This window comes from Gemmatimonadaceae bacterium, from assembly GCA_016720905.1.
Lineage (GTDB): Bacteria > Gemmatimonadota > Gemmatimonadetes > Gemmatimonadales > Gemmatimonadaceae > Gemmatimonas.
This window is the reverse complement of sequence record JADKJT010000030.1, coordinates 1-57,671: the sequence shown is the minus strand read 5'-3', so window position 1 is coordinate 57,671 and position 57,671 is coordinate 1. Positions and strand designations below refer to the sequence as shown.

The following is a 57,671-nucleotide window of genomic DNA, read 5'->3' as shown; positions in this document are numbered from 1 at the left end:
GCCCACTTGGTCGACGGCTGAACGGGCGACCGTGACGACATCGCCGGCCATCGACATGGTGGTTTGCGCGACCCCATTGAGCACACCCACGGCGCGATTGAGCAAGCCCATCGTTTCGCTGATCGTACCGACAGCCACGCCACCGGCACGCAGCTTGTCCTCGACCCCTTCGGCAAAACGCTGCAGGACGTTGACCGGAGGTGGCCGGTTTTTCCGCGTAGCGGGCCTCGATGAACTCGACGTAATCGAGCACCTGATACAGGCGTTCATCGCTCAACGTTTCGAGCTTGCGATGAATGCGATCGCGCACATAGGGATTCACATGTCCTCCTGAGGTCGGCCGAGCGGAACACGAGATGCGTCAACCTCTCGTACGACTGGCGTACCGCGACTGATTCAGCCCCGCCAGCGCTTTCGTTCGCCGCGCGCGTCGATATGGCAATATGGCGTGTTGAACCGTCGGCTGCTGTAGACGCCCAGACCGCCGGCCAGTTCCGGGTGCATACGCTCCACCCAATCCACCGTCGTTTCCACGCGATACGCGTCGAACAGCGTCAGCCGTCCGTCGCCGTCCGCGTCAATGGCCACATCGGCCGCATCCCCATACAGGTGGCGCGAATCGCGAGCCGACCCTTCAACCCCGGAGTTGTGCAACGGGGTGCGGAAGCCGCTGTGCACTTCGAGGGAAAAATCACTCCGTTCCTCGCCGCGGCGACGCGCCAGCTCGCTGAGCACCAATTCGATCTTGTCCAGGACACGGGGATCGATGGCCACATACCGCGGCCACATCGTCTGCGAATCGTGCGTGATGAAGTCACGCATGGTCAGATGCCGGGTGAGTGGCAGGTCGAGTTCGTTGGCGTGCACTTCAGCGAATCCCGCCGGACGTTCGGCTTGCTCGTTGTGCGCCCATTCCGCCGGATAACGGCCAATCTGATAGCCGTTGAGTGACGTGCCCAACTTGAGTTCAAATGGCACGAGCACGGCCAGTCGCGGCTCGGCAATGCGCTGCGGAATGCCGGACCGGGTTACGACCAGTTCATAGAATCCGGCTTCGAGCGGAGCCAGCAGTGTGTCGCCGTCCAGGGGGCGCGCGACATCGCCCGACTGGGTGCTTCCCACTTTCACCCACTGATACGTAAAGCCCAGCGCCGCTCCACGGATGTCCAGTGGAAACGCGAGACGCTCCCCCGAACGCACGAAACGCATCCGCACTTCACCGCTGACGCCGCGTGCGCTGTTGCTGGCTTCAACCACGGGCACACTGCGACTGGCGCTTTCGGCCGACGATCCGGCCAACAGGTCTTCGGGCGGCTGGTAGATAATGGCGGCAGCAATCGCCGTCACTCCACTGATGATGATCGCGGTTCGGCGGATCACAACGCCCCCCAGCGGGCGCGAGTGCCGCGGACATCGATGTGCACGAACGGGCCGTGCGCCGAGGTGGCCGAGTACACACCGACCCCACCCACGAGATCGGGATGGGCCCGTTCCACACGTTCCGCGGCCATCGCCAGCACTCGCGCGTCACCCGTGTCAACACGGCCGTTGTGATCGAGATCGCTCATCCAGTCACGCGCACCGTTCACCACGTAGACATCGGCCGCATCGCCGAACTGATGGCGACTGTCTTGTACGCGACCACCGGCGCCTACGCCCTGCGCGTTGTACTGCGGTGTGCGGAAGCCGGACATGACCTGCAGTCGATCCACGGCCACGCCCATCTGCCGCAACTCATCCATCACCAGTTCGAGCTTGTCCACCAGCGGTTCACGCAACACGAGATACTTGGGCCACGTCGCGCCCTGATCGTGCGTGAGGAAATCGCGCAGGCGAAAGTGGTCGGAGACCGGCGTGTCCTGATTGCCCGCCGTGACTTCCAGAAACCCCTCGGGATTCTGATACGCCGCACTGCGCGCGACCCGTTGTTCGCTGGGGAAGAACCCGATACGGTACGCCCCGATGCGGCCACTCACCTTGTCGGTGAAGGGGCGCATGGTGATGAAACTGAACGGGCCCGCCTCCTGCTGATCGGCAACAGCGGCCACGTGGACGCCAGGGCGACGGCCGACCGAGTCGCCGAACATCTCGCGGAGAATCGGAATGGATCCAAGGCGCGACGGGTTCACAAACCGTGCCCGTAACTTGCGACTGCGTCCGCGCAGGGAATCAAGCAACGACGGCATCGACGCCGTGCGCACCGTCGGCGTGATCGTCGAGGCATCGGCGCGGGTTGGCCGCGAAAGACCAGCGGTCGCCACGATCGCGAACACCGCGATTGCGGCACCCCAAAGGTGCCGAGCGTGTGGTCGACGGCGTGAACTCGACCCTGCGGGGGCGGGCGACAACGATTGGGGCAATGGCTTGGGCGAAAGAGTCGAGGGAAAGGCGCGATAACTCGCTTGGCGCACAGTCTCTAGATGACGATCGAACGGGAGCTGCGATAACCTATTCCTGTGTTTGGAACAGGTCCGACTATATGACAGAAATATAGCCCGTTCAGTAGATCAGGACCGGGGTCCCGACAGTGACCATGTGATACAGGGCCGCGATGTCTTCGTTCCGCAATCGGACACATCCGTGGCTGACGGCCTGGCCGATACTCGATGGGACATTGGTCCCGTGCAGGGCGTACCCGTCGCCCAGATACAACCGGAACGACCCGAGGACGCCGCCGTATTTCCGCTGATTCGTTCCGTATGGTGGAATGACAATTCGCCCATCGGCCACAATTTCCCGACCGTCTGAGGCGGCCAGGGGGCGATTCACCCCGTCCTTGTCCCGGCGCACGACATCGTTGCCTACGACGGCGATTTCACTGCCGTCCTTGAGCTTCAGGGGTTTTCCACGAACCAGCTGTACGGCGCTGGTGCGTCGTTTGTTGGCCTGTTCCGCAAAGTGCCAGTCTGGTGGAATCCACGCGGGCGCGGAATCGCGACGCTGCACCAGGAATCGTCCGCGTGGCGTCTCGAAACGCAGCACCCGACTGCTCCCCTGCACCACGAGTTCTCGACCGCTGCCGGTCGCCACTTGCGTGGTGAAGAGCACGCTATCGCCCACCTTGTACCACAGACGGCGTTCGGCAATCGAGACGATCACGGCCGGCTGGTCTCGTGGCGGCGCTTCGGGGAGTTTGTCGAGTGCGACGCGCAAGCTGTCACTCCCGAGTCCCGCTTCCAGTCGCGCCTGCTCGAGGGCTTCGCTGTTGTCATTGAAGACCAGACGCGCGACGTCTCGCGCGAATCGCAGCCGAATGGTGGTGATCACCAACCATGCGGTGAAGATGCTGGTCACGGCCATGGCGACGAGCAGGACTCGTCGCGCCAGCCGCCACTTGGCGAAGGCGGTTCCATTCACTTGGTTGGCGGGCATCAGAAGAAGTACACCCGCATTCCCAAAGTGACGTTGTCGCGGATGGCCTTGAGGTCGGCCGCATCGAGTCGGATGGCGCCTGGCATCACATAACTGCTGTCGGCGAGGGGGCCCGCGGTTGGCAGCGCGTACAGGAGCGTGCCGCCGGAGGTCACCAGGGCATCCGATCCTATCCACCCCGTCTCCCATCGATCCGTCGGCAGCGGGAGTCCCCGGTCGAGCCAGAGCCACGTGGGCAGGTCGAATCGGTCTGATGCGGCGAGGCGACGTTCCACGGTTCGCATGCCACGCGGCACTGTAACCCAGAGCGTGTCGGGGGGTACTCCCACCCGGCGTTCCGGTCCCCACTGGGCCGCCATGGTCCGAAGCCGTATGCCGCCGCGGTCAAGTGCCACGAATGAAGAGTCGCTGTTCACCGCCAGATGCAGTGCCTCGTCACCGAAGGACTGGCGACGTACCAGTTGGAGCATCAACCCCGTCCGATCGGCTTCGGCCGCCACAATGGCATCGGCACGATCGCGTTCAAACGTCGACATGCCGGCGCGGAGACGCTCGGTCTCCTCGCGATAGCGTCCGCGCTTGAACAGCAGCAGCCCGTCGAGCGCGGCGAGTCCGAGGAGGACGAGGGCCAGGATGATCGTTCGGGGAATCCGTCGTTTCACGTGATCGCGATGTTGGTTTCGTCCTGAGTGCGGCGGTAGATTCCCGCTGACGAATGGTAGCTGGTTCCCCTCTTCCCGCACGGATGCCTGCCCGCACTGCACGTCCCGTCGCGCTGATCATTCTCGATGGCTGGGGCTATCGTGAAGAGCGCACGGCCAACGCCATCCTCCTGGCTAACACGCCCAACTGGAATGCGATCTGGGCCGAACACTCGCACACGCTGCTCCGGGCGTCCGGGCGCGCCGTGGGATTGCCCGACGCCCAGATGGGCAACAGTGAGGTCGGCCACCTGAATCTGGGTGCTGGTCGCGAAGTGATGCAGGACCTGGTGCGCATCGGCGCGGCCATCGAGAACGGGCAGTTCTTCAGCAACCCGAATCTGGTCAGGGCGTGCCGCCTGGCGCGCGAGCGAGACCGAACGCTCCATCTCGTCGGTCTGCTCGGCAACGGCGGCGTCCACGCCCTGGACCAGCATCTCTTTGCACTGGTGTCACTGGCCGAGCGCGAACGGGTGGGACGCGTGGCACTTCATGGCCTGCTGGACGGACGGGACACACCGCCCAGAAGTGGCTATGAGTTCCTGCGAGAAACGTTGGCCGCCATCGAGGGCAAGGCGCAGCTGGCGTCCCTGTCCGGACGCTACTTCGGCATGGATCGCGACAACCGTTGGGAGCGCACCGGCGCCTGGTACCGCGCGGCGATCAGCGGTGTGGGTCCCCATGAAACCGATGCCTTGGCGGCGGTGCAGCGCGCGTACGACGCGGGGACGACCGACGAATTCATCCCGCCGATGGTGATGGTGGACGACCACGACCAACCGTTGGCGCCGGTGCGCGATGGCGATGTCATCATCTGCTTCAACTTCCGATCGGATCGCATGCGACAGACCATGCGGGCCCTGACGGCACCCGATTTCACGGGGTTCGACACGGGCGCCCGTCCATCGGTCGATATCGTGACGATGACGCGCTACGACGACGCGTTTGCCTTCCCGGTCGCGTTTGCGCCGCAGTCGATGCACCATCTGGTGGGACAGGTCATCAGCGATGCGGGACTCACCCAGCTGCGTACGGCGGAGACAGAGAAGTATCCGCACGTCACGTTCTTCTTCAACGGCGGACATGATGCGCCGTTTCCGGGCGAAGATCGCCGCATGGTCGCCAGCCCGAAGGTGGCGACCTACGACTTGCAACCCGAAATGAGTGCGGCTGGCGTGTGCGATATTTTGTGTGACGCGCTCGCCCATCGCACGCACGACTTCGTGTTGTGCAATTTTGCCAACACGGACATGGTCGGTCACACCGGTTCTATTCCGGCCGCCATCAAGGCGGTCGAAACGGTTGACTTCTGTCTGGGGCGGATTCTCGACGCCGCACGCGCGGGTGGCGCCCGAGTGATCATCACGGCCGACCATGGCAATGCCGACGTGATGATCGATCCGGTGACCGGCGAGCCGCACACGGCGCACACCACGAATCCGGTTCCGCTGGTGCTCATCGATCCGGATGGCGAAGTCCCACTGCGCCGTGATGGTGCATTGTGCGATGTTGGTCCGACCGCCCTTGGCCTGCTGGGATTGACCTGTCCGCCTGACATGACCGGTCGCGACCTCCGCGACCTTTCTCCTTCCGCAACCCACTGAATGCCCACGTTTCTTTCGCCGGTTTCCGCCCGTCGTGCTTGCCTGCTGATTCTTGGCCTTGTGGGCGCCGCCCCGGCGATGGTGCAGGCGCAGATCGGTCATCGGCCATCGCAGAGTCCGTACGAGGACGTGAAACCCGGACAATCGGTTTCGTTGAGTGCAGGATGGCTGGCGATTGCCCGCGACCCGGCTGGTGTCGCCCCCGATGCCGCCCCGTTTGGCCAATTGCGATACGACGTGGCCATCGGCGGCCCCGCATCGCTCTTTGCGCGATACACACTGGCCACCACGCAGCGTGCGCTGTTCGCGCCGTCGGCGGTGGCGGACAAGCGGAAGACCGGCACCCCGGGCGTGGCGATGCACGTGATCGATGCCGGGATCGATGTGGCGTTGACCGGCAAGAAGACCTGGCATCACCTGATCCCGTCGCTCACGGGTGGCGTGGGCGTGGGCAGCGATTTCGCCGCCGTCGACAGCGGCGGCTATCAGTTCGGCGTCAAGTTCGCGCTGTCGTATGGGCTGGGCCTGCAGTACGTGCGATCCTCGGGCCTGCGGCTCCGACTCGATGCGACCAACTTTCGCTGGCAGTACGACTACCCTGACCGCTATTTCGTGAAGGCCACCGACGGCACCTCCATCCTGTCGGACACCAAGAATCGCAGCGCGTGGCGTGGCAATTGGGGACTGTCGGCCGGCGTCTCCTTCCCCGTGTTCCGGTAACCATGCCGCGCACGTCGCTCACGCGCCGCGTGCTGTTTTCTTCGGCGCATCGCTATCGTCGGCCCGACTGGAGCGACGCGGAGAACACCGACATCTTCGGGGCCTGTGCCCATCCGAATTTTCACGGGCACAGTTACACGTGCGATGTGACGGTAGCGGGCCCGGTTGATGAAGAGACCGGGTTTGTCGTGGACCTGGGGTTTCTTGATCGCGTGCTGCAGCGCGAGGTCCGTGACCGCTTTGACCACCGCAACATCAATCTCGATGTGCCGGAGTTTGCGGACGGCAAACTGATCCCGACCGGCGAGCACCTGGCACGCTTCATCTGTGAGCGGCTGCAATCGGCATTGGCGCATACGTCGGCGCGCGTGGTGAAGGTGCATCTGGCGGAAGACGCGACGCTGAGCAGCACGTATGAGGTGGATGCGTGATGGGAGACGGGAGACGGGAGACGGGAGACGGGAGACGTCGGGGCGCTGGGGTTTGTGTGCGCTGGCTGTGGGCGGCAGGACTGGCGCTGATGGCGTCCGGTTGCGCGGGACGTGCACGCGTGCCGGCGCCGACCGAAGGGCATCGACCTGAGCCCGTGGCCCTGGTCATGATGCCGGTGGCGGAGGTCCGCACGCCGCCCTTGGCACGTGACATCATGCAGCACCTCGCCGATTCCGCCATCAGTTCGCCGGCCTGGCGTAATGCGCGTTGGGGTGTGCTGATTGTCGACGCCACGACCGGCGACACGATGTATGCGCACGACGCCGACAAACTCTTCATGCCGGCCTCGAATCAGAAATTGTTGACCGGGGCGGTGGCCATGCAGGTGCTGGGCCCCGAGTACCGTTGGCGCACGCCGGTTCTGTTGCGCGGCGCGCAGCGGGGGCGCGTGTTTTTCGGTGACCTGATTGTTGTCGGGCGCGGCGATCCCAGCGTCAGCGACTCGCTTCGCGTCGGCGGTGTGTTGTCCACGTTCGATCCCATTGCTGACGCGCTGTCAGCGCGCGGCATCACGCGCGTGGCCGGCCGCATTGTGACCGACGGCGACGCGTTTCCCGGGCCGTCAAGCGGGTTTGGCTGGGAGGTGGACGATCTGGATACCCCCTCCGGCGCGGCAGTGGATGAGTTGCTGTTCAACGAGGGCGTGTTGCGCGTCACCGTGCGCGGCGCGGCGAAGGCCAAGCGACCGGCGACAGTCGAGCGGTGGCCGACCACGTCGTATCCACCGGTTTCGATGGAAGCGGTGACCCGCGTGGCCACCGATTCCGGACCGGCGGTGGACGTGGTGTACGACTCCGTCGCGGCCACCCTTCGCGTGACCGGCACCATTGCCGTTGGCGACAGTGCGCGATTCACCATGTCCTATCGACATCCCAATGACGCGTATCGCGCGGCGATGCTAGAGCGCCTGCTGGCGCGCGGCATCCGGCTTACCAACCGCACGCGCGCTCCGTCTGCGCGGGTTCACGTCGATACGCTGGTCACGCTGGAATCGGCGCCGTTGCGCGAGGTGCTTCGGCGCATGCAGAAGCCGTCGCAAAATCAGATTGCCGAACTGCTGTTTCGCACCTCGGGCTTGGTGGCGACCGGTGACGGCAGCGCGGACAGTGCGCGCGCCTTGGCCGTGCGCACGCTGGGCCAATGGGGAGTGCGCCCCGACCAATTGGCCTACCGTGATGGCAGCGGCCTCTCGCGTCACGACTACGTCAGCCCACGCGCGCTCGTGCACGTGCTCGACGCGATGCATCGCGCACCCTGGGCGATGACGTATCGTCAGGCGCTGCCGTTGGCCGGCGTTGATGGAACGATCGGCAACCGCATGCGAAGCACCCCGGCCGCTGGCAACGCCAATGCCAAGACCGGCACGCTGGACAAGGCGCGCTCGTTGTCGGGGTATGTGACCACGGCCGACGGACACCTGATCCTGTTCTCGATGCTGGCCAACAATTTCACCGTCCCCACGCGCGAGGTGGAGCGTGTGCAGGATTTGCTGGTGAGCACGTTGGCGGGTATGCGCGTAGGCAACGGCGCGAAACTTGAGCGGTAGTGCATGAGCGCTGACGCCAATACCGGCGGCGCAACAACCGGTGGCCACGTCACGGCGCTGAGCTACGTCGAGGCCCGAGCGGCCATTCTGGCGGCCGCCGTGCCGTTGTCCGTGGAACACGTTGCGCTGGATCACGCCATGGGCCGCGCGCTGGCGTCGTCCATCACGAGTCCGGTCGCACTCCCGCCGTGGGACAATGCCGGCATGGACGGCTATGCCGTGCGTCGTGCCGATGTGGCGAACGCGTCGCCATCGATGCCGGTGACGTTGCGGGTGACCGGAACGATATCGGCGGGTGCCGATCCATCGACCTTGCCGGTGGTGGACGCGGGATGTGCGGTTCGAATCATGACGGGGGCGCCGGTACCATCTGGTGCCGATGGCGTGATTCGTGTGGAGGATACCGACGGCGGGCTTGCAGCGGTCACCGTTCGCGATACGCGTGACATTGCCGGTCGCGGCAATATCCGTCCGCGCGGCGAGGATGTGCCTCGCGGTGGGTCCTTGTTTGCGGCGGGCGTCACCATCGGCCCTTCGCAGTTGGGCATGCTGGCCAGTGTTGGCTGTGCCACGGTGCCAGTGTTTCGTCGTCCTCGCGTGGCGCAGGTGTCGGGCGGCGATGAACTGGTGCTGCTCGAACACTTCGACGAGGTGCTCGCCGGTCGACGCATCGTGTCATCGTCATCGTATGCCCTGCCGGCGCTGCTGCGCGCGGCCGGTGCAGACGTGGTCCTTTCGCCCCTGGTGCCCGACACGCTGGAAGACACCATGGCCGCGATCGAGTCGGCCATCGCGAACGGCTGCGACCTGCTGGTCACCACCGGCGGCGTATCGGTCGGCGCGCACGATTACACGCGTGAAGCGCTCGTGCAATTGGGCGGCACTGTCGATTTCTGGCGCGCGCGCATTCGCCCAGGGGGCCCGATCGGGACGGGTCATATTCGCGGCGTGTCGTGGTTGGGGCTTCCCGGCAACCCCGTGTCGTCGATGGTCACGGCGACACTGTTCGCCTGGCCCATGATCCGCCGTATGGGTGGTCACACCAACACCAGCCATCGTGTGTTGACGGTGACCATGCGTGACCGGTATGAGACACCGGCGCCGTTGACCTACTTCGTGCGGGTGATGCTTGAGCGTCGAACCGATGGCGGCTACGACGCGCATCTCGCTGGTCCACAGGGGTCGAACCTGTTGCACTCCATGGCCATTGCCGATGCCCTGTTGGTGGTGCCGGAAGCCTGCGCGGCGACCACGCCCGGCGCAACATTCGATGCGGTCCTGCTGCCATGAGTTCGTCGGCCTTGGAAGCGCTGGCCGGACTCCACGGGGAGCACCTCGACGCGGCACTGGGGCGTCGATGGACCACCGCGACCGAGTCGGTCACCGTGGGCAGCGCGCAGTGGTCGCTGCTCAAGCCGGCCAACGCCGATCACTTGATCAGCGAGGCGGACTATGTGATGGACGAGCGACTCCCCTACTGGGCGGACCTCTGGCCGTCGGCGCGCGTGTTGGCCGCCACGCTGCTTGACGAGATTGGTACAGGGCGCCGACTGCTGGAGATGGGATGCGGCGTGGGACTCGCCACCATCGCCGCCATGCACGCCGGCTTTGATGTCACGGCCACCGACTACTACGACGACGCGCTGCACGTCACCCGCGGCAACGCCGCCCGCAATCTGGGCCGTGAACCCCGCGTGCAGATGGTGAACTGGCGCGAATGGCCGGTTGATCTGGGCACATTCGATGTGGTGATGGCGGCTGATGTGTTGTACGAGAAGGAATACGCGACCCTGGTGTCGGCGTGCATTGCCCGTGCCCTGGCGCCGGATGGCACGGCGTTCGTGGCGGACCCGGGGCGGTTGGCACTTCCGGCATTTCGCGACGGCCTGGTCGAACACGGATTGTCGATTACCTCGGTGCACACCCAGCGCTACGAAGAGGGCGTCGTGAAGCAGGAGGTGCAGGTGATGCGCATCAAGCACATCGCGTAACCCGGCCGCAAGGTACGCCGGACATCTTGCGCTCATGACACGGGCATTTCATGCGACTGCTGCTCGTTGAAGACGAGAGGCCGCTGGCCGAGTCGCTGGCGCGTGGCCTGCGGGAGCTTTCGTTCGCGGTGGATGTGGCGGCCGACGGGGTGCAGGCCAATGTGCAGGCCGCGCTCACGGAGTATGACGCGATCATCCTCGACCTGACGCTGCCGTTGCGGGACGGTCTGGAGGTGTGTCGCGAACTGCGGCGACGTGGCATCACGGTGCCGGTCCTGATGCTCACCGCCCGCACCGCAGTCGATGACACCGTCGCCGGTTTCGATGCCGGCGCGGATGACTACCTCGCCAAGCCATTCGCCTTCGCCGAGTTGGTGGCCCGTCTGCGCGCGTTGTTGCGCCGTCCGCGCACAACCATCGCCGACGTGCTGTCGGTGGGCGATCTCCGGGTGGACACGCGCAGTCAAACGGCGTGGCGCGGTGACCGCGGCCTGCCGCTCACTACTCGTGAATACGCGTTGCTGGAACACCTCGCCCGGCACGCCGGCGCGCTGGTCAACCGCGCGTCCATCAGCGCGCATGTGTGGGATGACAACCATGATCCTTTTTCCAACAACGTCGAAGTGCTCATGGCACGATTGCGTCGCAAGCTCGAGGGTCCGGACGAATCACGGATGATCGAGACGCGCCGCGGCGCCGGCTATCGGTTGGTGGCCCAGGCGACCGATCCGTGAGCAGCACCTCACGGTTCTCGGGGCGTTTCCAATCCATCCGCGGACGCTTGGCACTCCGACACGCCGCCATGCTGGCGGTGGTCGTGGTGGTGATCGAAGGCGGATCGTATCTCGCCGTGTCGCGCCTGCTGGCGCAGCGCGGCGACCGCATGCTGGAGTCGGCCACAAGCGCGCTGGTACGTGACCTGCGCACCGAAATCGAACAGGGGAAGCCCACCGATGAGGCCATCGCGATCGGTGTGCGCGACGTGCGTTTTCGCGACATCGCCTTTTCCGTGCGCGTGGCGTCCGAACGACCGGCTGCGGCCGCCGACAACTTCAGTTTCGTCACGGAACCGGATACAAGTGAATTGGGCGGCACGCGCATTCGCCGCGAGCGCGTGCTCGTGCGCACCACGCCGCTCGACGTCGTCGCGTCCCGTTCGTTGTACGAGGATCACGAGACCCTCGAGGCCATCCAGCGCGCCTATGTCATCGCCGCCGGTCTGGCGATTCTGCTGTCAGGGCTGGTCACCTGGCGATTGGCGACGGCGGCGCTCGCCCCCATCGAGTCGCTGGCCACCCGGGCGGCCACCCTGGGCAGCGGCGACCTGCACGAGCGTCTGGCGGTCGAGTCGCCGGATGACGAGATCGGCCGGCTTACGCTGGTGCTCAACGGAATGCTGACGCGACTTGAGTCGTCGTTCACGCAACAACGACAATTCGTGGCCGACGCGTCGCATGAGTTGCGAACACCGATCGCCGTGCTCCGCACGGAAATCGATGTCACTCGCGCCAACCCGTCGCGATCGGCGGACGAGTACCGGGAGACGCTTTCGCGCGTGGATCAGGTCACGGGACGGTTGGAGCGTCTGGTCGCCGATCTGTTCCTGCTGGCCCGTGTCGATGCCGGCGGACTGCGCGCGCCCTATGTGCCGCTCGATGCGGCCGCGTTGGTGCGGGAGACGGCCCTGCTGCTGCGGGGCATCGCCGAAGAGCGCGGCGTGGCGATCACGGTGTCGTCGTCGGGCCCCGCCCCCGTGCTCGGCAGCGAGTCACATCTGGAGCGTGTTCTGCTGAACTTGCTGGACAACGCATTGCGGTTCGCGCCGCGCGATTCCACCATCGCCATTGCGGTCGGTCCTTTCGAATCGGCTGTCCGGATCGATGTGTGTGACTCGGGGCCAGGCATTGATCCGGCCATGCAGTCTACGCTCTTCGACCGCTTTCGACGTCGCCAGCCGGAGACGGGCGCCCGGTCGCACGATGGCGCCGGTCTGGGCCTGGCGATCGCACACGCTCTGGTTGGTGCGCACGGCGGCACGTTGTCATTGCTACGCACCGGTCCCAATGGCAGCACGTTTCGCATCGTCCTGCCATCGGCCGCTCCGCGTCCATAGTCGGGCCATCAAATCGGAGGCTTCCTCGTCACCGGGGGCGTCTTTCTGGCCGCCTTCTCGGCCGTCTCCCTGGCGGCCTCGGCCTTCTCGCTGGCGGGCTCCTCATGCTCGCGCGTGAGCACCTTGCCCGAGACGGCATCGACATGGATCTCTTCCACACCCTTCTTGCCGGCCACCTTGATATCGAACGAGTAGATAAGGGCGCCGTCTTCCTCCTCGATTTCTGCGCCGGAAATCGTGCCACCTGGAACGGTGGCGCGGGCAATCGCCACGGCGGAGTCGGCGGCAATCTTCGCCTTCTTCAGCAGGCCCGGTTTGTCTTCGGAGACTTTCACCTTGCCGACCACGGTGGACGACTGCGCGGCCAGTGATCCCGCAGATATTGCCAACGCGACGGTGAAGCCTGCGAGCGTCAACGAGCGCGCCTGACCAAGGGATTGCAGCATGGGGCCTCTGGGGGTGACGTGAGAGCGCGACAACTCCGCAACGGGATGAATCTGTACGCCCGTGGCTTGCCGCAGCATGACACGCCGTGCGGCCCAGGCATTCGGCTGGCGCAATCTGCGGCGACCGTGATAACGTGGGCAGTCCCGCGCGGCCATGACCCGCCAGTCGTGACATCCGCGCTCCTTTTCCGCGTTCGACATCGCGCGCCTCGATGCATGCGAGGAACCTCCCATGGTGATCAGCAAGGCCACATCCCCCGACGCGTACCTGGCAGAACTGCCGGCCGATCGCCGGAGGGAGATTCGCGCGGTTCGCGACGCGCTGAAGTCGAAGTTGGCGAAACATTTCGTCGAGCAGATGGGATACGGCATGATCACGTATGGCATTCCCCTCTCCAGATATCCGCAGACGTACAACAAGCAGCCGCTGATGTTCGTGGCGTTGGCCGCGCAGAAGAACTTCAACGCGCTGTATCTGACGACCTACGGCGATGAAGGGACCAAAGCCAAGGTGCACGCCGCATTTCAGGCGGCCGGCAAGACATTGGATATGGACAAGTCGTGCATTCGGTTCACTGCGGCCAACGACCTGCCCCTCGAGGCCCTCGGCAACATCGTGGGCGGCGTAACGAGCGATCAGTTGATCGCGATGTATGAGGCATCGCGATCGGCGACGACCACGAAACCGGCAAAGGCTCCGGCCAAGGCTGCGGCAAAGAAGGGGGGCACGGCGGCCCCGAAGAAGAAATAGTGATCGCGCCGGGGCTCACGGGACGACAATTTCCCGGCGTAATCGAATGTCCTTGCTGGACGCGCCGACCATGATGCGCCAGGCGCCCGGTTCGACCACGCGCGTCATGTCGGCATCGAGCAGACTCAGTTGCGCGCGCGTCACCCGAAAGGTGACGGTGCGCGATTGCTGTGGTGCCAGGGTGATGCGCGTGAAGCCGGCCAGTTCCATCACTGGTCGCGCGACTGTGGCCAGCACGTCGTGCAGGTACAGCTGCACGACTTCATCGCCGACGCGGGTGCCGGTGTTGGCAACCGTGGCCGACACGACGAGCGCGAGCGAGTCCTGCGGGGGGCGGACGTCAACCACCAGGTCACGGTACGTGAACGTCGTGTAGCTCAATCCATGTCCGAACGGAAAGAGCGGCTGGCCGGTGAGGTCGAGGTAGTCGTCGCCGCGACCAGTGGGCTTGTGCGCATAGTGCAATGGCACCTGACCTTCGTGCAACGGAAAGGTCAGGGGCAGCCGACCGGCAGGATTCACGCGTCCGAAAAGGACATCGGCCACAGCGTGTCCGCCCTCCTGACCCGGATACCAGACATCGACGACGGCATCCACGCGATCCAGCCACGGCATGGTGATAGCACTGCCACCCACCAGCACCACCACCACCGGCGTTCCCGTCGCGGCAACCCGGCGAATCAATTCTTCCTGACGTCCCGGGAGTCCGAGTTTGGCGCGGTCGCGGAACTCCCCCTCTTCGATGCCGGCGACCATGACGGCGATGTCGCTCGCGCGGGCCAGCGTCACCGCTTGCACCATGGCCGATTCCTGCGTGTCGACGACGCCCGCGTCCCAGAGCACCTTCAGTCGCGCATTGCCGGTGGCTTCAAAGAACTCCAGTCGCACCTCGTGCCGTGAACGCGGCGCAAAGGCCACCGGGACCGACCACGTCCCGTACGATGCCTTGCGCCAATTGTCGATGACCACGCGTCCATCGACATACAGCCGATACCCGTCATTCCCCTCAACGGCCAGCGTGCGTACGCCGGTGGCCGGTGCAGTGATGGTGGCCGTCCAGCGTGCCGAATACCAGTCGAACGGAATACCGCGCCCGGGGGAATTGAGTGTCCACCCGAAATCCACCTGCGCATCGACGCGCGAGAGTTTCGGCGCTCCCTCCATCGTGATGTTGTCCCAGTACGTTGCACTGAGACCGGCTTCGCGTTTCCCATCGCGTGTGGTGGACCACGCCGTGTCCGGAACCACGACGAAGGAACGCCATACACGTGGAACACCGGGAGCGGCACGCACCGTTGCGCCGGCCGGGGCACCGGCGCGAACGCCGTCGAGGATACTCACCACGCGTGCGCCGGGTGGTGAGTATCCGCCAACGCGCGACTCGCCGGCATCTTCACCGATCACCGCAATGCGCTTGATGCCCGCGCCGAACGGAAGGCGCGCGCGCGCATTGCGCAGCAGCACGATGGACGCCGCCGCCGCATCGCGCGCCAGTGCGCGATGGGCCGGCGAACGCGCTTCGGCCGCCGCGCTATCCGGGTTGGCGTACGGCGATTCAAAGAGCCCCATGGCGAACTTCACCCGCAACACGCGCGCGACGGCACTGTCGATGACCGACGGCGCGATCCCGGCGTTGCGAAACGCCGCGAGATACGGGCGGTGCTGCTCGTACGATGACTGGAAGATCACATCGAGCCCAGACTCCAACGCATGACGGGCCGCGGTGGCGGTGCTGGCTTCGGTGTGATGCAACACCGTGGCACCGCCGGTGGCGGCGGCATCGGAAATGACGAAGCCGGTGAAGCCCCAGCCAGTTCGGAGCACGTCGGTGAGGAGCAGTCGGCTTTGCGTCGCCGCCGATCCGTCCACCGAGTTGTAGGCGCTCATGACACTGCGAGCGTGCGCATCGCGGAACGCCGAGATGAAGGGCGGGAAGTACCGTTCATCGAGGAGACGTCGACTGAATTCGATGGGGTAGCTGTCGCGTCCCCCGTCGCCGACGTTGGCAATGAAGTGTTTGGGCGTGGTGACGATGCCGGCCTGCTCGAGCGGCGCGATGTAGGCGCGCGCCATCGCACTGGTCAACCAGGTGTCTTCGCCGTACGTCTCCTCCACGCGTCCCCAGCGCACATCGTTGGCGATGTTGATGACCGGCGAGAGCGACATGCGAATACCGCGGCTGCGCGTTTCTGCGGCAATCGCGCCGGCCACACGACTCACCATCACCGTGTCCCAGGTGGCCGCGAGTGCGATGGCTTGCGGGAACGTGGTCGCCCCCTCGCGCGTGAGACCGTGCAGGGTCTCTTCAAACGGCAGCAGCGGAATGCCCAGGCGCGTGTCGCTCACAAACCAGCGCTGCAAGGCGTTGATGCGTTCGGCATGCGCGCGCGCGACCACGCCGGCCGGCAGTGTGTCGCTCCGCGCGCCGCCGGCGCGCATACCAACAGGCACGTTGATTTGCAGGCCGAACGACCCGTTGCGATAATCGTGCGCGGGATCGTCGCGGTCGCCGGGAATCATGAACAACTGCCAGAACTTTTCGTCCAGTGACATGCGCGACAGGAGATCCTGTGCGCGCAGCTGGGGCGAGAGGCTGGCGTTACGATACGCTGCCGTCGCGGGCGGTTTCGCGACCGTATCTCGCGGAGTTGTTTGCGCCTGTGCCGTCAACGTCGTGAACGTGAGGGCGGCGGCCAGGATTGGACGGAGAATCGACATTCGCGGAGGCTAGTACTTAGCCCCGTCCGGGCAAGACCCAGCCTACTGTCGCGAACATGCCATGTTGCATGGGCGCAGCAATCGTAGATCCTGCGCCGCGGTGGACGACTGGCACGGAAACGCCAGTACCAGGCAGGAATGTGACGGCTATTGGGCTATTTCTATGCGCAGAGTGCTCACTACGTAACAGCCATGTTCGGATGCCGGACTCGACCGTAATGGCACCAATGTTCCACTGCTGACTGGCAGGATTCACCTGGTCTTCCCCCTGCCCCGCCCGCCATGCGCCAGCTCATCCGACGCCTTGTCTCGCTTCCCGGTTCAATACTTGGCGCGACCGCGTCGCTCTGCTTCGCCTCGACACAGGTCTGGGCACAGTCCACCCCTGGCCACGCCGGCACGCGCCCAGCAGCCACCTCGCCGAGCAGTGCGCCCGTTCCGGCGATTGACGGCAAGGTGCGGAACCTGGTCATCACCGGCCAGAAAGGGGACACGCTCGAGATCACGTATGCCAACACTGGCTCCTCAACCACGATCATCGCGGGCGAGGTCCAGGTGCATGTGAGTCAGGACAGCGTGGCCGCTTCGTTGCCGTTTGTGGATGCGCAGATCGTCAAGCCGGGTGAGACGCAGCGCTTCCGCGTGCCGATGCCAAAGCTTGCCAAGGGACGCTACATGCTGTTGGCGATCGTGGACTATGGCGGCGAGACGATGACGGCGGCGCAGGCGAAGCTGGAGATTCGCTGACGTCAGCCGCTGACGGCTACACCCGCGAGTCGACTCGCCACAACCTCCGAGATATCGAGCACCGGCACCTCACTACCCGCACCAGTCACACCATCGGTGATCATGGTCATGCAGAATGGGCAGGCCACAGCAATCTGATCGGCGCCGGTGGCCAACAACTCCTCGGTGCGCTCCACGTTGACGCGCTTGCCCTGCGTCTCCTCCATCCACATGCGACCACCGCCGGCACCGCAGCACATGCCACGACTTTGTGTGCGCGCGGGTTCGACCAGCTCCACGATGGGCAACGCCTTGCGCAGCGTGTTGCGCGGCGCGTCGTAGATCTCGTTGTAGCGGCCGAGGTAGCATGAATCGTGGTAGGCCACCTTCAGTCGCTGGCCGTGTTCCGTTTCCAACGGCACGCGACCGTCGGACAGGAGGCGCTCGATGTACTCCGTGTGATGAATGACTTCGTAGTGTCCGCCCAGATCGGGGAACTCGTTCCCCATCTGGTGGAAGCAGTGCGGGCAGAAGGTGACGATCGTCTTGATCTGGTAGCCATCGAGCGTCTCGATGACGCCCTTGGCCAGCATCTGGTACAGATACTCGTTGCCCATGCGACGCGCCGGATCGCCATGACAGCTTTCTTCCTGTCCCAGAATGGCGAATTTTACGTTGGCCGCCTGCAGGATGCGCGCAAAGGCCACGGTGATCTTCTTCGCGCGATCGTCGAAGGAGCCCATGCACCCCACCCAGAACAGGATGTCCGGCTTCTCGCCGGCCGCGGCCATTTCGGCCATCGTGGGAATGTCGAGTCCTTCGGTCCATTGCACGCGATCGGCCGCGCTGAACGCCCACGGACTGCCGTTGCGTTCGAGTGATGTGAGCGCCGGCGCCAGCTCCTCGGGGAAGCGCGATTCCATCAGCACCAGATCGCGACGCAGTTCGTTGATGATATCCAATGTGAGACGCGCGCGCGTCTTCACCACGATCATGCGTGGCGAGAGCGTCTTGCCCGTGATGTTGGCCGGGCATGCCGCCGTGCAGCGACCGCACTCCGTGCACGAGTATCCGTCCAGGAGATTCTTCCACGACAGATGCTCGACGTCGGCGGCGCCGAACTGCTCGGCGTTTTCCGCTTCCAGGTCCATGGGGCGCATCGCACCCACGGTGCCCGGGCCGCTGGTGTTGGAGAGCCACACGTTGATGAGCGACGTGAGCACGTGCAGGTGCTTGGAACCGGGCAGGTGATTCAGGAAATACAGGATGAGCAGTGCATGAAACCACCATGACACGCGCGCCACGATATGTGCGGTCTCGGGTGACACGCCGCTGAAGAACGGCAGCAGCAGCGACGACACCACACGGCCCTCTGTCGCCGCACCGGTACGCAACTCGGCCGTGAAGAGGATGAGCAGCGAAATCATCAACGCGCCGATCATGCCCAGGATGAACACGGCATCGCCGCCATGCACCGGGTCGTTGCGGAACCGCGCCGGACGGATCACCAGTCGCCGGTACAGCAGCAGCGTCACCGGGATCAGCACAAACACCGCGAACACCTCCTGCGACACGACATACGGCAGGTACAGGAAGCGCGGCAGGATCACGTCCCAGGTGAAGGGCGTATACAGCCCCTGGATCATGATCTCCACGGTTCCCAACCCCAGCACGCAGAAGCCCCAGAACACGAGGGCGTGCATCATCCCGCCAATCGGATCACGAAGAATCTTGGACTGACCGATGCCGATCAGCAGCAGATTCCTGGTGCGGACATCGACGTGATCCGTGCGAACCTCATCGTGGCCGATGTCGAGCCAGCGATTGAGCCGCCGGACGCTTCGGGTGAAGAACCCGATGGCGACGGCGAGAAAGATCGCAAAGACGAGATTGGAAAGCGTCACGCTACCCTTGTGCCCTCGCCGCCTTCACGGCCGCCGTCAGCGCCGGCATTATCTCGAACGCGTCGCCCACGATGCCATAGTCGGCGATCTTGAAGATTGGCGCGTCCTTGTCCTTGTTGATGGCCACAATCGTCTTCGATGTCCGCATGCCGGCGAGGTGCTGGATCGCACCGGAAATACCGACTCCGATGTACAGGTTGGGGCTGACATTGCGCCCTGTCTGTCCGATCTGGTCGGTGTGTGGACGCCAACCTTCGTCGGTCACCGCGCGCGTGGCGCCCACCGCTGCGTTCCCGAATGCGTCTGCCAGATCTTCACACAACTTGAAGTTTTCGGCGGCCTTGAGTCCGCGACCGCCGGCCACGATGACCGGCGCGTCATTGAGGTCGATCTTGCCGCCACCACCCTGCTTGAGTTCCACGGTCTTTACGCGCGACGCGTCCGGGTCGACGGCGGATGCCATGCTTTCCGTGACCAACGGCTTGGCGTTTTCGGCCGGCTGGAATGCGGCCGGACGCACCTGAATGAGGGCGGGAGCACCACTCAGCGACAGCGTCGCCACCACCTTGCCGTTATTCTGCGGATGCTCGCCCACGACCGCGCCACCTTCAACACGAAAGCCGGTGACATCGGGCACCAATCCGGCGCCGAGTTTTGCCGCCACGCGCGGCGACAGATCGCGACCGTGCGATGTCGCGCTGAACAGCGCATACCCGTACGCGCCACCTGATAAACGCTGCGCGATGGTTGTCGCCAGCGCTTCCGGGTTGTACATCGCAAACCCGGCATGTTCGAGCACCAGCACGCTGTCCGCGCCATGAAGCGCGAGCGCGCCGGCCTTCGCGGCAATTCCCGGCGCACCGGCCAGCACGGCGTGCACACTGCCGCCGCCCGACTGATCAGCCAAGACCCGCGCGGCCGTGACGGCTTCCAGGGCCACCTTGCGCAGCTCACCGCCGCGCACTTCAGCGACTACGAGAACATTGGCCATCTCAGAGTACCTTCGCTTCAGTCTGGAGGAGTCGGATCAGTTCCGGAACCGCCGCAGCGCTGTCACCAAGAATGCGACCGGCGGCCCGTTCGGCCGGCAGCGACATCTTCGCCACCACCACGTGCGCGTCACCGAACTGCGCCGGTCTCACGTCCAATGGTTTCTTCTTGGCCGCCATGATGCCCTTGAGCGAGGGCAAGCGTTCCTTGTTCAGTCCATCATCGATGGTGAGCAGCGCCGGCAGCGGAAACTCCACGACCTCCGACCCGCCTTCCAGCACGCGCTCGGCCCGGCCCGTGGCACCGGCAACTTCCAGGCGAAACACGTTGGTCACGCACGGCACATCAAGCAGCTCGGCGATCATCGGACCGGTCATCTGGTTCATCGAGTCAATCGCGATGCGACCGCAGAGAATCAGATCGTACCCGCCGTCCTTGAGTTCCGCGGCCAGCGCGCGCGCCACGGCGAGCCCGTCGGCCGGTGCGCGATCGGCCTGCAACAGCACGCCACGATCGGCGCCCATGGCCAGCGCCTTGCGAATCTGTTCCTGCGCGGCGTCGGTGCCGAGCGTGATCACGACGACCTCGCCCACGTTGCCGTTCTTTTCCTTCAGTTGCAGGCCGGCTTCGATGGCCCACAGGTCGAAATCGTTGACGTCGTACTTGAGTCCCGTCTCGTCGACACGGGAACCGTCCGCGGTGATGGCGAACTTCACTTCCATCACGGGGACCCGCTTGATGCACACGGCGATTTTCACCGCGGTTGCTCCGAATTGAAAGTCAGATTGATGACGGCGCCCACTGCGCCGCCCGCAGGCAGGCGCAGCGGCCCGAAGGGAAGCTACGAAGAGTGGATACCACGCGCTACTTGAACGCGGCCAGACCGGTGATCGCCTGCCCGAGAATCAGCGAGTGGACGTCATGGGTCCCTTCGTAGGTATACACGCTTTCCAGATTGGCCATGTGCCGCAGTGCGCCGTATTCGGCCAGGATACCGTTGGCGCCCAACAGGCGACGCGTCTCGCGCGCAATGTCGGTGGCAATGCTGACATTGTTGCGCTTGGCGAGTGACACCTGCGTGGGTGTGAAATTGCCGGCGTCTTTCATGCGGCCCAGATGCAGGGACACCAACTGCCCCTTCACGATTTCCGTGAGCATATCCGCCAATCGGACCTGCTGGATCTGAAATCCGCCAATCGGCTTGTCGAACATCACCCGGTTCTTGGCGTACGACACGGCCTCTTCAAAACAGGCCAGCGCTGCCCCGAGGACGCCCCATGAGATGCCGTAGCGCGCCTGCGTGAGACACATGAGCGGGCTCTTGAGTCCCTTACTCTCGGGCAGAATGGCATCGGCCGACACGTGTACATCCACCAACACCAATTCGGAGGTGTCGCTGGCGCGCAACGACAGTTTGCCCTTCTGGTCGCGCGCCGTGAACCCTGGCGTCTTGGTGTCCACCACAAAGCCACGAATGCTGGTGTCTTCGGTGCTGTCGCCCGTTTTGGCCCAGATGATCGCGACGTCGGCCATGGAGCCGTTCGTGATCCACATCTTGGCGCCATTGATGATCCAACTGCCATCGGCCTGCTGGCGCGCGCGGGTGATCATTCCCGACGGATTGGACCCGAAATCGGGCTCGGTGAGTCCGAAGCATCCGATCAACTCACCCTTGGCGAGTCTGGGCAGGTAGTGGCGCTTCTGCGCTTCCGAGCCGAACGCGAAGATGGGATACATGACCAGCGCGCCCTGCACTGATGCGAACGAGCGAATGCCCGAATCACCGCGCTCCAACTCCTGCATGATGAGCCCGTAGGCCACGCTGGACAGACCGGCACAGCCGTACTCCTCGGGGAGATTGGCGCCCAGCACACCGAGTTCCGCGAGTTCGGGGATCAGCTCTTTCGGGAAACGCCCCTGGACATAGCAGTCGCCAATAATCGGTCGGATCTTCTCGTCGACAAAGGCGCGAATCGTGTCACGAATCGCCCGCTCCTCTTCCGTGAGGGCCGCGTCGATATTGAAGAGGTCGGCGGCGTGCGCAGAGAGACTGACCGATGGCAGGGCCGAGGGGATGGATGAAGGCAGATCGTTGGCCATGACGGCGTTATTTCAGAGGAGAAAATGCAATTCCGGATGGGCTCAAAATAGCGCAAGGGTGGCGCGGGCGTCTACGCGGATGGCGCGATTCCTGTACGCGCTCTATTCCAAGCCAGCCGACCGACGCCTGCGGCGCTCAAGCGGCACGACATCGCGTCGCGCGGCCGGCGTGATTCCCACTTCGCGCGCCTTCTTGCGAAACCCCGCCAGGTGATCGACCGGCGCACCGGTTTCATGCTGCCACTGATGCACCATCTCGTGCAGCAGCGTGTGCATGGCTTCCCGCCATCCATGCTTCACCACGTGCTGGCGTGACAGGACAATCTCCGACACCACATGCTTCGAGCCGGGATCGAAATGACCAAGTCGGGTGGCCATCCGTCCCGATAGGCGAATGGGAATGGTGGTAAGGGCGCCCTGGAAGTGCTGCGCATTGAGCTGTCGGTGGGCCTCGGACAGCTGCGCCATCAGCGCCAGATCACCGGGTCGCGGCGGCTCGACCCGGCGCGGCGCGGGCGCCCGGTCGATTTCGAACTGCAGGATGGCGTCGCGCGCGGTGGCGCGTGCCACCTTGGTGCGCGAGGTCGCGAACGTCACGATGGCGCGCAGCACCGGCTCCGGCGCCTCGGCGTAGCCCTCGTTCACGCGCAGTGTCCGGCCAATGAGCGAAACCATCACGGTGCGTGTCCGCATGAGCACCAGGGTCTCGACGCCGCGCAAACCCAGGTCTTGCAGTCGCGAGAACAGCACGGCCGTTCGGGCGCGTGTCGCGGAGCGTCCGCGGGCCGGTCGATCGCGAGACGGCTCGACGGTGGGTCCCACCGTCTCCGTCGGTACCGAGCCAAGCGAGAGCAGCGAGACAAGTGGCTGCTGCTCAACCGGCGACGGCGACGATGCGGCAACTCCGGTGGTGTCGGAGAAGTCGAATCCCAGCTGGGCAAAGGCCGCGTCGCGCATTCCGAGAAGAATGCGCGTGAGCGCGCGCGCGATCAAGCGCGCAGGAGCGCCAGTGTGTCCATGCCGAACGCCACCGCGCAGTGCACCACCACGCCGCCGCCAATGCTGCGAGTACGAAGCGCCAGCACCCCAAGCACATAGCCGGCGACGATGGATCCGAAGGCCTCGGGCAGCGGCTTGTGCGCGTGAATGAGACAGTACGGCAGGACACTCACCCCCACGGCGGCGACTCCAAGTCGCGACTCCAGTCCAAACAGCAGCACACCGCGGAAGAAGAACTCGGTGCTGAACAGGATGCTGCCGTAGCACAGCCAATACGCCCACAGCAATCCCCCGCTCCAGGCAAGGGGAGGGGCTGCATGCAGCAAGGGGTAGGTGTTCAGGAAATCCGGCCGGCGACTGGCCAGCAACAGGGCCGGGATCATGACGGCAATGAGCCCCGCGTAGAGCGCGATGCCGTTACGCGTTTTCGGCAACGCGACCGAAAATGGCAACGGACCTTCGCGTCGCAGGAGGATGGCCGGCACGATGACCCAGAGCACCGCAAGCCCGATCGACCACCAGGCGAACGGCTTAAGCGTTCCCGACCAGTCCGGGAACCACACGCGGGTCCGCATGGGAATGAGCACGAATTCCGCCGCAATAACGGCAATCGCCGCCCATCCCAGCAGGATCAGGAGCGATCGCTCGCTGAACGCCCGCGCCGCCACGCGCGGTGCGGTCACCCGGCGAGCGCGTGACCGCGCACGACATCGATCATCGTGCGCAGCGCGTCGAGCTGGTCGGCCACAATTGTGTGAGTGATCCCTGGGTAGATCCGGAGGTCGACCACCGCGCCCTGCGCGGCAAGCATCGTCGCCGACGCGCGCACCCGCGGCTCGGGGATATGGTCATCGGCGTCACCGCACGCCAGCAGGATTGGCGTATTCGCGAACGTGCCGGCATCGTGGCGCGCATCATGTTCGTCACCGATGAGCGCGCCCGCCAACGCGGCGATGCCCCCGAGGCGTCTCGCGTTGCGTGCCGCATACTCCAACGCGAGACAGGCGCCTTGCGAGAATCCCACCAGGATGATGCGTTCGGCGGGGATGCCGCCCGCCGTCACCGCCTCCACCGTGCGCTGCACGGCGGCCAGCGCCGAGGTGAGGTACGGTTCGTTAGACGCCATCGCATCGCGAAAGCGATTGGGATACCAGGTGCCGCCCGCGGCACGCGGTGCAATCAGCGCCGCATCGGTCGCGCCGGCGCTGCGCGCGATGGGCAGCATGCCCTCGGCGGTCCCGCCGCGCCCGTGCACCAGCACCAGCGCGTAGGTGGCGTGATCGAGCGGCACTCCGTCAACGAGTGGTGACTGCCCAGCGTGAGGATCCAAAGGTGTCGTCATCGTGGACATCATACCGTGGATGCGGGGTGAGCGACACTGCGCGAGTGAGCGAGCGGCTCCAGATGCGCTGCAATCTGTTCCCGATGCGCCTCCAGCCACCACGGCAACTGCAACGCCGTACCGGCGGTTTCGGCCGACTCATCCACCAGAAAACCCGGCCCCATGGTGGCAATCTCCACGATGTGTCCATCGGGATCGCGGGTGTAGATGCTCTTGAAGTACACGCGGTCCATCACCTCGGACACGGGCAGGTTGGCGTCGAGCAGCTTGTCGCGATAGGCCAGCTGCGTCATCTCGTCGGCGACGGCCAGCGCGTAGTGGTGTCCCTGCCCTGTGCCCATCTGCGCCCGGCGCTCGCGTGCGGGATTCTTCTCGAGATAGGTGACCAGTGACCCCGGTCGCGCATCGGGAGAGCCCCACGACCAGTGTCGCGTTCCCGGGTCGTCGAAGTTCTCGGTCTTCTTCACCAACGTCAGTCCCAACACGCCGCGCAGGAACTCGTCGGTGCGTTCGACATTGGCCGCAATCGCCGTGAGGTGATGCATGCCGCGCGTGAGTTGCATGGCGTCGTCGATTGCCGTGACGGGTTCGGGCCACGTGAGGGACGCAATGGCCGCTTCATCGCGGTTGCCGCGCATGAGGTCCGCTGGTGGTGTGCGCTGCACCACCTCGCCGACTTCGTCGAACAGCATCCCGGGCCCATCGGTGGCGATCTCGAGAATCACCCCATCGGGGTCGCGGAAGTAGATGGACGTGAAGTAGCGTCTGTCGTAGGGTCCCTTCACCGCCACGCCCAGGTCGCGCAGACGACGCTTCCACCGAAGGAGCGCATCGCGATCGGCCACGCGAAGCGCCACGTGATGGGTTCCTCCGATGCCCGGGTGACCCTTGGGTGCCCGAGGCCATTCGAAGAAGGTGACCACCGTGCCAGCGTTTCCGGTCTCGTCGGCGAAGTACAGGTGATAGCTGCCGGGATCATCGAAATTCACCGTCGTCTTGATCAGACGAAGTCCGAGGACCTGGGTGTAGAAGTCGGCGGTGCGCTGGGCGTTGGCGGCGACCAGGGTGACGTGGTGCAGGCCAAGCAGCGTCGGTGCGGTCACGGGGTATGTCTCCTGCCCGTCTGGCGGGCTCTCAGTATCTCAGTACTAAGATACCAAAGAAGTCTCAGCCGTCAATAGTGGCCTCGTCAGTCCCCAGGCTGGCCGTCATTGGACCAGGGACGAAGGCGCCGTGTTGAAAGACCCATGCCGTTACGGTCACAACGGCCCCCTGTGCCTCAATCACGGTGAGCGACGACGGGCGATGGCGACGCATGCGATTGGACAGGGTGTTGGCGGTGCTGGCAATGAAACGACCGGTGGCGCGCTCTACGACCTCCACCCGTTCCTCGTGATCGTGGCCACTGCAGACCACGTGCGGGCGCATGACCGCGATGGCATCGAGCATCTCCAGGGGTCGAGCCAGTCCCCACCGTCGCGAGAGCCGCCCGCGCACAACGTTATGGTGCACCACCAGCAGACGAAGGTCACCCGCAGGGCTGGCAGCGAGGCACGCGCGCGCGCGTTCCAACTGTGCGGTGGTCAGTCCGCCTTTCACCCGCCAGTCGCGCGGATACCAGGTGAGCGTGGCGGGCATGGTGCCCTGCGCCGAGTTGAGGCCCACGATCGAGAGTCCGGGAAGCCGCAGGGTTGGTTCGAGGTCGTCGCTGATGTACTGGCGATAGCGCTCATGCATCCTGGCCACATCGCCGAATCCGAAGGGCGCATGCCACCAGGCCGTGTCGTGGTTGCCCGGCACGACGAGGGTCGGCGCGATGGCGCGGAAGCGATTCACGATATCCCGGGCCCGCTCGAACTCGTGCACCCGAGCGCGCTGCGCCATGTCGCCCGAGACCACGATGGCGTTGAACGCCTGCGACGCCGCCAACGATTCCGCCGCCGCGACGTGTTCGGCCACGAACGGGTGTCCGCAGTGGATGTCCGAGATATGCAGCACGCGCATCGGCGCGAAACTCATGCGAGGCGCGCGATCACGGCGTTGGTGAATTCGTGGGTGCTGGCCGACCCGCCAAGGTCGCGCGTGAGCGTCTTTCCCTCGCGCAGGGTGCCTTCGAAGGCCGCGCGGATGCGTGCGGCGCGCTCACTGTCGCCCAGATGATCGAGCATCATGCACGCCGCCAGCACCAGCGCGCCGGGGTTGGCGATGTTCTGGCCGGCAATCTCCGGGGCGGTCCCGTGGACGGCTTCAAAGATCGCGGCACTGGTGCCGATATTCGCGCCTGGTGCGAGCCCCAGTCCGCCCACGAGCCCGGAGATTTCGTCCGAGAGAATATCCCCGAACAAATTGGTCGTCACGATGACATCGAACACCTCGGGACGCATCACGAGGTGCATGGCCATGGCGTCGATGATGCGGTCTTCAAACTGAATGCGGCCTTCGTATTCGCGGGCGATCATGCGGCCGACGTCGAGAAACAGCCCTTGTGAATACTTCAGGATGTTGGCCTTGTGGACGAGCGTGACCTTCTTGCGGTGATGGCGCAGGGCATACTCGAAGGCATAGCGCACAATGCGCTCCGATCCGGCGCGCGTGATAATCGCCACCGACTCGGCGGCCGCCTTGGGATCGTCACCGATGCGGACGTAGTGTTCGACACCGATATACAGTCCCTCGGTGTTCTCGCGAATGAGAACCAGGTCGATGTCGTTGAAGCGTCCCGGGATGATGGTATGCGCCGGTCGCACATTGGCATACAGGTCGAATGTCGTGCGCAACGCGACATTGATGGAGCGGAACCCATCGCCGACCGGCGTTTCCAGCGGCCCCTTGAGGGCTACGCGGGTGCGCCTGATGGAATCGAGGGTCGCGTCGGGAATGGGGTCGTTCCAGCGGGCCACGCCCGCCATGCCGGCCACCTGGCGATCCCATGCGATGTCAGCGCCGGCGGCGGCCAGAATGCGCACCGTGGCGTCGGCGATGCTGGGGCCGATGCCGTCGCCGGGAATGAGCGTGACGGGAGTGGACATGGTGGGAAAGATCGTTGGCGGCGCGTGCCGGGTGAAGCGCCGGAACGCCCGGGATCGCCGTCAAGACATTGACATCCCCCGCGCCGGAGCGCATACCCGTTCCGATTCCTTCGCTGCACTTCTGAGCGTCCGCTTGGATCGCGCCCACCTACCTGCCCCCGCCGTGTCCCGATTCCTCCGGCTTCTCCCCTGGCTAGCCACTGCCATCCTTGGCGCTGGTGCCCTTGCAATGGTGGCCCTCTCGAATGGCGAGAAGGTCAATGCCGCGTGGTTGCTCACGGCGGCGGTCTGCACCTACCTCATTGGCTACCGGTTCTACAGCAAGATCATCGCGAGCAAGGTGTTTGTGCTTGATGCCACGCGGGCGACACCGGCCGAGCGATTGGACGACGGTCGCGACTTCGTGCCGACCAACAAGTGGATCGTGTTCGGGCATCATTTCGCCGCCATTGCCGGCCCGGGTCCGCTGGTCGGTCCCACGTTGGCGGCGCAGTTCGGTTTCTTACCCGGGGCACTGTGGATTCTGGTGGGCGTCGTCCTGGGTGGCGCCGTACAGGACTTCGTGATTCTGGCGGCGTCCATTCGCCGAAACGGCAAGTCACTGGGACAGATGGCCAAGGAGGAGATCGGGCCGATCGCCGGCGGCACCGCCCTGGTGGCGGTGCTGGGCATCATGATCATCCTGATATCGGTGCTGGCGCTGATCGTGGTGAACGCTTTGCGCGACAGTCCGTGGGGCACGGTGACGATCGGCCTGACCATCCCGATTGCGCTGTTGATGGGTGTCTATCTGCGATGGCTGCGCCCGGGCAAGGTGATCGAGGCCACGGCCATTGGGTTGTTTCTGCTGTTGATGGCGTTGTTCGCCGGCCAGTGGGTGGCGGGATCGGCGGAGTGGGCGCCGGTGTTCACCCTCAGCGGCACGACGCTCTCGCTGTTGATCATGGCGTACGGCTTTGCGGCCTCGGTGTTGCCGGTGTGGCTGCTGCTGGCCCCGCGCGACTACCTCTCCGCGTTCGTGAAAATCGGCGTGGTGCTGGCGCTGGGCGTCGGCATTTTGATTGCGTTACCGCCGCTGGAAATGCCGGCGGTCACGCAGTTCATCGACGGCACGGGACCCGTCTTCGCCGGCAAGTTGTTTCCCTTCGTGTTCGTGACCATCGCCTGTGGGGCGATCTCCGGATTCCATTCGTTGATTTCTTCCGGCACGACGCCAAAGTTGCTGCGTCGCGAAACCGATGCGCGGTTCATCGGCTACGGGTCGATGCTCACCGAATCGCTGGTGGCGATCATGGCGCTTATTGCGGCCTGCGCACTGACGCCCGGGATGTACTTCGCCATCAACGCGCCGGTTGCGGCGCTGGGCACAACCGCTGCCAGTGCGGCGGCCGCCATCGCGAATTGGGGTTTTGTCATCACGCCCGAGGCACTGGACGCCATGGCGAAGTCGGTGGGTGAATCGTCGTTGCTGTCGCGCACGGGTGGCGCCCCGAGTCTCGCGGTGGGCATGGCGCACCTGTTCTCGAAGGTGCTCGGTGGCGAAGGCGCGCTGGCGTTGTGGTATCACTTCGCCATCATGTTCGAAGCGTTGTTCATTCTGACCACGCTGGATGCCGGCACGCGCGTCGGGCGCTTCATGCTGCAGGATCTGCTGGGCACGGTGATCAAGCCCATGGGTCGCACGTCGTGGTACCCGGGCGTGATCATCGCCAGCGGGCTGTTCGTGTCGATGTGGGGCTACTTCCTGTATCAGGGCGTCACCGATCCGCTGGGCGGCATCAACTCCCTGTGGCCGTTGTTCGGCATTTCGAATCAGTTGCTGGCCACCGTGGCGCTGTGCGTGGGCACGACGGTCTTCATCAAGATGGGCAAGGCGAAGTATGCGTGGATCACGCTGTTGCCGATGTCGTGGCTGGTGATCGTGACGATGACCGCGGGACTGGAAAAGATCTTTGCGGCGGATCCCAAGCTGGGATTCCTGTCACATGCGCGGACGCTGGAGACGGCCATTGCCAGTGGGGTGTTGCCCAAGGCCGTGAAATCAGTGGAGGCCGCCCAGCGCATGATCTTTAACGACCGTCTCGACGCAGCGGTCGCCGCATTCTTCCTGATTTCGGTGATTGTGATTCTCGCCGACTCGATGCGGGTGTGGCTGTCGGTGGTGAGCGGCCGTAAGCCGGCGGTGACCGCCGAAGCGCCGTATGTGAAGACGGCGCTGGTGGGGTAAGCGTTTCGGTGATCTGGTTCGGGGCGCGCCTACGCCCCGGACCAGTCACACGCGTCAACGCGCGCCTGCACGCGCGCCGGCACCACTAAACGCAGCAGCGTCTGCAGCATCGGCTCGTCTGACGGAGGCGGCCGTCTGGTGTCGCCCGCAAAAGTCTCCGGGGACTGGTCCAGCTTCGCGAGTGTCCTGTGGAAGAACGGGCGCAACTCCGACAGCCGCGGAATATCTCCTGCGGCATCGATCATGGCGTTCACCGCCTCGTGTCGGGCCGCAGATGGACCGAAGAGCACTTCGCGCGTATTCACGCACGCCCCCGCGACCATGACCTCTATGGCCACGAACCGGGTTGCCGGGGACAACGTGCGATCGCCGGCCATGTCGAGCAGATTGGTGCTGGCGGCCGTCCTCGGACTCATCGTCCACAGGCCGCGCGGAACCGGCGTCCAGGCGCGCGTCATTGACAAGAGACGTTGGGCGGACGAGTGCAACGCCGGCTGGTCCGCCTGCAGCGCCGCGCGGGCCAGCAGCTTGGCGCCGTCCGACAGCATCACGCGACCGACAAGCGCATCGATCGGACTCGGTTGATTGATCAGGTGCCGAGCACCAGCGAGTGTTTCCCGTGCACGGAGCAACGCCGTGTCCGTGTCCCCTGCTGACAGGGCGCTGTCGGCCGCCGCCTCGCTCTCCTTCCAGAGTCTTTTCAGCGGCTGCAATCGCAGCATCGGAACAGCTCTCGAGTCTTCGATGCCCGGGAATCCCGGGCGGATGCCCCAGAACGCCGTCAGTGGAGCGCTACGCGTCCAGCGACGATAGGCGGCGGTCGTCGCCGCATGAGCGGTATCAGCGGCTGCGTGAGGGATCCAGGTGGCGGAGTCGGCCGGCGCCGTGAGAAGCGCGACGATCTGGGCCAGGGTGATGCTGTCGATGGGCGACAACGGGCCCAGCGGTGCCACCAACGAGTCCGTGAGCGCAACCAGCGATGCGGTGCCGCGTGCGGCGTCCAGCGACACCACCGAAGCGGAGTCCAGGCGTGCATGTTTTCGCTGGATTTTGCCAGCGGAATAGACGGTAGCCGCCGTCGCGCTGGCCACGAGGCCCGCCGCCGTGAGCGCGGTCAACCACAGCAGCTTGGCACCGGCGGACCGGGTGGTCACAGGCATAGACTCTCGCAAATTCATGGGCGGGGCGCGTACTTTCCTTTCGCTCCGCTCACGCGGGGCTCCGCCTCACAACGAGTGAGCGTGCCGGTGGTCACCCCGGCATCACGCTCCAGTCCTTTCCCGTCACGCCATGTCGCTCTCGCGTCGATCCAGCCCCGAAGCGGTCCAATTCTCGCCAGGAGGTGCTGCGCCTGCCTCCGGTTGGCTGGCGCGACTGCGACGCGTTTCGGCCGTCGTGCGCCGCATTATCGGGGTACCGGATTACGACGCGTACCTGGCGCACATGCACCGGCAGTTTCCCGATTGCACCCCGCTTGATCCGCGCACGTTCGAACGCGAACGACTGGCGGACAAGTATACGCAGCCGGGATCGCGCTGCTGCTGAGGGACGGCGGCGACTCGTAAAGACAGTTGGCGTGTTTAAGACGGGAGACGGGAGAGGGAAGACGGGAGACTTCCGGCATGCCGATTCAACGTGTGTCGGTTGGACGTCTCCCGTCTCCCGTCTCCAGTCTCCCGTCTTTCATTTCTCAGATCGTCCACTCCCACTCCGCACTACCATGAATCCGCTGCTTCGTTGGGTCGCTGGTGCCGCGTTGATTGCACCGCTGACGCTGGCCGCGCAATTGGCGCCGAATGGCTTCGATCTCAACATCGCGAACATCATGCGCGGGCCCGAGCACTTCGGGCGCGAGCCGCAGAATGTGAGTTGGAGCGCGGATGGTCAGTGGGTCTACTTTCAATGGAACCCACCGGGCACCGTATGGGATGAGGTGATGCGTCCGTATCGCGTGCGAGCGGTCGCCGGTGGCGTTCCGGAACGGCTGACCGACGCGCAGATGGACAGTGTGGCGCCGTTCATTGCCGACGGACCGCGGACGCGCGATGGGTTGAAGAAGGCCGTGTCGGCGCGCGGCGATCTGTACCTGATCGACACGAAGAAGACGACCTTGCGTCGCCTCACGGAAACCGTGTCGGCGGAAAGCGATCCGCGATTCTCCGCTGATGAGCGGGCATTGCTGTTCACGCGTGACGGCAATGCGTTTGCGTTGGAGTTGGCGACGGGGCTGGTGCGGCAACTGACCGACGTGCGTCCGGGTCCGGCGCCGCGCGATTCGGCCCGTGCGACCGGCATGCGCGGTGCGCTGGAACGTCAGCAGCGTGAATTGCTGGAAGTCATTCGCGACCGGCAGCGCGCTGACTCCCTGCAGCGTGCCGAGCGCGCAGCGGCGGCCGCGCGAGGGCTACAGCCAGCGTATCTCCCCGTTGGCGAGCGGCTGGCGCAACTGAGTGTCTCGCCCAACCTCCGCACGGCAATCGTGTTGACCGCCAGCAATCCGCCGGGACAACCGCGACTGGCACAGGTTCCCAACTACGTCACCAGCAGCGGCTTCACCGAGGAGATTGGCTCACGCACGAAAGTGGGCGATGGCAACGTGCGCTTTCGCGCCTATCGCCTGGAGTTGGCCAGCGGCAAGCTGTCCATGCTGCATGTGATAGGCGGTGACAGCGCGCGCGCGGCGGCGCAGGTGCGATTCATGGGATGGAACGATGAGGGCTCGTCGGGGCTGCTCAGTGCCGGCACGCCGGACTTCAAGTGGCGCTATCTCATTACCGTGGGTGACGCCGGCCCCGTGCAGGTGGTGGACGCGCTGCGCGACACGGCGTGGGTGGGCGGCCCCTGCGGCGGATGCATGGGCTGGCTGCCGGATGGCCGCGTGTGGTTTGCGTCGGAAGCGAGCGGGTTCGCGCAGCTGTATTCGGTGAACCGCGATGGCACCGGACGCACCGCGCTGACCGATGGCGCGTGGGAAGTGACGCAAGCCGAATTGTCTGCCGATCGAAAGTGGTTCTGGCTCCATACCAGTGAGGAATCGCCGTTCGTCACGCACTTCTATCGCTTGCCGGTGGCTGGCGGCAAACGCGAGAAGATTACGCGCGATCACGGCGGACATCGGGTGGTCGTGAGCCCCGACGGCAAACGCCTTGCCGACGTGTTCTCGCAGGCGAATGTGCCACCGGAGTTGTTCGTGGCCGACGCGGCTGACGCGAGCCGAGTGCAACTGACCACGTCCACCTCCGAGGCGTTCCGCAAAGGTTCGTGGATCAAGCCGGCTATTGTGAAGATCCGCGCCAGTGACGGCGTGGACGTACCGTCGCGCATCTACCGGCCCCAGGACGTCGGTGCGCAGCCAAACGGTGCGGCCGTTATTTTCGTGCATGGCGCCGGTTACATGCACAACGTGCATGACTACTGGAGCAGCTATTCGCGCGAGTACATGTTCAACCATTACCTCGCATCCAAAGGCTATGTGGTGCTGGACATGGATTACCGCGCCTCGGCGGGCTACGGGCGCGACTGGCGCACCGCCATCTATCGGTGGATGGGTGGGCGCGACCTGGCTGACGAAGTGGATGGATCGCGTTGGCTGCAGAAGGAATACGGCATCAATCCCGAGCGTATCGGACTGTACGGCGGCAGCTACGGCGGATTCATGACGTTGATGGCGCTATTCAACGCGCCGAAGGACTTTGGCGCCGGTGCGGCGTTGCGCAGTGTGACCGACTGGTCGCACTACAACCACGGCTACACCGGCGGCATCCTCAACCTGCCGCAGGACGACACGCTCGCGTATCGCCGATCGTCGCCTATCTACTTTGCCGAGGGACTTGAAGATCCGTTGCTGATGGCGCACGGTATGGTCGATACCAACGTGCACTTCCAGGATATCGTGCGGCTCACCCAGCGCTTCATCGAATTGGGCAAGACGGGGTGGGATCTCGCCGTCTATCCAGTGGAAGACCACGGATTTGTGCGACCGACGTCGTGGACTGACGAATACACCCGAATCTTCGACCTATTCGAGCGGACGATCGGCCCCAACGGCACGAAAGCCAAGAAGTAGCAACAGCGTCATGGACGCCGTCACCGCGAGCGCTGCCCCCATCAGGAAGGCAGCGCTCGCGCCGTATGTGTCCCACACGGCGCCGAATACCATCGACGCCGGGAGCGCGGCAACGCCAATGATTGCGTGATACCACCCGAATGCGCGTCCGCGCCGTGCCGCGGGGACGAGGTCCGCAATGAGAGCCTTCTCAGTGCCCTCGCTCAGTCCAAAGACGATGCCATACAGGGCGAACAGCGCCCAGACATGCCAGGTGGCGCTCGCGGCCGCGAATCCCACGTATACGAGCGCGTAGACGATCCACCCCCCGATGATGAGCGGCGCTCGTCCCACCTTGTCGGACAGCGCGCCACCGGGGGTGCTGGATGCACTCTTCACTACGTGCAGCAGGACCCAGAGCAGCGGGATCAGGGCCAGCGACACGCCGAGTTGATTGGCGCGAAGGATCAGGAACGCATCGGTGGAATTCCCCAGCGTGAACAGGGCAATGGGGACCATCACGCGCACAAACGACGCCGGCATGGGCGCTTGTCTCGCGTCGGCGGCGGCCACTTTCGTTGCCGTCGGGGCTGAAGTCATTTGCGCCGGAACCGCTTCGCGTTCCTCTCGCACCGCAAAGATCGCCACCAGTACGGCCAGGGCGCCGGGAATCGCGGCAACAAAGAACACGTGCCGGAGCGGCATGGCCAGCCAGGCCAGGCAAGCCATCGCAATGAGCGGCCCCACCACGGCGCCCGCGTGATCAGCGGCGCGGTGAAAGCCGAACGCGCGCCCCCGCGACTCGACCGGCGTGGAGGCTGCCAGCAACGCGTCACGCGGTGCACCGCGCACTCCCTTGCCCACGCGATCGGTGAATCGGATGGCCAGCACCTGCGTGGAGGACTGCGCGAAGCCGATGAGCGGCCGCACCAGCGAGGCGACGGTATAGCCGAAGACGATGAGTGGCTTGCGCCGTTGTGAGCGATCGGACCACCAGCCGCTGGCCAGCTTGAGCAGCGACGCAATGGCTTCGGCACCGCCCTCGATGAGACCGACCGTGCGCACGGATGCACCCAGCGTTCCGATGAGGAACATCGGCAGCAGCGGCGCGATGATCTCGCTGGATGCATCGGTGAGGAAACTCACGGCCGCGAGCGCCAGGACATTGCGACTTGGTTTCCAGCGCGTCGCCTTGTCGATATGGTCATTCATTGCTTGAACCTTGCGACCCCGGGCCAAGTTCGTCAATTACTGGTCGTGACCTTTCTTCGCTCTTCAGAGTACCCTCCTCGGCGCCACGCCTTCGATTCGCTCAGTGCGAGCGCGCGTCGCCTGGCCGACCGGCAGAGCGAGACAATAGCGCGTCAGATCGCGATTGCCGAAATTGCCGCACCCACCGGCGCCGAGGCGCGTCGCGCCGACGTTGTCACGCAATGGCTCTCGGCGATGGGTTTGGCGGTTCGTCGCGACGCCGTTGGGAACGTCATCGCGTCCATTCCGGGCGGGGCGCGTGCGGATTCGTCAGCGTCACCGGTGGTGGTGATGGCGCATCTGGACACCGTGTTTGACGCAGACGTGCCGCTAGCGGTGCGTCATGAGGGCCCGCGGATTGTCATGCCCGGTATCGGTGACAACGGGCGGGGCCTGGCGGCGCTGGTATTGTTGGCGGATGTACTACGCGCCGACGACGTTGGTGCGACGCTGACACATCCCATCGAACTGGTGGCCACCGTTGGCGAGGAAGGGGTCGGCAATCTGCGCGGCGCGCGTGCCTACTTCGATGAAATCGAGCGCGCCGGTACCCTGAGACCGGTGGCAGCCATTGCGTTGGACGGTCCGGGAGATTCACTGATCGTGCATCACGGTATCGCCTCGCGGCGATTGCATGTGTCCTTTGTCGGCGCCGGTGGGCATCCGTGGGCCGACCCGCACGCGGCGAATGCCATTCACGCGGCGGGCTGCGCCGTCGCCGCTGTTGCGCAGCTGGCCAAGGCGCAGCCACCCGGCGTCACCGTGTCGGTCACGCGCATCGGCGGTGGCGAGTCGCTGACGTCGGTTCCGGCCGGCGCGTGGTTTGATGTCGATGTGCGGGCGCTGGATGGCGCGGCCGTCGGGCGCCTGCACGAGTTGGTGCGCCGATTGTCGGAACGGGCTGCGCAGGATACGACGCGTCAGCACACAGGGACATTGCTCACCGTTACCGTGGCCACGCTCGGCGATCGTCCCGGTGGACGACTCGATGCCGCCCACCCGCTGGTGCGTCTCGCTGCGGACGCTACCCGCTGGCAGCAGCGTGAACCGCGGTCGGCATCTGCATCGACCGACGCCAACATTCCGCTATCGCGCGGCATCCCGGCTATCACAATCGGCGGCGGCGGTATCGGTGGCGGCGCCCACACCGATCACGAGTGGTACGAGGATGTGGAGGGCGCGCGCGGGCTGTTGCGTGCCTTGGGTATCGTTGCGACGGTCGCGCAGGGAGCACTGGTCATGTAGCCAGTCGCGCCCACATTCCGAGGAATTCTTACACCACCTCGAACGCCGGCGCGCTGGGCCGAGTGGCGAACACCTGCACCCGGCTGGCAATCTGCGGGAAGTGCTTCACATACCGATCGCGCCATCGCGACGCGAAACGTTCGGCCTCGAGTTCCGGGATCATCGCCCAGACACTCCCTCCGAAACCCGCACCAAACGCACTGGCCGCCACCGCACCCAACTCGCGGGCGATGCTCACCATCTGCACCGTCTCCGGAATCTGGTTTTCCAATGCCATCTCAGCGCCGCGTTGTGACGCGGCCACCACACGACCGAATCCCTCGAGATCGTGGCGTGTGAGTGCCTCGGCGGCGTCGGGTACGTGGTGCCACGTTTCGGCGTGGAACTGACGGACACGCGCATTCAGCTGGTCGGCCGTAAACTCCTCGTTCGCGGCGTCGTGCGCCACGCGCAGCAGGGGCGCGGGCAACTCGCCGCTCGGATCGCCGGCCGCCTCGATGAACACATCGTGCAGCGTGCGCGCTGCGCCGCCCTGCGCGTTCCATGCATGCACCAGGTGATGCGCTGTGCGGGCGACCCTGTTGTATCGGTCGCGCGCCGCGCCGGTCTTTGAGGCCACGACACCGCTCACGCCAATCACGAATACGTAGTCGGCTGGCCAACTGACCTCGCGCTCGTGTCGCACCGGCGCCCAACCAAATACGTCAAGCTTGCCGGGAGCACAGCACAGAATGGCCGTCTGGTCTTGCGCCCCACCCAATGTGCCCACACCGCGCTCGCCGGCCAGCACGCCGAAGTCCAGCCCGTTCTCCATGGCCCCGCAGTATCCCGCCAGCCGCGTGCGCGGCACCAGCGCCTCGTGCCACAGCGCGTCCGAGGCGAGGTCGCTCAGTGCCGACAATGCGAGCGTCAGCCCCACGACGAGCGCACTGGAACTCGATACGCCGGCGGCGGGTGGCAGGTTGCTGGCCAGGGCGATGTCGGCACCGACCACCCGGTCGCCGAAGTTGTGCTGCAGTCGACGCACCACGGTGCGTGGATATACGGCCCAGGGCAACGGCGCCTGCGACGACGGGAACGGGGACGGATCGAGCGATACGACCATCGCCTCACGACGTCGTGCATCGCGCAACACCACCTTGCGATCGGTCCGTGGCGCCGCCATCACCACGATGCCGCGTTCCACCGTGCAGAGCAGCGACCGTCCGCCGGCATAGTCGACGTGTTTTCCCAGCACTTCGATGCGTCCCGGGACAATCCACGTGCGTCGTCCTTCGCTGGTGACTCCGGCATCATCGAGGGCGCGTGCGGCGTCGCGCTCCAGCTTGCGATAGCGATCCGCCACCACGGGTGTGAATCCCGCGCCATCAAGCGACGCCGTCACCACGGACTCCGTGAGCGGCGGAAACACGACCTCACTCACGGCCGCGGCGCCAGTGCACCAAGCGTGGCGACGACGGCCGGGATATCGGCGCGGTGCGAGAGATCCAGAACCGGCAGGGCGAGCCGTTGGGCATGCACCGCCACGCCTTCGCGAATCGCCAGCGCGACGGCCTCAGGCAATTCGAATTCCCCGCGGGCTGATTTCGCCACGCGGCGACAGGCGTCGACCAGCGCCGGTGTTACTGCCCAGCAGTTCATGCCGACCCATCGCGCGGCCGGCGAATCGAGATCGAGTTGCTCACCCGGCTTCTCGACGATTCCGAGCAATCGTCCTTCGGGCGACACGTCGAGCACGGCAAACGAGCGCACGCGTTCCCGGTCGATGTTGCCCTCACGCACCAACGCATCACGATCAAAGGCGATGGTGGCGGCCGAGTCTCCATCGACCAAGTGTTTGAGTGCTTCGCGCGGATAGAAGTTGTCGGCGTTGAGCACCAGAAACGCCTCGTCGCCAATCGTCGCTGCCGCCGCCACCACGGCGTTGGCCGTGCCCAGTGGTTCCGCCTGCAGGGCAAAGCGCACCCGCACACGCACAGGCGGCGAAACGCGCGTGTAGTAGTCCCGGACCGCATCGTGCTCCGGGCCAAGCACCAGCACGACCTCACGCACACCAACGTCCGCCAGTGCCGACAGCACGTAGTCCAGGAACGGACGCGCGGTGCCTGCACCCGACGCATCGGCGATGGGGATCATGGCCTTGACGCCGCTGGCTGCAGCCGCAGCCTGCGATGCATCGAGGCGGGCAGCCGCATCCTCGCGCCGCATGCGCGTCCCGAGCCCACGGGCCAGGATCGCGGCGGTGCGGATCACTTCGTGGCAGGTCCCTGTGGCGCGACCGATGTCGCCCACGCGCCGCGAGTGAAATCCGGGAACTTGATGGGCGCACTGCCCTTGCGCAGCGACTCTTCGCTGAGCGGGAAAGGCACGCTCCACGCGGTGGCATCGTATACGTCGAAATCGGGCACGAGTCCCTCGCGCAGACACTGCACCAATCGATAGGCCATCACGAAGTCCATGCCCCCGTGCCCGCCATTCTTGCGCGCCAGCTCACCCACCGCCGTCCACAGCGGATGTTCGTACTGCTTGGCCACATCGGCCAGCGGTGTGAATCGCTCGCCACCCTTGGCGCCATCGATGTACAAACGCGGCGGATAGTCGTTGAAGATGGCCTTGGTACCTTGCAGGTTGTTGAGGCGCGAGTACGGACGCGCGTTGACCACATCGTGCTGCAGGAGAATCGTGCGTCCCTTCGCCGTCTTGATGAGCGAGGAGTTCATGTCGCCGGCGACGTACTTCTCCTTCCATTTTGGGCTGTCCTTCGGCACGTGCTGCTCGCGCCATTCGCTGAGTCCCGCTTCGCCCGAGGCCATGGACACCATGTACTCGAAGCGGTCGCCGCGATGGATCCCCATGTACTGCGCCACCGGGCCGAGTCCGTGCGTGGGATAGAAATTCGCGTTGCGTTTGGTGTGCGGCAGACGCCGCCAGAGGCCCTCGTCGCGATCCTCGAAGAGAATTTCGCGCAAGTCGTGCAGGTACGCGGCCTCGCCATGGAGCAAGGTGCCAAAGACGCCGTCGCGCACCATGCGCAACACGCTCAATTCACTGTTGCCGTAGCAGCAGTTTTCCATCATCAGGCAATGCTTGCGTGTCTTCTCCGATGTTTCCACCAGCTCCCAGCAATCTTCCACGCTGGACGCGATGGGCACCTCGCTGGCGGCATGCTTGCCCGCCCGCATGGCGGCCAACGCCACCGGGGTATGCCACGGCCACGGCGTCGCCGTGTACACGAAGTCGATATCGTTGCGCTGCACGAGCCGCTCGAAGTCACGGTCGCCGTTGAAGTACAAGGCGGGCTCCTTCTGCCCCGCCTTCGTCACCATCGCCGCCGCCCGGCGCACCTTGTCTTCCACCACATCGCACAGCGCCGTGATCTGCACGCCTTCAATGGCCAGCAGTTCACCCAACGTCGAGCGCCCGCGAAGACCTGTGCCGACAATGGCGATACGCACCATCTCGTGTTTCTCAAACGGTACGCCCAGCATCAGGCCGGCCGACGGACGACCGGGATGGGCCAGGTCGACGCGCCAATCATCGGTGGATGCCAGCAATCGGGCTGGTGTACCGGTGAGTGCGGTGGCCGCGAGTGCCGCGGCCGTGCCCGTGAGGAGTTCACGACGTGAGATGCGGTCGGTCATGGCGTTCAGGCTCCGGGTGTGGTGCGAATGTCCGAATGATCACCCACATTGAGGGTACCGCGCACGCCTTGCACGTGGACATGATCGCCAAGGAACGTGTCATGCAATTGCGCGTCGATGATGGAGGTGCGGTCACCGATGACCGCATCGCGCACCGTGGCGTTTCGCACCGTGCTGCCGGTGCCGATGGACACGTTGGGTCCCACCGTGGCATGCTCGATGGTGACGCCGTCCTCGATGTACACAGGCTCGATGATGTGGGCACCTTCGCCCAGTTCCTTCGGCCGGCGCGCGCGTCCCTTTTCCAGCATCACCCGATTGGTATCCAGCAGCGTTTCCAACTGCCCGGCGTCGTACCAGCCTTCCACGTCCACCACTTTGATTTTTGCGCCGTGGTCGATCATGTACTGAAAGGCATCGGTGAGATACCACTCGCCCTTGTTGGGCGCAGTGGTGAGCACATGGTCGATGCCTTCAAACAGCAGCTTCCAGTTGCGGATGTAGTACAGGCCGATATTCGCGCGTTTGGAGATGGGCGTGGTGGGTTTTTCCACGATCTTCGTCATGTGCCCGTCGGCATCGGTGACGACCACACCAAAGCGCTGATAGTCTTCGACTTCCTTCGTCCAGATGATGCCGTCGGCGTCGATGGTCTTGGTGATGCTCAGATCGGCATCGAAGATGGTATCCACGAAGATGATCAGGACCGGCTGGTCGACGTACGGCTTGGCAAGCGCCACCGCGCCGGCGGTACCGTCCTGCACCTTCTGCTCGATGAAGACACTGGGAATGTCGTACGTCGCGCGCGCGTACGTTTCGACTTTCTCCTTGAGGTGACCCGTGATGTACACGACCTGCTCGATGTTGCCGAGCTTCTGTACGTCGTCCATGACATAGCTCATGACCGGTCGACCGGCGACCTTGAGCATGGGCTTGGGCACGACGTGGGTATGCGGGCGCAGCCGCGTGCCCTTCCCGGCAAGGGGAATGATGACCTTCATGCGATTCCGGAGTGTGAGGAGTCAGGACCTGATGCGCTGGAATTCATTGGCGGATGCCGCTCAAGATGCAGGCGGACGAGCGCGAGGGGGAGGGGTGAGCGGTGCGGTGACGGAGGTGAGCGAAGAAGGGGTGACGGTAGAGGGGTGAGCGGTGAGGGCAGAAACTGCCCTCGCTGGCTCACCGCCCTTCCCTCACCCCTTCTCGTGCTCACGCCGCCGACTGCTCACTTTCAGGGGGCGCTGGTGCCTTCCCGTCCGTATCGATCCTGAATCCGCACCACATCATCGAGTTCCGGTGTACTCGCCTCAAGGACATCGATATCGGTCACCGCTTCGATGGCATGGATGGTGAGCGGCGTGATGCGAAACGACTGGCCGGCCACGAGGCGCTGGTCGCGCAGCTCGGTGTCTCCGGGCAGTTGCACCCAATATTTCATTTCGCCGCTGAGGAGATACACCGTCTCGTCCTTTCGCTCATGGTACTGGATGGACAGTTTCTCGCCGGCCTTCACGTGCAGGATCTTGCCGACATACCGGTCGGTGTGTGCCCAGATGGTTTCGTGTCCCCAGGGCTTGGCCACGTGGCGCACTTCAACGGGACCGCTCATCGGCTAACCGCGGTTTCCCATCTTGCGGCGGAGCAATGCGAGCTTTCGGCGCACCGATCCATCCATTACCGTGTCACCGATCCGCACCACGATGCCGCCGAGTATGGATGGGTCCACCTGCAGGTGCGGAACGACCGTGCGACCGACCGCTTTGGAGAGCCGATCGGCAATAACCGCGCGCTCGTCGTCGGAGGTGTCCCGCGAGACGGTGACGCGAGCGTGCACGATGCCGTTCGTCGCGTCCAGCAACGTGTCATACTCGTCGGCGATGGCCGGGATGAGTGATTGCCGGCGGTTGTGCACCAGCGCTTCGAGAAACCGGAGGAACAGGGGCGGCACGCGATCGCCGAGGGCGCGCGTGAGCATGCCGCTCTTGTGCTCGGCGGGGATGCGCGGCGATTCCAGAAACCGCTGCAGGGTCGCGTCCTCCGAGATGGCATTGGCCACATGTCGCAGTGCGGCGCCCCACGCCGCCGCTTCGCCGGACTTGCCGGCCAAGGCGAGCAGGGTGTCCGCGTAGTTGCGCGCGACCGTTGATCCGGCAGCGGCGGACGCCATCAGCGCACGCCCTTGGCGCCGTCGAGTGACGACAGGAAGCTTTCGACGATCTGGCGGTTGCCCGTCGAGTCGAGGTTCTTCTCAATCACGCGCGAGGCGCCGGCAATGGCGAGTTCAACGGCCTCTTTCCGCAGTTCGGCGATGGCGGCAACCTTCTCGCCGTCGATGGCCCGGCGCGCCTGCTCGATCATCTCCGACTGCTGCTCCTTGGTCTGCGCCAGCAACTCGGAGCGCATCTTTTCCGACATCGCTCGGCTGTCGGCGATGATGCTCTGCGCTTCCGTGCGTGCCGCCTCGAGCTGCGCGCGCTGTTGCGCGAGCAACTGCTCCGCTTCCGCCCGATCACGCTTCGCGCCTTCGATGGCGTCTTCCAGCGCCTTCTCGCGCGCCTCAACGGCGGCGAAGAGGGGCTTATAGGCGTACTTCGAGAGCACGATCATCAGGACCACGAAGATGATCAGCGTCCAGAACATCAGTCCCGGATTGGGTGCGAGCAGATTGACCGGACCACCCTCGGGCTCGGCCGCGAAGGCCGGGGCCGCCGAAAGGCTCAAGGTCGCGGCGAGGGTGAGGCCTCGTGCGAAAGCTCGATGAAGACGTGTTGAGAAAGCGAACATGAAAGCATCCACGGGAAAAAAAGGAGCGGCGGGGCGTCCGGATGGACACCCCGCGCACAAGTGCACTCAGAACGTGATCTTGCCTTGGATCTGGTAGCCGATCACGACGCCGAACAGCGCGGCGCCTTCAACGAGCGCGGCCAGAATGAGCGCTGCCGTCTGGATCTTGCCAGCCGCTTCCGGCTGACGGGCCATGCCTTCAACCGCGGAACCGCCGATCTGGCCGATGCCGATACCGGCGCCGATCACGGCACCACCGGCGGCGATGCCGGCGCCGATCATGGCCAGACCACGCGGGTCGGAGCCCGTCGCAGCGGCCTGCAGAAGACCCATCACTTCGATCATGAGAAACTCCACACGTAAACGTTGATGACCTGCTCTCCTGCGACAGCGAGTCTTCGCTGCGCCGCCCGTCCACGAGCCGAGGCTCAACGGGCATCACCGGTCGCTCGACCGGCTACTGATCACGCTCCACGGGAGATCGCGGAGCGCGTACTGCCGACTCTGCTAGTGGTGCGCTTCGCGAATCTGGCCGATGAAGACACTGGCCAGCAGCGTGAAGATGAACGCCTGCAGGAAGGACACGAACAGTTCAAGCATGCTGATGGCGGTCGCCATGAGTACCGGCGCGCCCGTGATGTACCAGTTCTGAAAGCTGAAGATCAGGCCGATGATGGCCAGCAGCACGATATGTCCCGCCGTCATGTTGGCGAACAAGCGAATCATGAGCGCGAACGGCTTGGTGAGCTTGCCCAGCATTTCCACCGGGCTCATGACAAAGAACAACAGCACACGCATGACAATGGGGAGTTCCTTGTTCCAGTAGAACATGGTGTTCAGGTACCCCAGACCGTTGGCCCGAATACCCGCCAGTTCCACGACGAAGAACGTGATGATGGCCAGGGTCGCCGTGACCGAGATATTGCCGGTGGCCGTGGACCCATAGGGAATGAGTCCCAGCAGATTGCAGCACAGAATGAAGAAGAACAGCGTCATGGCGAACGGAACGAACTTCTCCCCATGATGACCGACGTTGGGGAGCACGACTTCATTGCGCAGGTACAGGGCCAGGGCTTCGATGCCGCCGGCGGCACCACGCACGTGCCCGGATTCGTTGTGCTGGCGACGGCTGGCGTTGGCGGCACCGATCAGCATCAGACACGCCAGCGTGGCCCCCAACAGCAGAAAGACCACGTGCTTGGTGGGCGACAGATCAATCTCGATACCGCCAATGTGAACCGGCGGCCATTGCGGCAGCTCGATTTCCTTGGCGAGATGCGCGTTCGGCCAGGGAATTTCCAGATGACGACTGTCGGTGATATGCGGCGTGATGAAGTCGACCGCTGCCCCGGCTGCCGGCGCGTGTTGCGACTCCACCTGGGCTTCGGGAAGCGGCGACGCAGTGACGGTGGCCGATTCGATCGGCACCAGCACCGGCGGTTGCGGCTCCGATGCCGGCACGGTGCCCTGTGCGTCGACCCCCAACGGCAGCAACGCGATCGCGGTGGCGAGGGCCAGAGCGACGCGAGAGATATTCAGACTGCGAAACGGACGGCGCATCCCGTGCATCCGGAATCAGGCGTTCAGAAAGATCGGCTCGATCAGCGTCGAGACGAAGAAGAAGATCACCAACGACAACAGGGCCGGACCCGACTGCAGTCCCAGCGCCTTGATGCCCAGGAAGGCCCAGAAGGCCACCATGGCGAATCGCAGCACCACTCCCAACCCCCAACCGGCAATCACCTGTTGTCGCGCGACCAGACGCGCGATGGAAAAGGTGACGATCTGCACTCCCACAGACATCCAGGCGCTGGCGTGCACTGCGCGCACCGATTCGGCGTCAGTCCACACAAAGCGCGTGAGGATGACCGCCACCACCGCAACCAACATCGCCTGCGCCACCGTAAACAGGAGGAGCGCACGCAGCATACCGCGCGGCGCCGCCGTCACTGACCCACCGACCCGTCACGCGATGCGGTCGGCGGCTTGTCTTCCGGGTACGCGGTACGCATGAGTCGCCGATAGCTCAGGTAGAACGATCCTCCACCACCCACAAACACGCCGGCGAACAGAAAGACGGGCGATGTACCCACACGCGCGTCCAACCAGTTGCCGGCATACACGAATGCGATGAGCGCGACAAAGAACTGCATCCCCAGGCCAGCCACCGCCCACGGCGACGGATCACCACGGGTCGGTGACGGAGCCTTGTGGGGCTGCTTTTCCTCTGTCATTCGGGCGTGAAGTTAGGGGCTTGTGAAATTTTTCGCAAGCAACCAAAGTTCACGAAACCGAACAAAAACCGACACGCATTCCACATTTCGAGAACCTGAGACAGGACTGTCACTTACGTCGTCAGAAATTGCTTGACAGGCTCGACAGTCGTTGATAACATAGCCCAGTATCGAAATGTGACAGTCGGTCGTCCAAGTCCATGCAGCCGCGCTTCCTGCGCGTTCCACACCGCGTCACAGTCTCACCCTCCACTACCTGATGCTCCCACGCATCATCGTTCCACTGCTGGCAGCTGCCGTGCTCGTCTTCGCGTGCAGTCCGCGCACGCCGAATACGGTCGCCAGTGCGCGCCCGCGATCCAGTGTCGAACGGGGGGTGACCTCGCATGTGATGGTGGACACGGCGCGTGGCGAGGTCCGTTTCGCCATCGAAGTGGCGAATGATTCACGCAAGCGCGTGGAACTCGATTTCCCCGACGGTCGCACGCACGATTTCATCGTGCTGGACGACGCCGGTCGTGAAGTCTGGCGCTGGAGCGCCGGCCGCATGTTCACGCAGGGGATGCAGAACCGGTTGCTGGAAGCACACGACGCCGTGGTGTACACCGAACGCTGGCAGCCACCGGCCAAGGGTCATTACACGCTCGTAGCGCAGCTCCACAGCGAGAACTATCCGGTGCGGCAGCGCGTGGAGTTTGCGCTGCAGTAGTCCGCGAACGGCGTTCGACCGGTCCCACCCTGCTGCATCCCGGCGTTCGCGCAGTATCTTTCCCAGCGCACATCCGCACCGCTTGCCAACGGACGTCCACGGACGTCCGTAGTTGTTTGTCAGCGCGGCCGCATACACGCGTCGCGCCTCTCTCCCGCCCGTGGCTCTCGTGAACGCACCTTCCGACACGAACGACATCGCCCTGCTGCAGCGGCTCGCGGCTGCGCGCCATGAACTCAAGGAACAGATCGCCAAGCGCATCGTTGGACAGACGCACGTTGTCGACGATCTCGTGGCCGCGCTCCTGGCCGGTGGCCATGTGGTGCTGATTGGTGTGCCCGGGCTGGCCAAGACGTTGCTGGTGCAGACCGTGGCGCGTGCGCTCGATCTGACCAATACGCGCGTGCAGTTCACCCCCGACTTGATGCCCAGCGATATCACCGGCACCGAGTTGATGGAAGAAGAGCCGGGCACCGGCAAGCGCGCGTTTCGATTTGCGCCGGGCCCCGTGTTCGGCAACATGGTCCTGGCCGACGAAATCAATCGCGCCCCACCGAAGACGCAGGCCGCACTGTTGCAGGCCATGCAGGAACGTACCGTGACCGTGGCGGGGCGCACGTACGATTTGCCGAATCCGTTCTTCGTGCTGGCCACGCAGAATCCGATCGAACAGGAAGGCACCTACTCGCTGCCGGAAGCGCAGCTGGACCGCTTCATGTTCGAGTTGCGCATGGGCTATCCCACGCGCGAGGAGGAACAACTGATTGTCACCAGTACCACGGGGTCCACGGAAGGCGTGGTGAAGCCGGTGCTGGGTGCGGAAGAGCTGCTGTCGATGCAACGATTGGTGCGACGGTTGCCGGCGCCACCGAGTCTGGTGGAGTACGCGGTACGGCTGGCGCGCAGCACGCGTCCGGACAACCCTGAGGCCACCGCCAAGGTCAAGAAGTACGTGAGCTGGGGCGCGGGGCCACGTGCCTCGCAGTACCTCATTCTGGGCGCCAAGGCGCGCGCGGCGATGGACGGCCGGGCGATGCCCGATCTGGACGACGTGCGGCAAGTGGCGCATGCCGTGCTGCGGCATCGGCTGGTGGTCAACTTCCAGGCTGAGGCGGATGGAATTCCGGTTGAGGACCTGATCGAGTTGCCGCGTTGACTGGTTGACCGCGACCGGCGAACGCCAGACGCCACGTGGATGTCGAGCCCGCTTGCCGGCCGCGTCCACGTGGCGTTTGTGTAGGCGTCGACCGGTCTTCCATTGTCTGAATGGTGCTGGCGGACGGAGATGACACTGCGCTGACGCGGCGGGTCACCTTGTCGGTCCCCCACCTGAATCGAGGGATCTTCATGGCCCGACCCCGTCCGCACTTCCAGGCCAGTCCACTCCGACTGGGCAGCACCGGTGCCCTTCCCACGCACGATGCGTCGGGACAACCGATGATTCGACTGCAGACGCTTGGCGCCGCCGTGCTCATGGTGGGCGACCTGCGACTCAGTGCGGCGGCCGGGACGCTGTTCTCGGTGTTGGTGCGACTGAGTGGCACGCCGGGCATGATGCTGAGTCGCGAGGTGCTGCGGCGATCGTTGTGGCCGGATCAGGAAGAGGTCCGACAGCGCGCGAATCTGCGGCAGGCGCTGTACAAGCTGCGGGGATTCGGCGTGCGCGTCACGATGCACGGTGACGTGGTGCTGCTGGATGAGACGCAGGTGTTGCGTTCGTTTTCCCGCGAACGTACGGCGGAGACGTTTGAACGGGATGTGACCTTGGGTCACGAGCCCTTCGGTCCCTTTCTGCCGGGCTTTGCGGTGCCGTGGCCGGAGTTTCAGGAGTGGATCGATGTGCAGCGCGAGGCGGTGCACGCCGATGTGCGTCGGGTGTTGATCGACCAATTGCGTCGTCGCCGAGAGCGAGCCGATTGGGGTGGTGCCGACGCGCTGGCGCGCTGGCTGCTGCAATTCGATCCCCTGAATGAGGAAGCGACGCTGACGGTGGCCGAGTGCACGGCGTTGTCGGGCTCGAAGACGGAGGCGCTGGCCATCCTCGACCGGTATCTGGCCGAGTTGGGGCCTGCGGCCGGCGACATTCGATTGCCGGCGACGATGTTGCGCAAGCGTATTGCGGAACCCGCGTCGCGAGGTCGGCTGTCGTTTGCCCCCACCGAGCGCCATTTCGTGGGGCGCGACGCGGAGCTGGCCTCGTTGACGTTGTCGATGCGGCGCGCCCGGTGGCACGACGGCAGCGCGGTGTTGCTGCACGGGCCGCCGGGGATCGGCAAGAGCCGGCTGGGGCACGAACTCGACAAGGTGGCGACCATCGAGGGCATCCGTGTGGTGCAGACGTCGTGTCGGGAAAGCGACCTGCTGCGGCCGTTGTCGGTGTTTCTCGATGTGTTGCCGGAGTTGATGAGCCATGCCGGCGCACTGGGGTGCGCCCCGGAAAGCCTGGCGGCGCTGCGGCGCCTGGTACCCGCTGAACGATGGAGCGGTGATCCGCCCGGCGATGCGACGGCGCCGCGCGCGCCGATGCCGATGGCGGCGTCCCTGCGTCGCTCGATCATCGACTTGCTGTCGGCGGTGTCGGATGAGAGGCCGCTGTTGCTGATCGTGGAAGACGTCCACTGGATCGACGAACACTCGTGGGACGTGCTGGCCGATCTGATCGATCGCGCGAGCGCGATGCGGGTGTTCCTGCTGATGACCTCGCGCGAGCCCCACGCGCGTCCGCAGCGACCGCAGCGCGTGCCGCTGGGGCTGGACGTGCATCGGGTGCCGCCACTGTCCTCGGACAGCTGCCTGCTGCTCTCGCGCGCCATCGGGGACGATCTGGCGGCGACGATCACCGACGATCTAGGCGAGTGGTTTGTACGGGCGAGCGAGGGGATTCCGCTGTTTCTGCGCGCGTTGGTGAGTCACTGGATCGAGACGGGCGAGGCCGGCGGTGTCCCGCCGACGCTGCAGGGGGTGATTGAGCAACGGTTGAGTCAGTTGAGCGGCGATGCGCTGCGCGTACTGCAGACGGCGGCGTTGCTGGGGAAGTGGGCGACGTGTGAGCGGGTGGCGCTGGTGTTACAGCAATCCGCGTCAACGACGATTGGGAACATATCGGAACTTGAGAGCAATGGAATGCTTGTATCGACCGTCCACTTTGCCTTGCTTGTCATGAGTTGATATCAGCTTCGGCTAGTCTCAAACTCCAGTGTCTGGCCAAAGCCGCACTCCACTCGCGAATCGCGGCGGTGTTTGAAATTGAATTGGAGGAGAAGTCCAATACTGCGATGCTGCTGTCGGCGCTTAGGCACTTGGAAGCTGCCGGCGAATATGGAACTCTTGTTCGACTGTCGGCAAAATGGACAGCGAACCTCGACTCGTGCTCGGAGCCTGCAGAGACACTTCGGTTCCTAGAGTCAGTCGAAACCGGAGTCTGCAGAGTGCAGGCCAGAATGCGTCTACAATGGCGCGCCTCGCGACTACGCGTGGCGAGTACCTCTAGGGCAAGTCGGATCCCTCCGCGGACCAGGACTCCTCCGACCTCCCAAGGGCAGATCACACGAATACCGCGCCAGACGCAGAGTCGGCATTGTCGCTGGTCGAGAGCATCTATCGCGCCGACTCGGGGACCGATCGTGATCAGCTCGCCGACTATGTCGTTACGGTGGCATCACATTCGCGCCTACCGCATTCTGTTCGCGTTAGGGCTGCGGGAATTGGATTCGTGATCCTTTCGAATCAGTGTGATCTAGAAAGGGCCAATACGCTCTGGCGCGCGCTTTCGGCGTCTGCGTCACTGAACTCGGATTCGATCGCAGTCACGCGTGTCGCGCTAATCTACCATACGATTTTGGCGACCGCGATCAGGCGCGACACGCTAGCGACGAACCTCCTTCGACCAGCCCTCGGGGACGCACATTGCTGAGCGCTCCACGATGCGCTCAAGGCAGGATTTGCGCTTCGTATGGTTTCAGAGTTCGGACTACTTCCGGGCATTCGAACTTGCATTTCGTTTCCGCAGAGTCAGTTGGACACTTCCCGCAATCGCCTGAACGCGGTCTGGCAGCTGCTCAGTGCCATCTCGAGATTGGGCAACCTTGAATTGGAGCACGCGTCGAGAGCTTGTTTCAGGAGATCGCACGACCGCTACCAAGAAAAGCCCGGCGGGCTCTCTACGAGTTTTGCTCCAGCGCTCCTTTGTCGTGGGGCTATAGAGCGTTCGGATACGCAGATGGCTATTGAGTACTATGCACAATACGTAGCCGTAACTCCGGAACGCCCGACAGTGCGTACCGCCAGCCACACTCTCGACGGTGAAGGTTGCGATCGGGACTGCTCGCCGCCATTTGGATACGGCAGCCTAGATCGCAGAGTGCGTCCCTGAGCGCATTCGCTGACGGCATTGTTCAATTCGGAACCTCATACTTTTTGCCAGTGTCGCAGGCGCAGGCAATTGCTCGAAAAGATCTCCAAAGGTCGGGGAGACAGCACTATTTGTTCGATACGTGCGCGATCTTCGTCGAGAATTCGCTCCGTGGTCCGTTCGTCTCAGGCGAACTGCCGATTCCCTCGATGTGTCTACCGCCAGCTAACAGATCAGCCGACGCGACCAAGGCCGGAAAACTGACGCCGGGGTCGGATTCCTGGGAGATGCTAGGCGACACCGGAGTGCGCTGTCGGACAGCCCGGTCCAGATACTGCGTCAAAGTCAACCCTGTCCGGCGTCCTCTCCCGTGAACATCTGGTGGTACTCTGGGCTGGCAAGCAATGTCTCGCAGATCTTAGGATCAAATTGCCGTCCGGTGATTCGTATTAGCTCCGCCCGCACTCTACCTCCGTAATCGCTTTCGATACGGTCGATCCGTCGTCATAGCGTCGATCGTGTCCGCGAACATGATGATGCGTGCTCCAAGCGGGATATCCGTACCTGCCAAGCGATCTGGATAACCCGTGCCGTCCCAGTTCTCATGATGATGTCTGATAGCCGGAAGTACGTCCTCAAGCTCGCTAACTTTCTCAGCGAGTTCAACACTTTTAAGCGGATGCAGCTCCATGATAGCGCGCTCATCAGGCGTGAGGCGCCCTGGCTTCTTTAGGATTGGCTCGAAGATCTCGTGGATCTTTCCGACGTCATGGAGCAATGCCGCAATCGCGATTCGATCAACCTCCCTTGGGGAGTCCGATGGCTGCGCGAGCGCTGATGCGCGGACTTGGATACCCTCTGGGAATGACCTGACGTGTACGGATCTCGCAATTCAACGGTCTGAACGAATAGGTGAGGAGCTCCTGATTTGTCGTTGCGTAGTTGATGAGTCGAGTGGTTGAGTTAACGAATTCCAAGATTGCGAACGCAATAAAGGAACCCCCCGTAACTAAATCTGACATATGCCCAGGCGAATCCGTGAACAAACGGGATTCGACACTGCGTAATTACGCGAAGCCTCGATGACCTTATCTCGCCAAACGAGCGGCATTCCCTTCTGACTAGCGAAATCGCGGCTGCCACTGAAAGCGTGTTTACTAACAAGAAAGCAAGGACTGCTCCCGACTCCGGCAAGGCGTGAAGCTGTTCTTTCGACCTGGAATGCAGTTCCGCCGAGGAAGCCAAACGCGGCTACCGCCGACGCAGCCGCAAGAGCTGCGCGATGTTGAAGGCGCGCTTGATCGCCTGCTGCTTCTTCGTGTTGAATTCTGCGACGCTTACTGCACCTGCTACGAGTGCGATTGTTGTCCACGCAGGATACAGAACCACTGCAGAGAGGTACGGCGCAAAGCGACCACCGCCAGTGGTGGTACCTTGAGCTGGTAACCTGCAAGAAGTACCTACAAAGCCGACGAGCGTTAGCGAAGCTGACTGCCCACCAACAGGTCAAACGAACCTGGCTCGGGCACGACTAGCCCTGCTAGCAGGCGAATGCCGCCGCCACGATTGCATACACGTAAGTGAGAACGCTCTGCTCATCGGATTGAGTCGCCCCCGTCACTCGGTCAGGTTACATCCAAATCTTCGTTTCCGCGAACACGAACGAAGAAATCGCGCTCACGAGCTGGGCCAGAAATTCCATAATGCGTCACCTCCATCGGGTCAGTCACGTTGTCCCGCTCGGGACTGGACGTGCTATCGAATGTTGGCTCCGCTCATACTGCTTGGCCTGCCCGCTCGGCTCCGCTCTACCGGGATGACGGGGGACGTTTTGGGTTATCGTCTATCGGGACGATGAAAGGTGTGTGCGTGCGCCCGATGCCGAATGCATCAGACGCGCTGTTCAACGATCGAGATGCATCCAACGGTTGGTCGCATCGAGCACCGCCAACACCGCGCCGGTCTCTTTGCTCTCCCGCACTTCACAGCTGCCCGTCAGCACCGCGTTCTCGCGCCCCAGGCGCGCAATGACGCTGACGAAAATGAATTCGCGATCAAACGCATCGATCAACTTCGAGCCTTCCAGCGCCAGACTCCGGTCGCCGCCGGGTGTCGCCTTCATCGACTCCACGATCGCCAGCACGGTCGCCCGCGCGGCCAACTCCACACGCGACCGCTCGCTCTCCTGCCCCTCCGCTTCCCCGAAATACTCCTGCCCTTCCCGGCTCAGGGTGACCTTGCACAGCACGCCGCGTGTCCGAGACCGCCGCACTTCCACGTCCTCGAAAATCAGCTTGCGACGGCCGACAGTTTGAGTATCGACCGTCGGCGCAGAAGCCGAAGCAAGCCCAGCCATAACCGATGCCTGGGCCGCCGCCTGGGCCGCACTGGCCTGAGAGGAGACGTAGGCAGGATTCGCGACCCCGGGAATAGCCCCGGGAGGCATCTGCGGGGTGGTTGGCACCGGGCTCGGCGTGGCGTGGTGCGGCATGTCGGCCGCCCGCACGGGGTCGAGTGACTGGGCGATGCTGACCTTTCGGTGGTTGATCCGCAGCCCCAGCTGGGCCATGAGCGCGCTCTCGATGTTGCGCACCATGTTCTTGGGGACGATTTCGTTGGTCGTCAGGACATGGATTTCATCAATCGCGCCACTGTCACCGGGCACGATGCGCACGGACAACACCCCGGGAAGGGTGGAAATCAGTTCTTCAGCCCGCCGCAAAGGGAGGACGCTCCCTACAACCGCACTTGGTGACACGGGCGTCGATGACGAGCTCGTGCCAAAATTGACGGGGATCGACAGATATGGCTCCGCGGTGGGTTCGGACCAACTGGGGTCGACCGACTGGATCGTGTGCCAATATGTGGACAAGTCCGCCAGAGAGCAAGGCGCGAAATCTCCCAAGGCGTTGTCTCGCATGGACGTAACGGTTCGCACCTCAACCTGCGTCGAGGGCGCCATCGCCCTCCCCTTCGTCGATATCCACATCAACGTCGTACTCGCGCAGCTTCCGGTACAGCGTGCGCTCGCCAATCCCCAACCGTTCGGCGGCTTTCCGACGATTTCCGGAAGAATCCCGAAGAGCCGCCAGGATGGCCACGCGCTCGATTTCGGCCATCGTCATCCCCGGTCCCAGAGTGATCACCGTTGGCGCAACTTCCTGGTCGCGCGGCTCGATGCCGCGAACCAAACCCATCGGTGCCGACACGTCGCCGTACACGGACGCGCCAACGGCCGGCGATCGGACTTCCCCGACCCACGCCGGCGTCGACGCACGCCCTTCCACATCCATTCGACGACGCAACTCCTCCACCTGTAACTTGAGTTCGACCAGCGAACGGACGATGAACTCGAACTCGCGTCCCTGAGCCCGCTCCCCCTCGCGCACCAGCGGGCCAATGTGCACCGGCAATCGGCGCCCGCCACCGTCACGAATCGCGCGGGGAATGTCATCCGCCACGATTTCCCGGCCATGCGCCAACACCACCATGCTTTCGATGAGGTTGCGCAATTCGCGCACGTTTCCGGGCCACGGGTACTCCACCAGCGAAGCCATGGCTTCGGCCGCGATGCCGTGAAACGGCCGATCATGCTGGCGTGAAAATTCCGACACAAAGCGCCGCACCAGCAGCGGGATATCGTCCCGTCGCTCGCGCAACGGCGGCAGATAAATGCGCAGCACGTTGAGGCGATAGTACAAGTCGGCGCGAAAGCCGCCTTCCTCCACATGCTCGCGCAACGGTCGGTTGGTGGCCGCCACGACGCGGACGTCGATGGGAATTGCCTGCACACCGCCCACACGCGTCACTTCACGTTCCTCAAGCACCCGCAGCAGCTTGACCTGGGTGCTGGGCGGCACATCGCCGATTTCGTCGAGGAACAAGGTACCGGCGTCCGCCAACTCGAAACGTCCAAGTCGCCGCTCCGCCGCCCCCGTGAAGGCGCCTTTCTCGTGCCCGAACAACTCGCTTTCCAATAACGTCTCGGGCAACGCGCCCACGTTCACCGCGATGAACGGTTTGGCACGGCGAGGCCCCAGCCGATGAATGGCGCGTGCCACCAGTTCCTTGCCGGTACCACTCTCCCCTTCGATCAACACCGTGCTCGACACCGGTGCGATCTGTTCCACCTTTACCAACACTTCACGGATCGGCTCGGACTCCCCCACCAGTCCGGTCAACTCGGCCAATCGCTGGCGCTCGATGCGGCGGCGAATGCCGTCCACCACGTCGTCCAGCACGATGGGCTTGGGCCATGTCTCCGCGTATCCGATGTCGCGCAGTCGATCCTGCATCGCCGGATCGGACACATCGGTGAGACCGACCACGGGAATGCTGTCCCACAGTTGCTGACGCACCAGCGCGATGTTGGCGGAATCAAGCAACGCCCCGGTGAGCACCAGCAAGTCCGGCGAGGCGCGACGCAAATCACCGCGCACATCATCCATCGGCGAGATGGTCACCACGGAAAACCCCAGCGCCTCGAGCGCAGCATTGAGCCGCACGGCCGGTTCGACGTCGCTCATGAGAATGGCGACGACGCTGGGCGCGTCGTCGCCGCTTCCCCCACGCCGCGTCGAGGCGGCGCGCGTGCGCGCGGTCATGCCTTGGCCGGTCGCTTGTAGAACGGCAGCTTCACCACCCGGGCCGGCAGTTTCTTGCCACGGATTTCAATTTCGAACTGCGTCCCGACGACGGCCGCCGCGCTGGGCAGATAGCAGGTGCCGACCGGCACACCCAGCGTGGGACTCATGATGCCGCTGCACACTTCACCGAACGGCATGCCGCCGTAGGTGACGGGATAGCCTTGCCGCGGGATGGCCCGCTCATCGATGGTGAAACCCACCAGGCGACGATCGGTCCCTTCGTTGTGCTGCCGCGCCAGCACATCGCGACCGACAAACGTCTCGGCCTTGCCGAGCTTCACGATCCAATTGAGTCCCGCTTCGATTGGCGTGACCTGATCGTTGAGTTCATGGCCGTACAGGCACAACCCCGCTTCCAAACGCAGCGAATCGCGCGCGCCGAGTCCCGTTGGCGTCACCTTGCCGGTGGCCATGACGGCGTTCCACACCGACACGGCCTTGGTCGCATCGAAGTACAGCTCGAACCCATCCTCCCCGGTGTATCCGGTGCGCGAAATCGTGCAGGGCACGCCGGCCACACGACCCTCGGTGAAGCGGTAGTACTTCACGTCACCCAGCGGCACGTCGGCCAACGACTGCACCACACCCGCCGCGTCGGGCCCTTGAATGGCCAGCAACGCAATACTGTCGCTGATATCGGTCATGGTGCATTCATATTCGAAGATATTGGCTCGCAGGTGCGCAATATCCTTGTCCCGGTTGCTGGCGTTGATCACCAGCATGAGCTGATCGGCAAACCGATAGACCAGCAAATCATCGACGATAGTGCCGTCGGCCCGCAGCAACGTGGAGTACTGGATCTGTCCGATGGCCAGCGCCGCCACGTCGTTGCTGGTTACCGATGACACGAACCGAATGGCGTCAGGGCCACGCACCAGCACTTCGCCCATGTGTGAGACGTCGAACATGCCGCACGCCTCGCGCACAGCCTTGTGTTCAGCGGTGATCCCCTGGGGGTATTGCACCGGCATCTCGTAGCCGGCGAAGGGGACGATCTTCGCGCCGAGCGCGACGTGGACATCGTGAAGCGGGGTGCGCTTGAGTGCGCCGGCAGCAGTAGCAGTCATCAGGCGGGATCCGGTTGGCTCGGCCGGTGATCGGCCGGTGGCTAAAGATGCCTGCCGGCTGCCGAAAATGGCAGAGCCGCGCCACTACGGGATGCCAGCGTGGCAGCAGGCCACGCATGCATCGGACGCCTACGCTCAGAGCCCGTCGAGGACCTTTTGAACCGCCGCCGCGTGGCCGGCCGGGATCACCTTCTCGAAGACCTTGGCGATCTGCCCCTTGGCGTCGATGACGAACGTGGTGCGTTCGACACCCATGTACTTGCGGCCATACATGGATTTCTCCTTCCACACGTCGTAGGCCATGGCGATGGCCTTTTCCGTGTCGGCCAACAGGGTGAACGGCAGGTCGTATTTCGCCTTGAATTTGACGTGCGACTTGACCGGGTCTGGGCTGACACCGAGGATGACGGCCCCGCTGGTGGCGAAGCGCGGAAAGAGGTCGCGGAATTCGCACGCCTGGGTGGTGCACCCGGAGGTGTCGTCCTTGGGATAGAAGTACAGCACCACGGGTCGACCGCGGAGTGACGACAGCGTCAGTGACTCTCCGGTGTCGGTGAGCACGGTGAAATCGGGTGCCTGAGAACCAGCAGTTGGACGCATCAGCAGAGGACCTCTCGTCCCATGAGGACGGCCATGATCGCCTTCTGGATGTGCAGACGGTTCTCCGCTTCATCCCATACCGCACTCTGCGCGCCGTCGATCACCTCCGCCGACACTTCCTCGCCGCGATGGGCCGGGAGACAATGCAGGAAGATGGCGTGTGACGCGGCGCGTGCCATGAGCGCCGCGTTCACCTGAAAGTAGGCAAACGCCTTCGCGCGGAGCTTGTGTTCCTCCTCCTGTCCCATCGACGCCCAGACGTCGGTGGTGACGACGTCGGCGCCCTCAACGGCCTCGCGCGGGTCGCGCAGCAACCGCACGTCGGCCGACGCGGCCTTGGCCAGAAACCCCGCGTCAGGGTCGTAGCCTTCCGGGCATGCCAGCCGCAGCGCAAACCCCAGGTGCGCGGCCGCCTCAATCCAGGAGTTGGCCATGTTGTTGCCATCGCCAATCCAGGCCACGGTGTGCCCTCGCACGTCGCCGAGGTACTGCCGCATGGTGAGCACGTCGGCCAGCACCTGACAGGGATGCGACAGGTCTGTGAGGCCGTTGATCACGGGAACGCCGGAGTACTCCGCCAGACGCTCGACGTCGGCGTGCGCGTAGGTGCGGATCATGATGCCATCGACATAGCGCGACAGGACCCGCGCCGTGTCTTCGATGGGTTCACCGCGCCCGATATGCACGTCGCGCGGCGAGAGAAAGTGCGCGGTGGCACCGAGCTGCGTGGCACCCACCTCGAACGAAACGCGAGTTCTGGTGGACGACTTCATGAAGATCATCGCCAACGCCATGCCGGCCAGCGGCTTGCGATCGTACTCCCGGGATCGCATGCGCTCGGCCATGGCACAGAGCGCGAACGTCTCATGCGCGGAGAAGTCGCTGATGTTGAGGAAGTCTCGATGGGGGCGCAGGGACATGGTCGAGGGAGTTGGCCGAAACGGCGAAGGCGCGGCCATGGGAGCCGCGCCCTCGGATTCGGTCATGGGAATTTATGCGGTTCGCGTGCATGGGGGCACCCCGCAGTCGACAGGGCGCGCGCGGCGTGGCAGCTTGCCGCATGCCAATCTCCACGCCCATGCCAGCCGCAGTGCCTGCTCCCGAGCCCGGGTCGTCGCGCCAGCGACTGCGCGCCATCTTTGGCGGCTCCATCGGCAATCTGGTGGAATGGTACGACTGGTACGTCTACTCGGCGTTCTCGTTGTACTTCGCCCAGGCGTTCTTTCCGCCGGCCAGCCAGACCGCGCAGCTCTTGAATGCCGCGGCCGTGTTCGCGGTGGGCTTCTTCATGCGGCCGGTGGGCGGGTGGTTGTTGGGGCGGTACGCC

53 protein-coding genes are annotated in these 57,671 nt (G+C 64.3%); 18 read left to right on the top strand and 35 right to left on the bottom strand.

The window, feature by feature from the left end:
- Positions 1-396 precede the first annotated feature (396 nt).
- The 4 genes from IPP90_19140 to IPP90_19125 form a co-directional block, all read right to left on the bottom strand.
- Positions 397-1,380 carry a hypothetical protein gene (locus IPP90_19140; protein ID MBL0172780.1) on the bottom strand — a complete coding sequence of 328 codons (984 nt, stop codon included), beginning with the start codon at positions 1,378-1,380 and terminating at the stop codon, positions 397-399.
- Positions 1,377-2,261, bottom strand: coding sequence for a hypothetical protein (locus IPP90_19135; GenBank protein ID MBL0172779.1), 885 nt, complete (start codon positions 2,259-2,261; stop codon positions 1,377-1,379). Before IPP90_19135 ends, IPP90_19140 begins: the two co-directional genes overlap by 4 nt.
- Positions 2,262-2,499: 238 nt before the next feature.
- Complete coding sequence (locus IPP90_19130) at positions 2,500-3,372, bottom strand: L,D-transpeptidase (GenBank protein ID MBL0172778.1); 873 nt, start codon at positions 3,370-3,372, stop codon at positions 2,500-2,502.
- Complete coding sequence (locus IPP90_19125; GenBank protein MBL0172777.1) at positions 3,372-4,034, bottom strand: hypothetical protein; 663 nt, start codon at positions 4,032-4,034, stop codon at positions 3,372-3,374. Before IPP90_19125 ends, IPP90_19130 begins: the two co-directional genes overlap by 1 nt.
- An 83-nt stretch (positions 4,035-4,117) precedes the next feature.
- Between IPP90_19125 and IPP90_19120 the strand changes: the two genes are divergently transcribed.
- From IPP90_19120 to IPP90_19085, 8 genes are read left to right on the top strand one after another with little or no spacing between them, the layout of a single operon-like run.
- Positions 4,118-5,677, top strand: coding sequence for a 2,3-bisphosphoglycerate-independent phosphoglycerate mutase (locus IPP90_19120; GenBank protein MBL0172776.1), 1,560 nt, complete (start codon positions 4,118-4,120; stop codon positions 5,675-5,677).
- Positions 5,678-6,397: a hypothetical protein gene (locus tag IPP90_19115; GenBank protein MBL0172775.1), complete on the top strand. Its 720-nt coding sequence runs from the start codon at positions 5,678-5,680 to the stop codon at positions 6,395-6,397. It begins immediately after the preceding gene.
- 2 nt (positions 6,398-6,399) lie between these two features.
- Positions 6,400-6,828 carry a 6-carboxytetrahydropterin synthase gene (locus IPP90_19110; GenBank protein MBL0172774.1) on the top strand — a complete coding sequence of 143 codons (429 nt, stop codon included), beginning with the start codon at positions 6,400-6,402 and terminating at the stop codon, positions 6,826-6,828.
- 56 nt (positions 6,829-6,884) lie between these two features.
- Positions 6,885-8,435: a D-alanyl-D-alanine carboxypeptidase/D-alanyl-D-alanine-endopeptidase gene (dacB, locus tag IPP90_19105; GenBank protein ID MBL0172773.1), complete on the top strand. Its 1,551-nt coding sequence runs from the start codon at positions 6,885-6,887 to the stop codon at positions 8,433-8,435.
- A gap of 3 nt (positions 8,436-8,438) precedes the next feature.
- Entirely contained in the window at positions 8,439-9,725 is a 1,287-nt protein-coding gene (locus IPP90_19100; protein MBL0172772.1) for a molybdopterin molybdotransferase MoeA, read from the top strand.
- Entirely contained in the window at positions 9,722-10,426 is a 705-nt protein-coding gene (locus IPP90_19095; protein ID MBL0172771.1) for a methyltransferase domain-containing protein, read from the top strand. Before IPP90_19100 ends, IPP90_19095 begins: the two co-directional genes overlap by 4 nt.
- Positions 10,427-10,476: 50 nt before the next feature.
- Positions 10,477-11,160, top strand: a complete 684-nt coding sequence (locus IPP90_19090; protein MBL0172770.1) for a response regulator transcription factor — start codon at positions 10,477-10,479, stop codon at positions 11,158-11,160.
- The gene (locus IPP90_19085; protein MBL0172769.1) at positions 11,157-12,539 is read left to right on the top strand and encodes a HAMP domain-containing protein; all 1,383 of its coding nucleotides are present in this window, start codon (positions 11,157-11,159) and stop codon (positions 12,537-12,539) included. The genes IPP90_19090 and IPP90_19085 overlap by 4 nt, the downstream gene beginning before the upstream one ends.
- A gap of 8 nt (positions 12,540-12,547) precedes the next feature.
- Here the strand turns inward: IPP90_19085 and IPP90_19080 are convergent, their stop codons facing one another.
- Positions 12,548-12,985 (bottom strand): PepSY domain-containing protein, encoded by a 438-nt coding sequence (locus IPP90_19080; protein ID MBL0172768.1) that lies wholly within the window; start codon positions 12,983-12,985, stop codon positions 12,548-12,550.
- Positions 12,986-13,217: 232 nt separating this feature from the next.
- Between IPP90_19080 and IPP90_19075 the strand changes: the two genes are divergently transcribed.
- Positions 13,218-13,736, top strand: coding sequence for a DUF1801 domain-containing protein (locus IPP90_19075; GenBank protein MBL0172767.1), 519 nt, complete (start codon positions 13,218-13,220; stop codon positions 13,734-13,736).
- A gap of 15 nt (positions 13,737-13,751) precedes the next feature.
- Here IPP90_19075 and IPP90_19070 read toward each other — a convergent pair whose 3' ends face one another.
- Positions 13,752-16,454 (bottom strand): glycoside hydrolase family 3 C-terminal domain-containing protein, encoded by a 2,703-nt coding sequence (locus tag IPP90_19070; GenBank protein ID MBL0172766.1) that lies wholly within the window; start codon positions 16,452-16,454, stop codon positions 13,752-13,754.
- Positions 16,455-16,736: 282 nt separating this feature from the next.
- Between IPP90_19070 and IPP90_19065 the strand changes: the two genes are divergently transcribed.
- On the top strand, positions 16,737-17,201 hold the full coding sequence (locus IPP90_19065) for a hypothetical protein (GenBank protein MBL0172765.1): 465 nt from the start codon (positions 16,737-16,739) through the stop codon (positions 17,199-17,201).
- Between the two features lie 2 nt (positions 17,202-17,203).
- On the opposite strand, the gene IPP90_19060 is transcribed toward IPP90_19065, so the two are convergent.
- The 10 genes from IPP90_19060 to IPP90_19015 all read right to left on the bottom strand — a co-directional run bounded on the left by IPP90_19060 (position 17,204) and on the right by IPP90_19015 (position 27,544).
- Complete coding sequence (locus IPP90_19060; GenBank protein ID MBL0172764.1) at positions 17,204-19,084, bottom strand: (Fe-S)-binding protein; 1,881 nt, start codon at positions 19,082-19,084, stop codon at positions 17,204-17,206.
- Position 19,085: 1 nt separating this feature from the next.
- The gene (locus IPP90_19055) at positions 19,086-20,075 is read right to left on the bottom strand and encodes an electron transfer flavoprotein subunit alpha/FixB family protein (protein MBL0172763.1); all 990 of its coding nucleotides are present in this window, start codon (positions 20,073-20,075) and stop codon (positions 19,086-19,088) included.
- 1 nt (position 20,076) lies between these two features.
- Positions 20,077-20,832, bottom strand: a complete 756-nt coding sequence (locus IPP90_19050) for an electron transfer flavoprotein subunit beta/FixA family protein (GenBank protein MBL0172762.1) — start codon at positions 20,830-20,832, stop codon at positions 20,077-20,079.
- A gap of 106 nt (positions 20,833-20,938) precedes the next feature.
- On the bottom strand, positions 20,939-22,174 hold the full coding sequence (locus tag IPP90_19045; GenBank protein MBL0172761.1) for an acyl-CoA dehydrogenase family protein: 1,236 nt from the start codon (positions 22,172-22,174) through the stop codon (positions 20,939-20,941).
- A gap of 102 nt (positions 22,175-22,276) precedes the next feature.
- Positions 22,277-23,131, bottom strand: a complete 855-nt coding sequence (locus IPP90_19040) for a SprT-like domain-containing protein (GenBank protein ID MBL0172760.1) — start codon at positions 23,129-23,131, stop codon at positions 22,277-22,279.
- A gap of 32 nt (positions 23,132-23,163) precedes the next feature.
- Entirely contained in the window at positions 23,164-23,856 is a 693-nt protein-coding gene (locus tag IPP90_19035) for a CPBP family intramembrane metalloprotease (protein MBL0172759.1), read from the bottom strand.
- Entirely contained in the window at positions 23,853-24,515 is a 663-nt protein-coding gene (locus IPP90_19030; GenBank protein MBL0172758.1) for a dienelactone hydrolase family protein, read from the bottom strand. Before IPP90_19030 ends, IPP90_19035 begins: the two co-directional genes overlap by 4 nt.
- 8 nt (positions 24,516-24,523) lie before the next feature.
- The gene (locus IPP90_19025) at positions 24,524-25,618 is read right to left on the bottom strand and encodes a VOC family protein (protein MBL0172757.1); all 1,095 of its coding nucleotides are present in this window, start codon (positions 25,616-25,618) and stop codon (positions 24,524-24,526) included.
- A gap of 64 nt (positions 25,619-25,682) precedes the next feature.
- A complete protein-coding gene (locus IPP90_19020; GenBank protein ID MBL0172756.1) occupies positions 25,683-26,534 on the bottom strand; it encodes a metallophosphoesterase in 852 nt (283 codons plus the stop codon).
- Positions 26,531-27,544 (bottom strand): NAD-dependent isocitrate dehydrogenase, encoded by a 1,014-nt coding sequence (locus IPP90_19015; protein MBL0172755.1) that lies wholly within the window; start codon positions 27,542-27,544, stop codon positions 26,531-26,533. The genes IPP90_19020 and IPP90_19015 overlap by 4 nt, the downstream gene beginning before the upstream one ends.
- Positions 27,545-27,773: 229 nt before the next feature.
- Here IPP90_19015 and IPP90_19010 point away from each other — a divergent pair, with 229 nt between their 5' ends.
- Positions 27,774-29,771 (top strand): carbon starvation protein A, encoded by a 1,998-nt coding sequence (locus IPP90_19010; protein MBL0172754.1) that lies wholly within the window; start codon positions 27,774-27,776, stop codon positions 29,769-29,771.
- A gap of 29 nt (positions 29,772-29,800) precedes the next feature.
- On the opposite strand, the gene IPP90_19005 is transcribed toward IPP90_19010, so the two are convergent.
- A complete protein-coding gene (locus tag IPP90_19005) occupies positions 29,801-30,925 on the bottom strand; it encodes a hypothetical protein (GenBank protein MBL0172753.1) in 1,125 nt (374 codons plus the stop codon).
- A gap of 136 nt (positions 30,926-31,061) precedes the next feature.
- On the opposite strand from IPP90_19005, the gene IPP90_19000 reads away from it, so the two are divergent.
- The gene (locus IPP90_19000; protein MBL0172752.1) at positions 31,062-31,316 is read left to right on the top strand and encodes a YbdD/YjiX family protein; all 255 of its coding nucleotides are present in this window, start codon (positions 31,062-31,064) and stop codon (positions 31,314-31,316) included.
- A 175-nt stretch (positions 31,317-31,491) separates the two neighbouring features.
- Entirely contained in the window at positions 31,492-33,837 is a 2,346-nt protein-coding gene (locus IPP90_18995) for a S9 family peptidase (protein ID MBL0172751.1), read from the top strand.
- Here IPP90_18995 and IPP90_18990 read toward each other — a convergent pair.
- Positions 33,790-35,028: an MFS transporter gene (locus IPP90_18990; protein MBL0172750.1), complete on the bottom strand. Its 1,239-nt coding sequence runs from the start codon at positions 35,026-35,028 to the stop codon at positions 33,790-33,792. The genes IPP90_18995 and IPP90_18990 overlap by 48 nt on opposite strands.
- A 45-nt stretch (positions 35,029-35,073) precedes the next feature.
- Between IPP90_18990 and IPP90_18985 the strand changes: the two genes are divergently transcribed.
- A complete protein-coding gene (locus IPP90_18985) occupies positions 35,074-36,312 on the top strand; it encodes a M20/M25/M40 family metallo-hydrolase (protein MBL0172749.1) in 1,239 nt (412 codons plus the stop codon).
- Positions 36,313-36,340: 28 nt separating this feature from the next.
- On the opposite strand, the gene IPP90_18980 is transcribed toward IPP90_18985, so the two are convergent.
- From IPP90_18980 to IPP90_18930, 11 genes are all read right to left on the bottom strand, one after another.
- Positions 36,341-37,735, bottom strand: a complete 1,395-nt coding sequence (locus IPP90_18980) for a galactokinase (GenBank protein MBL0172748.1) — start codon at positions 37,733-37,735, stop codon at positions 36,341-36,343.
- Positions 37,732-38,520 (bottom strand): NTP transferase domain-containing protein, encoded by a 789-nt coding sequence (locus tag IPP90_18975; protein ID MBL0172747.1) that lies wholly within the window; start codon positions 38,518-38,520, stop codon positions 37,732-37,734. The genes IPP90_18980 and IPP90_18975 overlap by 4 nt, the downstream gene beginning before the upstream one ends.
- Before the next feature lie 41 nt (positions 38,521-38,561).
- A complete protein-coding gene (locus IPP90_18970) occupies positions 38,562-39,953 on the bottom strand; it encodes a Gfo/Idh/MocA family oxidoreductase (GenBank protein ID MBL0172746.1) in 1,392 nt (463 codons plus the stop codon).
- A 5-nt stretch (positions 39,954-39,958) separates the two neighbouring features.
- Positions 39,959-40,954: an NTP transferase domain-containing protein gene (locus IPP90_18965; GenBank protein MBL0172745.1), complete on the bottom strand. Its 996-nt coding sequence runs from the start codon at positions 40,952-40,954 to the stop codon at positions 39,959-39,961.
- A gap of 230 nt (positions 40,955-41,184) precedes the next feature.
- Complete coding sequence (locus tag IPP90_18960; GenBank protein ID MBL0172744.1) at positions 41,185-41,562, bottom strand: cupin domain-containing protein; 378 nt, start codon at positions 41,560-41,562, stop codon at positions 41,185-41,187.
- Positions 41,563-41,565: 3 nt separating this feature from the next.
- Positions 41,566-42,120: a F0F1 ATP synthase subunit delta gene (locus IPP90_18955; GenBank protein MBL0172743.1), complete on the bottom strand. Its 555-nt coding sequence runs from the start codon at positions 42,118-42,120 to the stop codon at positions 41,566-41,568.
- The gene (gene atpF / locus IPP90_18950) at positions 42,120-42,674 is read right to left on the bottom strand and encodes a F0F1 ATP synthase subunit B (GenBank protein ID MBL0172742.1); all 555 of its coding nucleotides are present in this window, start codon (positions 42,672-42,674) and stop codon (positions 42,120-42,122) included. Before atpF ends, IPP90_18955 begins: the two co-directional genes overlap by 1 nt.
- Positions 42,675-42,803: 129 nt before the next feature.
- On the bottom strand, positions 42,804-43,082 hold the full coding sequence (gene atpE, locus IPP90_18945; protein ID MBL0172741.1) for an ATP synthase F0 subunit C: 279 nt from the start codon (positions 43,080-43,082) through the stop codon (positions 42,804-42,806).
- A gap of 162 nt (positions 43,083-43,244) precedes the next feature.
- Positions 43,245-44,297 carry a F0F1 ATP synthase subunit A gene (gene atpB, locus IPP90_18940; protein MBL0172740.1) on the bottom strand — a complete coding sequence of 351 codons (1,053 nt, stop codon included), beginning with the start codon at positions 44,295-44,297 and terminating at the stop codon, positions 43,245-43,247.
- Between the two features lie 15 nt (positions 44,298-44,312).
- On the bottom strand, positions 44,313-44,666 hold the full coding sequence (locus IPP90_18935; GenBank protein ID MBL0172739.1) for a hypothetical protein: 354 nt from the start codon (positions 44,664-44,666) through the stop codon (positions 44,313-44,315).
- 17 nt (positions 44,667-44,683) lie between these two features.
- The gene (locus IPP90_18930) at positions 44,684-44,971 is read right to left on the bottom strand and encodes an AtpZ/AtpI family protein (GenBank protein ID MBL0172738.1); all 288 of its coding nucleotides are present in this window, start codon (positions 44,969-44,971) and stop codon (positions 44,684-44,686) included.
- A gap of 259 nt (positions 44,972-45,230) precedes the next feature.
- On the opposite strand from IPP90_18930, the gene IPP90_18925 reads away from it, so the two are divergent.
- From IPP90_18925 to IPP90_18915, 3 genes are all read left to right on the top strand, one after another.
- Positions 45,231-45,680 (top strand): hypothetical protein, encoded by a 450-nt coding sequence (locus tag IPP90_18925; protein ID MBL0172737.1) that lies wholly within the window; start codon positions 45,231-45,233, stop codon positions 45,678-45,680.
- Positions 45,681-45,849: 169 nt separating this feature from the next.
- Entirely contained in the window at positions 45,850-46,836 is a 987-nt protein-coding gene (locus IPP90_18920; GenBank protein ID MBL0172736.1) for a MoxR family ATPase, read from the top strand.
- 191 nt (positions 46,837-47,027) lie between these two features.
- The gene (locus IPP90_18915) at positions 47,028-48,848 is read left to right on the top strand and encodes an AAA family ATPase (GenBank protein ID MBL0172735.1); all 1,821 of its coding nucleotides are present in this window, start codon (positions 47,028-47,030) and stop codon (positions 48,846-48,848) included.
- A gap of 1,649 nt (positions 48,849-50,497) precedes the next feature.
- On the opposite strand, the gene IPP90_18910 is transcribed toward IPP90_18915, so the two are convergent.
- The 6 genes from IPP90_18910 to argF form a co-directional block, all read right to left on the bottom strand.
- Positions 50,498-50,809, bottom strand: coding sequence for an HD domain-containing protein (locus IPP90_18910; GenBank protein ID MBL0172734.1), 312 nt, complete (start codon positions 50,807-50,809; stop codon positions 50,498-50,500).
- A gap of 1,125 nt (positions 50,810-51,934) precedes the next feature.
- Complete coding sequence (locus tag IPP90_18905; GenBank protein MBL0172733.1) at positions 51,935-52,705, bottom strand: hypothetical protein; 771 nt, start codon at positions 52,703-52,705, stop codon at positions 51,935-51,937.
- A gap of 265 nt (positions 52,706-52,970) precedes the next feature.
- Positions 52,971-54,635, bottom strand: a complete 1,665-nt coding sequence (locus IPP90_18900) for a sigma-54-dependent Fis family transcriptional regulator (GenBank protein MBL0172732.1) — start codon at positions 54,633-54,635, stop codon at positions 52,971-52,973.
- Positions 54,632-55,744 (bottom strand): glycine cleavage system aminomethyltransferase GcvT, encoded by a 1,113-nt coding sequence (gene gcvT, locus IPP90_18895; protein ID MBL0172731.1) that lies wholly within the window; start codon positions 55,742-55,744, stop codon positions 54,632-54,634. The genes IPP90_18900 and gcvT overlap by 4 nt, the downstream gene beginning before the upstream one ends.
- Before the next feature lie 135 nt (positions 55,745-55,879).
- A complete protein-coding gene (bcp, locus tag IPP90_18890) occupies positions 55,880-56,344 on the bottom strand; it encodes a thioredoxin-dependent thiol peroxidase (GenBank protein MBL0172730.1) in 465 nt (154 codons plus the stop codon).
- Positions 56,344-57,264, bottom strand: a complete 921-nt coding sequence (argF, locus tag IPP90_18885; GenBank protein MBL0172729.1) for an ornithine carbamoyltransferase — start codon at positions 57,262-57,264, stop codon at positions 56,344-56,346. Before argF ends, bcp begins: the two co-directional genes overlap by 1 nt.
- A 158-nt stretch (positions 57,265-57,422) precedes the next feature.
- Here argF and IPP90_18880 point away from each other — a divergent pair.
- The coding region (locus tag IPP90_18880) for an alpha-ketoglutarate transporter (GenBank protein MBL0172728.1) at positions 57,423-57,671 on the top strand (249 nt) is incomplete at its 3' end.

Bases quoted from the DNA above. Each gene is read 5' to 3' on its own strand.
- IPP90_19065 (MBL0172765.1), top strand. From the start codon at position 16,737: ATGCGCCAGCTCATCCGACGCCTTGTCTCGCTTCCCGGTTCAATACTT.
- IPP90_19030 (MBL0172758.1), bottom strand. From the start codon at position 24,515: ATGACGACACCTTTGGATCCTCACGCTGGGCAGTCACCACTCGTTGAC.
- IPP90_18955 (MBL0172743.1), bottom strand. From the start codon at position 42,120: ATGGCGTCCGCCGCTGCCGGATCAACGGTCGCGCGCAACTACGCGGAC.
- IPP90_19020 (MBL0172756.1), bottom strand. From the start codon at position 26,534: ATGAGTTTCGCGCCGATGCGCGTGCTGCATATCTCGGACATCCACTGC.
- IPP90_19055 (MBL0172763.1), bottom strand. From the start codon at position 20,075: ATGGCCAATGTTCTCGTAGTCGCTGAAGTGCGCGGCGGTGAGCTGCGC.
- IPP90_18975 (MBL0172747.1), bottom strand. From the start codon at position 38,520: ATGCGGCGCGAGGATGCGGCTGCCCGCCTCGATGCATCGCAGGCTGCG.
- IPP90_19110 (MBL0172774.1), top strand. From the start codon at position 6,400: ATGCCGCGCACGTCGCTCACGCGCCGCGTGCTGTTTTCTTCGGCGCAT.
- IPP90_18935 (MBL0172739.1), bottom strand. From the start codon at position 44,666: ATGCTGCGTGCGCTCCTCCTGTTTACGGTGGCGCAGGCGATGTTGGTT.
- atpE (MBL0172741.1), bottom strand. From the start codon at position 43,082: ATGATCGAAGTGATGGGTCTTCTGCAGGCCGCTGCGACGGGCTCCGAC.
- IPP90_19040 (MBL0172760.1), bottom strand. From the start codon at position 23,131: ATGCGCGACGCGGCCTTTGCCCAGCTGGGATTCGACTTCTCCGACACC.
- IPP90_19100 (MBL0172772.1), top strand. From the start codon at position 8,439: ATGAGCGCTGACGCCAATACCGGCGGCGCAACAACCGGTGGCCACGTC.
- IPP90_19015 (MBL0172755.1), bottom strand. From the start codon at position 27,544: ATGTCCACTCCCGTCACGCTCATTCCCGGCGACGGCATCGGCCCCAGC.
- IPP90_19000 (MBL0172752.1), top strand. From the start codon at position 31,062: ATGTCGCTCTCGCGTCGATCCAGCCCCGAAGCGGTCCAATTCTCGCCA.
- IPP90_18970 (MBL0172746.1), bottom strand. From the start codon at position 39,953: ATGACCGACCGCATCTCACGTCGTGAACTCCTCACGGGCACGGCCGCG.
- IPP90_18915 (MBL0172735.1), top strand. From the start codon at position 47,028: ATGGCCCGACCCCGTCCGCACTTCCAGGCCAGTCCACTCCGACTGGGC.
- IPP90_19010 (MBL0172754.1), top strand. From the start codon at position 27,774: ATGGTGGCCCTCTCGAATGGCGAGAAGGTCAATGCCGCGTGGTTGCTC.
- IPP90_18960 (MBL0172744.1), bottom strand. From the start codon at position 41,562: ATGAGCGGTCCCGTTGAAGTGCGCCACGTGGCCAAGCCCTGGGGACAC.
- IPP90_18925 (MBL0172737.1), top strand. From the start codon at position 45,231: ATGCTCCCACGCATCATCGTTCCACTGCTGGCAGCTGCCGTGCTCGTC.
- IPP90_18995 (MBL0172751.1), top strand. From the start codon at position 31,492: ATGAATCCGCTGCTTCGTTGGGTCGCTGGTGCCGCGTTGATTGCACCG.
- atpB (MBL0172740.1), bottom strand. From the start codon at position 44,297: ATGCGCCGTCCGTTTCGCAGTCTGAATATCTCTCGCGTCGCTCTGGCC.
- bcp (MBL0172730.1), bottom strand. From the start codon at position 56,344: ATGCGTCCAACTGCTGGTTCTCAGGCACCCGATTTCACCGTGCTCACC.
- IPP90_19130 (MBL0172778.1), bottom strand. From the start codon at position 3,372: ATGCCCGCCAACCAAGTGAATGGAACCGCCTTCGCCAAGTGGCGGCTG.
- IPP90_19080 (MBL0172768.1), bottom strand. From the start codon at position 12,985: ATGCTGCAATCCCTTGGTCAGGCGCGCTCGTTGACGCTCGCAGGCTTC.
- IPP90_18930 (MBL0172738.1), bottom strand. From the start codon at position 44,971: ATGACAGAGGAAAAGCAGCCCCACAAGGCTCCGTCACCGACCCGTGGT.
- argF (MBL0172729.1), bottom strand. From the start codon at position 57,264: ATGTCCCTGCGCCCCCATCGAGACTTCCTCAACATCAGCGACTTCTCC.
- gcvT (MBL0172731.1), bottom strand. From the start codon at position 55,744: ATGACTGCTACTGCTGCCGGCGCACTCAAGCGCACCCCGCTTCACGAT.
- IPP90_18990 (MBL0172750.1), bottom strand. From the start codon at position 35,028: ATGAATGACCATATCGACAAGGCGACGCGCTGGAAACCAAGTCGCAAT.
- IPP90_19070 (MBL0172766.1), bottom strand. From the start codon at position 16,454: ATGTCGATTCTCCGTCCAATCCTGGCCGCCGCCCTCACGTTCACGACG.
- IPP90_18900 (MBL0172732.1), bottom strand. From the start codon at position 54,635: ATGACCGCGCGCACGCGCGCCGCCTCGACGCGGCGTGGGGGAAGCGGC.
- IPP90_18965 (MBL0172745.1), bottom strand. From the start codon at position 40,954: ATGAAGGTCATCATTCCCCTTGCCGGGAAGGGCACGCGGCTGCGCCCG.
- IPP90_19120 (MBL0172776.1), top strand. From the start codon at position 4,118: ATGCCTGCCCGCACTGCACGTCCCGTCGCGCTGATCATTCTCGATGGC.
- IPP90_19090 (MBL0172770.1), top strand. From the start codon at position 10,477: ATGCGACTGCTGCTCGTTGAAGACGAGAGGCCGCTGGCCGAGTCGCTG.
- IPP90_19115 (MBL0172775.1), top strand. From the start codon at position 5,678: ATGCCCACGTTTCTTTCGCCGGTTTCCGCCCGTCGTGCTTGCCTGCTG.
- IPP90_19045 (MBL0172761.1), bottom strand. From the start codon at position 22,174: ATGGCCAACGATCTGCCTTCATCCATCCCCTCGGCCCTGCCATCGGTC.
- IPP90_19095 (MBL0172771.1), top strand. From the start codon at position 9,722: ATGAGTTCGTCGGCCTTGGAAGCGCTGGCCGGACTCCACGGGGAGCAC.
- IPP90_19075 (MBL0172767.1), top strand. From the start codon at position 13,218: ATGGTGATCAGCAAGGCCACATCCCCCGACGCGTACCTGGCAGAACTG.